Annotated in this window: 37 protein-coding genes and 1 tRNA gene (2 of these 38 cut by a window edge); 14 read left to right on the top strand and 24 right to left on the bottom strand. The window is 41.4% G+C overall.

All coding sequences use genetic code 11. The features are described from left to right. The 4 genes from DBR40_RS12850 to DBR40_RS12835 form a co-directional block, all read right to left on the bottom strand. Positions 1 to 242 carry the start of a DNA alkylation repair protein gene (locus DBR40_RS12850; protein WP_124560154.1) on the bottom strand. It extends 424 nt beyond the left edge of the window, so 242 of the gene's 666 nt are visible here — the first part of the coding sequence; it begins with the start codon at positions 240 to 242; its stop codon lies beyond the left edge, outside the window. A gap of 285 nt (positions 243 to 527) precedes the next feature. Further along, positions 528 to 698 carry a hypothetical protein gene (locus tag DBR40_RS12845; protein WP_029275070.1) on the bottom strand — a complete coding sequence of 57 codons (171 nt, stop codon included), beginning with the start codon at positions 696 to 698 and terminating at the stop codon, positions 528 to 530. Between the two features lie 33 nt (positions 699 to 731). Continuing rightward, a tRNA-Cys gene (locus DBR40_RS12840) sits at positions 732 to 805 on the bottom strand. Between the two features lie 69 nt (positions 806 to 874). Continuing rightward, complete coding sequence (locus tag DBR40_RS12835; protein WP_124560153.1) at positions 875 to 1,621, bottom strand: TrmH family RNA methyltransferase; 747 nt, start codon at positions 1,619 to 1,621, stop codon at positions 875 to 877. 11 nt (positions 1,622 to 1,632) lie between these two features. Here DBR40_RS12835 and DBR40_RS12830 point away from each other — a divergent pair, with 11 nt between their 5' ends. Continuing rightward, positions 1,633 to 4,035, top strand: a complete 2,403-nt coding sequence (locus DBR40_RS12830) for a BamA/TamA family outer membrane protein (RefSeq protein ID WP_233603880.1) — start codon at positions 1,633 to 1,635, stop codon at positions 4,033 to 4,035. Here the strand turns inward: DBR40_RS12830 and DBR40_RS12825 are convergent, their stop codons facing one another. From DBR40_RS12825 to DBR40_RS12805, 5 genes are all read right to left on the bottom strand, one after another. Next, positions 4,036 to 4,611 (bottom strand): 2'-5' RNA ligase family protein, encoded by a 576-nt coding sequence (locus tag DBR40_RS12825; protein ID WP_124560151.1) that lies wholly within the window; start codon positions 4,609 to 4,611, stop codon positions 4,036 to 4,038. A 144-nt stretch (positions 4,612 to 4,755) separates the two neighbouring features. Beyond that, on the bottom strand, positions 4,756 to 5,286 hold the full coding sequence (locus tag DBR40_RS12820) for a hypothetical protein (RefSeq protein WP_124560150.1): 531 nt from the start codon (positions 5,284 to 5,286) through the stop codon (positions 4,756 to 4,758). Next, positions 5,283 to 7,580 carry a patatin-like phospholipase family protein gene (locus DBR40_RS12815; protein ID WP_233603879.1) on the bottom strand — a complete coding sequence of 766 codons (2,298 nt, stop codon included), beginning with the start codon at positions 7,578 to 7,580 and terminating at the stop codon, positions 5,283 to 5,285. The genes DBR40_RS12820 and DBR40_RS12815 overlap by 4 nt, the downstream gene beginning before the upstream one ends. 47 nt (positions 7,581 to 7,627) lie before the next feature. After that, positions 7,628 to 8,101, bottom strand: coding sequence for a TspO/MBR family protein (locus tag DBR40_RS12810; RefSeq protein WP_124560149.1), 474 nt, complete (start codon positions 8,099 to 8,101; stop codon positions 7,628 to 7,630). 109 nt (positions 8,102 to 8,210) lie between these two features. Continuing rightward, complete coding sequence (locus DBR40_RS12805; RefSeq protein ID WP_124560148.1) at positions 8,211 to 8,825, bottom strand: insulinase family protein; 615 nt, start codon at positions 8,823 to 8,825, stop codon at positions 8,211 to 8,213. Positions 8,826 to 9,075: 250 nt separating this feature from the next. Here DBR40_RS12805 and DBR40_RS12800 point away from each other — a divergent pair, with 250 nt between their 5' ends. After that, positions 9,076 to 9,609: a LytR/AlgR family response regulator transcription factor gene (locus DBR40_RS12800; protein WP_124560147.1), complete on the top strand. Its 534-nt coding sequence runs from the start codon at positions 9,076 to 9,078 to the stop codon at positions 9,607 to 9,609. 9 nt (positions 9,610 to 9,618) lie between these two features. Beyond that, positions 9,619 to 10,374: a response regulator gene (locus tag DBR40_RS12795; RefSeq protein ID WP_124560146.1), complete on the top strand. Its 756-nt coding sequence runs from the start codon at positions 9,619 to 9,621 to the stop codon at positions 10,372 to 10,374. A 34-nt stretch (positions 10,375 to 10,408) separates the two neighbouring features. Here the strand turns inward: DBR40_RS12795 and DBR40_RS12790 are convergent, their stop codons facing one another. Next, positions 10,409 to 11,242 (bottom strand): alpha/beta fold hydrolase, encoded by an 834-nt coding sequence (locus tag DBR40_RS12790; protein ID WP_124560145.1) that lies wholly within the window; start codon positions 11,240 to 11,242, stop codon positions 10,409 to 10,411. A gap of 153 nt (positions 11,243 to 11,395) precedes the next feature. Here DBR40_RS12790 and DBR40_RS12785 point away from each other — a divergent pair, with 153 nt between their 5' ends. Further along, positions 11,396 to 13,474 (top strand): hypothetical protein, encoded by a 2,079-nt coding sequence (locus DBR40_RS12785; RefSeq protein WP_124560144.1) that lies wholly within the window; start codon positions 11,396 to 11,398, stop codon positions 13,472 to 13,474. Positions 13,475 to 13,817: 343 nt separating this feature from the next. Here the strand turns inward: DBR40_RS12785 and DBR40_RS12780 are convergent, their stop codons facing one another. The 9 genes from DBR40_RS12780 to DBR40_RS12740 all read right to left on the bottom strand — a co-directional run bounded on the left by DBR40_RS12780 (position 13,818) and on the right by DBR40_RS12740 (position 31,748). Next, complete coding sequence (locus DBR40_RS12780) at positions 13,818 to 14,327, bottom strand: hypothetical protein (protein ID WP_124560143.1); 510 nt, start codon at positions 14,325 to 14,327, stop codon at positions 13,818 to 13,820. Next, positions 14,320 to 15,588 carry a condensation domain-containing protein gene (locus DBR40_RS12775; protein ID WP_124560142.1) on the bottom strand — a complete coding sequence of 423 codons (1,269 nt, stop codon included), beginning with the start codon at positions 15,586 to 15,588 and terminating at the stop codon, positions 14,320 to 14,322. Before DBR40_RS12775 ends, DBR40_RS12780 begins: the two co-directional genes overlap by 8 nt. Beyond that, positions 15,585 to 16,874 (bottom strand): condensation domain-containing protein, encoded by a 1,290-nt coding sequence (locus DBR40_RS12770; RefSeq protein ID WP_124560141.1) that lies wholly within the window; start codon positions 16,872 to 16,874, stop codon positions 15,585 to 15,587. The genes DBR40_RS12775 and DBR40_RS12770 overlap by 4 nt, the downstream gene beginning before the upstream one ends. Before the next feature lie 116 nt (positions 16,875 to 16,990). Further along, on the bottom strand, positions 16,991 to 18,190 hold the full coding sequence (locus tag DBR40_RS12765; RefSeq protein ID WP_124560140.1) for a glycosyltransferase: 1,200 nt from the start codon (positions 18,188 to 18,190) through the stop codon (positions 16,991 to 16,993). Between the two features lie 10 nt (positions 18,191 to 18,200). Next, the gene (locus DBR40_RS12760; RefSeq protein WP_124560139.1) at positions 18,201 to 19,403 is read right to left on the bottom strand and encodes a glycosyltransferase; all 1,203 of its coding nucleotides are present in this window, start codon (positions 19,401 to 19,403) and stop codon (positions 18,201 to 18,203) included. A 12-nt stretch (positions 19,404 to 19,415) separates the two neighbouring features. Further along, positions 19,416 to 20,180, bottom strand: a complete 765-nt coding sequence (locus tag DBR40_RS12755) for an alpha/beta fold hydrolase (RefSeq protein ID WP_124560138.1) — start codon at positions 20,178 to 20,180, stop codon at positions 19,416 to 19,418. Next, positions 20,168 to 20,467, bottom strand: coding sequence for an acyl carrier protein (locus DBR40_RS12750; protein ID WP_124560137.1), 300 nt, complete (start codon positions 20,465 to 20,467; stop codon positions 20,168 to 20,170). The genes DBR40_RS12755 and DBR40_RS12750 overlap by 13 nt, the downstream gene beginning before the upstream one ends. Continuing rightward, the gene (locus DBR40_RS12745; RefSeq protein ID WP_124560136.1) at positions 20,455 to 24,690 is read right to left on the bottom strand and encodes a type I polyketide synthase; all 4,236 of its coding nucleotides are present in this window, start codon (positions 24,688 to 24,690) and stop codon (positions 20,455 to 20,457) included. The genes DBR40_RS12750 and DBR40_RS12745 overlap by 13 nt, the downstream gene beginning before the upstream one ends. A 20-nt stretch (positions 24,691 to 24,710) precedes the next feature. Further along, positions 24,711 to 31,748 (bottom strand): type I polyketide synthase, encoded by a 7,038-nt coding sequence (locus DBR40_RS12740; protein ID WP_124560135.1) that lies wholly within the window; start codon positions 31,746 to 31,748, stop codon positions 24,711 to 24,713. Between the two features lie 785 nt (positions 31,749 to 32,533). Between DBR40_RS12740 and DBR40_RS12735 the strand changes: the two genes are divergently transcribed. Then, positions 32,534 to 33,862: a rhamnogalacturonan acetylesterase gene (locus DBR40_RS12735; RefSeq protein ID WP_124560134.1), complete on the top strand. Its 1,329-nt coding sequence runs from the start codon at positions 32,534 to 32,536 to the stop codon at positions 33,860 to 33,862. A gap of 12 nt (positions 33,863 to 33,874) precedes the next feature. After that, complete coding sequence (locus DBR40_RS12730; RefSeq protein WP_124560133.1) at positions 33,875 to 36,217, top strand: glycoside hydrolase family 127 protein; 2,343 nt, start codon at positions 33,875 to 33,877, stop codon at positions 36,215 to 36,217. Positions 36,218 to 36,505: 288 nt separating this feature from the next. On the opposite strand, the gene DBR40_RS12725 is transcribed toward DBR40_RS12730, so the two are convergent. Genes DBR40_RS12725 through DBR40_RS12705 form a run of 5 tightly spaced genes read right to left on the bottom strand, consistent with a single transcriptional unit; the run spans position 36,506 to position 43,924 of the window. Further along, entirely contained in the window at positions 36,506 to 37,480 is a 975-nt protein-coding gene (locus DBR40_RS12725) for a glycoside hydrolase family 43 protein (protein ID WP_166206730.1), read from the bottom strand. A gap of 2 nt (positions 37,481 to 37,482) precedes the next feature. Continuing rightward, entirely contained in the window at positions 37,483 to 38,418 is a 936-nt protein-coding gene (locus tag DBR40_RS12720; RefSeq protein WP_124560132.1) for a glycoside hydrolase family 43 protein, read from the bottom strand. Positions 38,419 to 38,422: 4 nt separating this feature from the next. Continuing rightward, entirely contained in the window at positions 38,423 to 40,360 is a 1,938-nt protein-coding gene (locus tag DBR40_RS12715; protein WP_124560131.1) for a glycoside hydrolase family 97 protein, read from the bottom strand. A 6-nt stretch (positions 40,361 to 40,366) separates the two neighbouring features. Further along, positions 40,367 to 41,908, bottom strand: coding sequence for an alpha-N-arabinofuranosidase (locus tag DBR40_RS12710; protein ID WP_124560130.1), 1,542 nt, complete (start codon positions 41,906 to 41,908; stop codon positions 40,367 to 40,369). Between the two features lie 12 nt (positions 41,909 to 41,920). Beyond that, positions 41,921 to 43,924 carry an alpha-L-arabinofuranosidase C-terminal domain-containing protein gene (locus tag DBR40_RS12705; protein ID WP_124560129.1) on the bottom strand — a complete coding sequence of 668 codons (2,004 nt, stop codon included), beginning with the start codon at positions 43,922 to 43,924 and terminating at the stop codon, positions 41,921 to 41,923. 367 nt (positions 43,925 to 44,291) lie between these two features. Here DBR40_RS12705 and DBR40_RS12700 point away from each other — a divergent pair, with 367 nt between their 5' ends. The 8 genes from DBR40_RS12700 to DBR40_RS12665 form a co-directional block, all read left to right on the top strand. Further along, entirely contained in the window at positions 44,292 to 46,811 is a 2,520-nt protein-coding gene (locus tag DBR40_RS12700) for a hypothetical protein (protein ID WP_124560128.1), read from the top strand. A gap of 48 nt (positions 46,812 to 46,859) precedes the next feature. After that, the gene (locus DBR40_RS12695; RefSeq protein ID WP_124560127.1) at positions 46,860 to 48,707 is read left to right on the top strand and encodes a rhamnogalacturonan lyase; all 1,848 of its coding nucleotides are present in this window, start codon (positions 46,860 to 46,862) and stop codon (positions 48,705 to 48,707) included. A gap of 1 nt (position 48,708) precedes the next feature. Further along, positions 48,709 to 50,607, top strand: a complete 1,899-nt coding sequence (locus DBR40_RS12690) for a rhamnogalacturonan lyase (RefSeq protein ID WP_199748333.1) — start codon at positions 48,709 to 48,711, stop codon at positions 50,605 to 50,607. 6 nt (positions 50,608 to 50,613) lie between these two features. Further along, on the top strand, positions 50,614 to 51,378 hold the full coding sequence (locus DBR40_RS12685; protein ID WP_124560126.1) for a rhamnogalacturonan acetylesterase: 765 nt from the start codon (positions 50,614 to 50,616) through the stop codon (positions 51,376 to 51,378). A gap of 164 nt (positions 51,379 to 51,542) precedes the next feature. After that, on the top strand, positions 51,543 to 52,334 hold the full coding sequence (locus tag DBR40_RS12680) for a rhamnogalacturonan acetylesterase (protein ID WP_124560125.1): 792 nt from the start codon (positions 51,543 to 51,545) through the stop codon (positions 52,332 to 52,334). Between the two features lie 93 nt (positions 52,335 to 52,427). Then, entirely contained in the window at positions 52,428 to 55,331 is a 2,904-nt protein-coding gene (locus tag DBR40_RS12675) for a sugar-binding domain-containing protein (protein ID WP_124560124.1), read from the top strand. 19 nt (positions 55,332 to 55,350) lie between these two features. Then, a complete protein-coding gene (locus DBR40_RS12670; protein WP_124560123.1) occupies positions 55,351 to 56,478 on the top strand; it encodes a glycoside hydrolase family 88 protein in 1,128 nt (375 codons plus the stop codon). Positions 56,479 to 56,483: 5 nt separating this feature from the next. Beyond that, on the top strand, positions 56,484 to 57,671 hold the start of the coding sequence (locus DBR40_RS12665) for a glycosyl hydrolase 115 family protein (protein WP_124560122.1). 1,311 nt of this gene lie beyond the right edge of the window; 1,188 of the gene's 2,499 nt are visible here — the first part of the coding sequence; the start codon lies at positions 56,484 to 56,486; its stop codon lies beyond the right edge, outside the window.

The raw sequence follows: 57,671 nt of genomic DNA, 5'->3' as shown, positions 1-57,671 counted from the left end.
TCTACGGTAGATAGCTCCTTTGGTTTAAGAATTAAAATGGCCAGCATCCGTGCATCAATGTTTTCGGTTTTCCAAAGTTCGAGCGCTAAGGCATGATTGGTTTTAATTTTTTTAGCCAGGGTTCTGATATCTCCCATTTTTACACCATAAAGATTCTCTCGTGCGCCATTTTTAATGTGCTGTTTGCGTACTTTCTCGTCGGCAAGGGATTCGAGCTGTTTTAATATTTCTTCGATGTTCATGTTCAGTAAAAATGGTGACCTTATAAAGTTAAGATTTTTAATGATGAATGAGGAGGTTAGGGGGAGGGAATTAGGGGGCTTGATGGAATCTCCTTTGTTACGCTGTCACTGATAGCTTGTAGAAAGGCTTATCTAGTACTTTGCGATGTGTTTCGATACTTGGTCAAGCTCAGTACAAGCTGAGTTAACATGATAAACTTTCAATGTGATTTCAAAAAATATAAGGCACAAAAAAAGCATCCCTTGATCAGAGGAATGCTTTAAATTTTTTAGAGTCTCTAAAAACTATTTTGCCAAAGCAGCTAAAACAGCATTGTTTTTAGCTAATTGATCGTTTTTAGGTTGTGCAGAACGGCTTCCTAACTCGATGTTAGTTGCTCTTTTTAAAAATGCTACCTCTTGGTGAGCTGTATTTTTATTTCTTCTGTCTTTTCTTTTTAATCTGGTAACTGCCATGGTAATAACCTTTTATTATTTTATTTGTACAAATGGAGGTCGAGAGCGGATTCGAACCGCTGTAGAAGGTTTTGCAGACCTCTGCCTAGCCACTCGGCCACTCGACCTTAAATTCAAGGCTGCAAAAATAGCAATTATTAGTTAGCCCGCAAATATTATATCAATAATTATCTAATTTAATTCCGAACTCGCACTAATTCAGCGCAAAAGATTGCCGCACTTACCGCCACATTTAACGATTCGGCTTCGCCAACACGCGGAATGGTAACGGGTTTGTTTATTTTTTTAATTACTTCGGGTGATATTCCTTTGCCTTCATTGCCCAAAACTATCAATCCTTCGTTGCCCCACTGGGTGTGGTAAATAGATTCACCATCTAATAAGGCTCCAAAAACAGGTAAGGTATTATTGCTTAGTAATAAAGGCAGGTCTTCTTCGTAAATATTTACCCTGGCCAGCGATCCCATGGTAGCCTGCACCGTTTTCGGATTGAAAACTTCTACACAGTCTTTTGAACATATGATGTTGTTGAAACCAAACCAATCGGCCGTGCGGATAATGGTACCCATGTTACCTGGATCCTGAACGCCATCTAAAACCAAAGTAAACTGCTTTTTTAAATCATCGCTGTTTAAGATCTTATTTTTGGGGATATGAACCAGCGCTAAAAAACCTTGCGGGGTTTGCAGCGTACTAATCTTGTCTAATTCAGCGTTGTTTACTTCAAATAAGTTTATATTTGCGGGTAATTTGGGTAACAAATTGTATTGTTCGCTGTTATAAAATATAGTATGAATGTGGTAGCTTGACCGGAAAAACTCCTGGATGGATTTTATGCCCTCAACAATAAATAACCCATGTTCTTTACGGTACTTTTTTTGATGTAACGACTTTATAAAACTAATCTGTGATTTTGAAAGCATACCAATACTTAATGAATATTAAACTGAAAAGTACTGCAATATTACTATTTATTATTCTTTTAATTCAAGCCTGTTCATCAACCAGGTACATTCCGGATTACCAATCGATTGTTAAAAAGGTAACCATAGATAGCGTAGACGCTAAATTTGAAGAGCAGGCGTACAATTACGTTCAGAAAGATATCAGGCCAGCCTCTAAACTAAGTATCAATGTGCCTTTGTATAATTTGTTCAATACCAAAGATGGACGCTATAAAACCAATAACATTAAACCTTTTGGTTCTCCGCCTGCAATACTAGACAGTACCTTGGTGGAAATTTCGAGAACACAGATCCAAAAATTTTTAAAAAGCAAAGGTTATCGTCAGGCAGAAGTTAATGCTGCAATTAAAGTGGCCAATAAAAAAGCTGAAATTATATTTAGTGCAAAACCAGGACCAGCCTATGTTATCCAAAGCATAAGCGATTCAATACCTAATGTCAATATCCGAAACCTTTACGAATCGAATAAAGCAAAAATTACCCATTTGCACAAAGGTATGCAGTACGACGAAGATTCGCTGACCTACGAAAGAGAGCAGATTTACCGGATTATGAAAGAAAACGGTTATTTCTATTTCTTAAGGCCATATGTAACTTTTGATGTTTTTGGTGCCGAACCCAGTTCTAAAACCAATAAAATTGATTTAAACTTAAATGTAAGTGATCCGGATAACGGTGCCCACAAACAATTTAACATTGGTTATACCCACATGATTATTGCACCAAACCCGGATGGATTTCCTGACTCGGTAAGGTATAAGCTCAGTAAGGATACATTAAACGGGATTATTTTTACCGATTTTTCTAAGCGGTACAGACGAAATCCAATTGTGAGGTACGATTTTCTTAAACAAGGAGAACTTTACGACATACGCAACGAAAACCTAACCTACGACCGCCTGTATGAGTTGAATGTATTTAAAAACGTTAAAATTGATTATTTCAGGAGAGATAGTACTTCCAATAAAATCAATACGGTAATTCAGCTTATTCCCCAAAAGGTAATGAGCAACCGTGTGGAAGGAGAGGTGCCTTTTAATGGGGGAACGGTAGGCTTTACCATTGGAAATACCTATACCAATAATAATATTTTTAGGGGTGCCGAACGGTTCGAACTCCAGGTTAAAGGTGGTTTGCAATCTCGTATTGGCAACGGCGCAAAGGTATTCAGCGATATTTACCAACGCGATTTCTCAATCAGTGCCAGTATTTCGGTGCCAAGGTTAATGATTCCATTTTATAATCCGGTTTTGGGTGGAAACGGAATGCCGCATACCACTTTTGCTACCAGTTACATTTATGCCTTGCAAAAAGACGTTTCGGTACGAAGGATTTTCATTAATTCGATTACTTACGATTGGTTTGAAACCAAATCTAAACTGCACTCGTTTACGCCTTTAAATTTTGAATACCGTTTCGGAAACCTTGATCCAAATGTAGATTCTGCTACGGTAATCAATAATATTTACTATTCAACGCTGTTAAATCGGAAGGATTTAACCTTAGGTATGAAATATACTTATACGCTAAATGCCGATAAGCTAAATCAATACCGCACATTTGTGTATTTGAGAGCAGGAATGGACATTGCGGGTAACTTATTGCAGGGAATATCCAGGTTAACAGGCGCTAAGCACGATCCTGCTAACGACGATCCTGCGAAGATTTTAGGTTTGCCATTTAACCAGTATATGCGGCCGGAGGTAGATATCAGGTGGTATAAGCATCTGGGAGGAGACAGGCAATTTATTGCGCGTTTAAATACCGGTGTAGCCTATGCCTATGGTAACTCAGTACTAAATGGTATTCCTTTCGAAAAACAATTTTTTGCCGGCGGATCGAACGGTATCAGGGCCTGGCAAGCCAGAACTTTAGGTCCAGGTAACTATAACAGAGAGGTGATTGCCAGTAATGAATTGCGAAAAGCATTTTTTGGGCTCGATCAATTGGGTACAATGCGGATTGAAACCAATTTTGAATATCGCTTTACCGTTGCCCGAAACTTTTTTGGCGCTACTTTGAAGGGAGCGGCATTTCTTGATGCGGGTAACGTATGGAGTATTCGCAAAAACGAGTCGATAAGCGCCGGAGTTCCGGAATTGGATGAACTGACCATTTTTAGATTAAATAAACTGGCTAAACAAATTGCAATTGGTACGGGTGTAGGTTTACGTTATGATGTGCAGTATTTCGTTTTCAGGTTTGATGTTGGTTTGAAGCTTAAAGACCCGCAGTTTATCGGATCGGACCAATGGGTGATTGGCAAATTTTTATCGGGTGCCAGAGATTTTAAAAATAATTATAATTTAACTCATGCCCCTGATACTTACCGCTTTTTACAGTACAACTTCGGTATAGGTATGCCGTTCTAATTAATCGAACAGACTTGGTGTTTTAGGTTTATCGGTGAGTGCTTTAAAGACTAATTCTTTATAGGGCTGCCATCTTTTATCGATATATTTATAAACAGCAAAAGAAGAAACCTGAAATTCCCGTTTAAATTTACGGTCTTTAAAATCGGTTAAAATCTCTTTAAAAACAGGCGGTTTCAGATCTCTGAAAGCCAGGGTTAAATGTGGATTAAATTTATTACTGTCTTTTTTGTCCAGGAGCTTTAAAGGGATTAATTCTTTTCTGATTTGTTTCCCCAGGTTCATAATGCCTTCATTTGGTTCCACATCGATGTAAAAGGTATGTTCGGGGAAAGCGTTGAAGTTTTTTAATATCTGGTTAAAGGGGCTAATAAAAGAAGCTGTTTCGAGCGCATTAAAAAACCTCTTTTCGGCCTCTCGCGAGGATATTTTTACCGGGGGATATAAGGTAATGTGTGCCGGCCGTTTTAAGGATTCATACACTTTAAATTTATCAGAAATGTAATTTCTGATCTCTTCAACATCTTCAACAATGGATACCGGAGGGACTAAACAGACTAAAAAAAGATTTTCCATAGCGGTAAATTTACTAAAAATTTTAGTAAAAAAAGTGGCATTATTAGAAACGACAGGTTATTAACACCCTTGTTAGAAACAAGCGTAAGCGTTAAAGGGATTGTAAGTGACTGTCAGCTGGTAACAGCTGACAGTACGAATCTATCAAATCAGGTTCTTCAATCCATCAAAAATACTTTCGAAAAAGGTAGAAAGGTTGAGGCCGTTGCTATGGTTAAAATACACAAATATTAAAAAGGCGATAACTACGAAAATGATGAGTTTACGGAAAGCAAAGGCAATAATAATCAACGCAATGGGGATAATGAAAAGCCACAAACTGCTAATGGCATAGGGGCTTAAATCGCTATCCTTTTTAAATACATAAACAAGCTTACTGTGCGTGCCAGAATCGTTTTGATGTTTAATGTAAACAAAGGTAGATTTATCGATAGGTAAGGGCAGTACGGCTATACCATCGTTAAACTTTAAAACCTGTGTAAAACCACTTACACTAAAGGTATAGACTCCGTTAATGTTTTCGTTGGGGTTATTTAGCGAATCAGCGGCTATAATGGCCAGTTTATTGTTTTTGAGCAGGTTTTCTTTAACCAGAAAATTATTGATGGCAGCAGTTTGTGCCTGGCCGACAAAGCCCATCAAACAGAGTAAAAGCAAGAGTAAGATTCGTTTCATTCGATAGAACGTTTATTGTAAATTAAATAACCGATATGCAATAATACACCATTTCTTTTAACTGCATCATTATATAAATTATAACTTAAACTTACTGGCCCCAGTGGAGAGTGATATACCAAGCCCGCAGTACCCGCATAACGGACTTTTGTAATGGCTTTTGCATAATCTACATCCTGAAAACCGTTCAGTTCGTATTCTTTATGAGGTAAAAATAAATAACCTTCTAATCTAAAATCAAGATTTTTTTTCACATTGTAGATATTTTTTATGCCACCTGCCGCATATGTTTTAGCCCTGAATTTATCCAGGAATAAAGAACGGCTATCTTGAAGCGGATAAAATGCAGGTGCCACCAGCAATGTAGAATAATAATTACTGAACAAAGGCTGATCGGAAATTACCCCTTCAACAATGTAACCAAGGGTGTATTTTTTTATATGGAGGAAATAATTCTCCTGCGTAAGTTTAATGCTCCCCCAATGGCGTAACTGACTACTCCCGGGTATTTTAACAAAACCAGGTGTATTTCTGAGGATATTGCCAGGGTTGTAATTCTCGCGCCCGGTAGTGTAATTAAAGCTTAGTGAGAAGCTTTGTCCGTTGGTGGCATACTGTTTCCGGTTAAGTGAGTTTTTCTCGAAATTTAACGATCCCCTGAAACCGTTGAAGGTGGTTTGATCTAACAGATCGCCTACTGCAAAAGTATTGTTAGGGCTGTATCTGTCGTTATTGTTGATAAAAGTGGAATGCAATACAATTTTGGTGTTGTAATTGAGTGGCATGCCCATCATTAAATCAATTTTGCGGTCTGACTGTTCGATGTAAATAGGGCTTGGGTTCTCGATAAAAATCTGACTGGTATTGTAATAATTCCAGTGGTTGTAGGTAAGCTCGGCAGCAAGGAACAGGGGGAGTTTTGTTGGATAATCCACCCGGCCGTTAACTTGTACAGACTCATAAAAGCGGCCAGAGTAGAAGCTGGTGCCAAAAGTGTACGATTTACGGTTGAGGTAATTGTACTCGGCGCCCAGAAAAACATTGCTAATGGGCCGTGTTGAGATATTGCCACCTAATTCGAGCTTAAAGCTCTTTTTTGGCTGGGCCACTACCTCGAAAGTATAGCTATCTGTTGCTGGCTGATAGGAAATTTTAGGATATACCGTTTCAAACGTCTGATCGGCTACCAGTTTGTAGTAGCCACGTTTAATATCTTTTAAATCGAAGGTAGCTTTGTCGCTTTTGAAAAGCCGTTCTACGTATTTTTTTTGTTGGTTATTTACACCGGAAACAACAATATTGCTGAATTTCAGATCGGGTTTGCGTACATTAAATTTTTCCCGGCGCCTGGCCAGTTCTTCGTCGTTTACCCGGCGGCTAATTAAGGCCTTAATGCGAGGCATATCGGCCATGGTGGCATCGTATCCCTTTTTTATCAGCTCTGCCACCGGCGCGAAATTGGTTACACTATAACCGGCTAAATTGGGCTGGATGTAAACGCCGTTTTTGCCAATCATGGTCGAATCTGATTTAGACAGGAACATATACACCAAAAAGCGGTTCATTAAACGGTCGTCGATGTTTTTTGGATATTCGTTATAGATTTTTGACGAAACATTGGCTCCGATTACAAAATCGGGCTTAAAATCCCTTTCCATCACATCGGCCGGGAAGTTGTTGTATAAACCACCGTCAAATACATATTTTCCATCTAATTTAATCGGGCGATAAATAATGGGCACAGTCATGGTTGCCCTTACCGCTTCGGCCAAACTTCCTTTGCTAACAGTAATGCTTTTTTGCGAAAGAACATCGGCAACCATACAGCGGTAAGGCACAAAAAGATTATCAAAATTATCTTTAGAAACTGCGGAAGCCTGCGAAAACAGTTCGAGAAAGGCAAAGTTTAACGGAATATCGTTAATCAGATTGGAGCGGAAGCTAAAATGAAAGCCGGTATCGATAGCTACCTTAGCCGTTAGCATGGATGCATTTGGCGCCCTTTTTTGAAAGTAAAAGGTATAATCGCTGGTATAGCGGCCGTTTACCCAGTTCTGAAAATCATTGCTGAGGGCAATTTCTTCTATTTGCGCCGGGCTATAGCCCGATGCATACATGGCCCCCACAATACCGCCCATCGAAGTACCGGTAATGTAATCGATAGGAATATGGTTTTCTTCGAGTGCTTTTAAAGTGCCAATATGGGCAAGGCCCTTGGCACCACCACCACTAAAAACAAGACCTACCTTTTGCGCACGTAATTGGTTACAGCACAGAACGAAAAGTATCAGCAAAAATCTTTTAAAAGTTACCACACCTAAAAATAGGGTTTTCTTTTAAATTAATTCAATATGAGGATATTGTAGGTTAAAAATGATGCAAAACTTACCCAAAGGATGTAAGGAATAAAAATCAGCCCTGCCCACTTATCTATTCTGTAAAACGTTACTGCGTTAACTATAATAACAATGAGCAGCAAAAATATTTCGGCTAGGGCAAAACCAATTTCATGCAGGTAAAAGAAAATGAACGACCAGGCCAGGTTTAGTATCAGCTGGATAAAGTAAATGGCTACCGTTCGGGGGAAATGTACAATCTGATCGCGTTTTAACCATACCAAGTAAGCGGCAATGCCGATGAGGATGTAAAGCGTAGTCCACACTGGGGCAAAAAGCAAGTTAGGCGGATTAAAAGCAGGTTTATTTAGTGTAGGGTACCAGGTTTTAACCGATTGTGCTGTTGCCCAGCCGCCTAGGGCCCCAATACCAAGTGTAATGGCAATATTGATGATGAAAGCAAGAGGTTTAAATTTCATTGGATAATTTTCAGTCTAAACAACGGTAAGCCTTAAATGTTTCTGTTTAGCCCATAAAAAAGCCTCCTGGCTTAAACCAGAAGGCAGTATTTTAATTGTTTAAGACGATTTATTTTGCTAATGCGTTGGCCGCAGGTTTGTTCCAGTTACCAAAAGCATTTTTTGCCGAAGCTTTGGCTGTACTTAACTGTACATCGCCAGCAATAGTTAAAAAGGTTTTTTCAGGAGAAATCTGGTTGTAAAAGCTTTGTACATCAGCCAATGTTAAAGCATTGATAGATTTTTCGTTTACGGTTTGGTCGTAATCGTAATCTTGTAATTTTAAGCTGATAATCAGTTTGGCTTTAGCCGTATCGAAAGTTTTTTGATCTAAAGTTGCATTTTGGATCAATGCGGCCATTTTAACCAGGTCTTGTTCAAGATCAGTGTTTGTAGTAGCCAGTTTACCGCTATTATCTTTAAAGCTAATGTTAGCGTTTTTGGAAACACTTTCGTTCAGTACTGCATTTAATAATTCAACCACACCATCTTTTTTGTCTTCAAAAGATTTTGCATCTAAAGTAAAACTAGAGTAGGCCTTTGGCGATTTATCATTTTCAGAAATAATGATGTTCATACCGTTCTTAAGCTTGTAGCCAACAGGCTCTTTAAATGTCTGGGCTTTTGCAGTATAAACCGATAGGAGAGCTAGCGTTGAAAGTGCAATTGTTTTAATGGTGTTCATTTTATTTTTTTATGATTAATGATTTAGTGATTGGGTTAAATGTTAAACAAAACTACAGTTGATTGATTTATTCGGCTATATCCAGGTGGTAGAAAGGCAAAAAACCTAGACGAACGGGCGTGTATACGGAGTGAAACGGGGGGACAGATTTTTACAAATATATATTTTATTCATTTTGTTCATTATTTATTTGAGAAAAATATTCCTATAGGTTATGCTTAGTTTTATTCGTGACACTAATCTGATAATAATGAATTGTTTAATCGCTGATGACCACGAAATTGCAAGGAGCACAGTGAGCCACCTCTTACAGATTGAGCAATCGTTAAAGTTGATTGGAGTATGTGAAGATGCAACCGAAGCCTACCGAAATCTCGCTGCTAATAAAATAGATTTATTATTGCTTGATATTGAAATGCCAGGGATATCAGGTATTGAACATCTTAGTAACCTGTTTTTAGATAATAAGCATGATAATTTTGTTTTTATTCGCGATGTGGGTCTGATCAGGCGTTTAAAGCTCGATGAAATTAATTATCTGGAAGCGCAAGGTGATTACGTAAAAATTTATCATAACGAGAAAATATTTGCGATTCATTCTTCGCTAAAATCAATAGAAGAGAAGTTGCCCGGTAAAATTTTTATTCGTGTACACCGTTCGTTCATTGTAAATATTAGCCGGATAGACACTGTGGAGGGCAATACTCTAATTATCCATAAAAGTTTTGTGCCCATATCTGATGCTTACAAAACCATTTTAAATAAAAGAATGCAGATACTATAAAACATCTCCATGAATAGAGAAAAAGATATGGGACTGAATACTTGGGTTGATGTTTTAGTGTTGCAGGATGTATCAGCTGATCAGAAGCACTTATTGAATTGTCTGAACGAATACGATGTTAGTTTTAAAGTAAGTTCAAATGCAGCAGAGGCTTTACAAGATCTGGCAGACACTTCTTTTAAGTTGATACTGGTAGATGTATATATACTCGAAAACAGTGGGTTTACGCTCTTGCCTCAATTACCCGCAGATATTCCGGTTGTAGCCATTATTCCGTACGATGCAGAAGTGTTGCAAAGCAAATGTTTTGATGCAGGTGTAAGCGGCTACTTTACCAAACCCATATCAAAAATTGAAGTAGTGGGGATATTAACCCAGTTTTTGCACAATGAAACATTGCAGCATCAAACAAATGGACATGAATCAGGATATGAAGCCATAGATTTAACTTACCTGAAAGAAGTGAGCATGGGTGATGCAGACTATGAACAGGAAATGACTGTTAAATTTATCGAAATTATCTCTACCGACCTGGAAAAATTACACTCTTGCCTGGCCGCCGGCCGTTACCATGAACTTAAAAGTGTAGCCCATAAAATGCTTTCAACTATTTATGTAATGGGCCTGGGCTCAAAGGTAAGTACACACCTTCATGCCATTGAGTTTGACGATTTAAGTAAAGAACAGCTCTTGCAGCAGGTTCAACTGGTTGCCACAATCTGCACAAAGGCCAAAGAAGAAGCACTGGCATTTCTAAACTCCTGAAATATCACATGCTTTTTCTTTGGCCCCTTGGTTATTAAGCATATTGGTGGTCGGGTGCCGACCTGAAACTTCTGTCGCCAATAAAGTCTTTTATTTCCCTAATCGTTTCTTCTGGCTCGCTGATATGCGGAAAATGACCGGTAGCTTTCATTACCACCAAAAAATTATCAGGTGTGTTTTTGTGGATATATTCGCCAGCAGAGAGTGGGGCCATAATATCGTATGAACTTTGTAAAGTAAGGCTTGGGACTTTTAGTTTTCTTAAATTATCCCGGCAGTCGGTTTTAAAAGTAGCCATGGCAAAGGCTAAAGCCACACTGGGCTCGGTAGACTCGAAACATTCCTGTAAAAAATCGGCAAGTTCAGGTTGCGATGGTTTATCCATAACAATTGGTGCCAGCGCTTTACTCCAGCCTACATAATCGGTTGCAATGTGCTCGAAAATAGTCTCAATATCTTCAGCATTAAATCCACCGATATAATCCCTGTCATTCAGGTACCTGGGCGAAGGGCCAATAAATACCAGTTTTTTAAATGCTTCGGGCATCTGTAAGGCCGCAATCATACCAATCATGCTGCTTACTGAGTGGCCAATAAAGATAATATCTTTTAATTCGAGCGCTTCAATGATATCAATAACGTCGCAGGCATAGCCTTCTAAAGTAGCATATTTTCGCTTGTCGTATTGGCTCATATCCGAATCGCCGGAGCCTACATAATCGAATAATACAACTTTATAATCGTTGAGAAACGCATCGGTTACGAATTTCCATGAACTTTGGTCGCAACCAAAACCATGGGCAAATATGATCACCTGGCGACCTTCGCCAAGAATTTTTACGTTGTTTCTAATGAGCGTGGGATGCAAAATAGTTTGGTTTTTAATGTTTCATTAAGTTAAACAATGTTAAGGGATTTTTCCAAAAAAAATAAATAATGAACAATATGTAACGATAATGCATGAACAGGCTATATTTTGTTTGTAATCGTTATCTTGCCTTACTAAAACGATTAACCAAATATGAAGAATAGCATTTTTATGTTGCTTATGGCTTGTTTTTCAGCTTTTTATGCAAAAGGACAAGTGAGCTTAAAATCATTCAAAAATAACGGAGTTACCGTTTCTTCCAATAAAAATGAACTGGTTTTAACCTGGCCCGTTGGAAAAGGGGATATGGGGAAAATGGTTTTAAACCTCGATAATACCAAACCTTTGTTTAGTAGCTTGCAGCTGGGGAAAAAAGGTGCTTTAAAAGAAATTGTAACTAATCTTGATCCGGCGTTTGTGTTGAGAGTAGGTAAACGTACTTTAAGCCCTTCGAGCGGGGGTTGGGATGTGTTTTTTGATCGGGTACCTACACGACCATATACCACCAACGCCGTAAAATTCGAAAAGGGAGCAGCCAGTGTCAGCACTCAGGGTAGCCAAACCATTATTAAAATAGCGGGTTTAAGCGCCGAAACTTTTAAGGGTGCTTTAGAAATTACATTGTATAACGGGAGTCCGTTGTTTAATGTTGCTGCGGTAGTATCCACTGCAAAAGATTCTACGGCAATTCTGTATGATGCCGGTCTGGTTAATAAAAAGGATATGTGGGCTAATATCGTTTGGTCAGATGTGAAAGGACAGCTTCAAACAGAGAAAGCGGTAGAAACAGATGCAGCTAAAACCCTCGAAGTGAAATACCGCACCGTAATTGGAGAAAATAAGGCTGGCAGTTTGGCTTTGTTTCCGGCTCCGCATCAATATTTTTATCCTTTGGATGAAGCCTTCAATCTTAAATTTACATGGAAAGGTGGTAATTATTTAAATCTGATTCCTGGTTTCGGTATTGGTATCCGTCAGGACCCTTTGGGCGATAAGCGTTATGTACCCTGGTTTAATGCGCCACCAAATACACAACAGCGCCTTAATTTTTTCTGTTTATTGAGTACCGGCAAAGCAGGTGTAGTTTTGGATGAAGTTAAAAAGTTTACACATAACGATTCTTACGTTCCGTTGGCAGGTTACAAAACCATGGCCAGCCATTTTCACAATGAATTTATTTCAGATGTGGTACTCAGCGGGAAACCTATTCCTGAAAAGCCTGAGTTTGTTGATGTGCTTAAAAAAACGGGTTTAAATATTGTTAAGCTTGCCGAATTTCACGGACCGGGCCATCCAAAAGGACCAGATTCTATTCGTCTAAAAGAACTGGATGAGCTGTTTAAGCAGACCAAACGATTATCTGATCCAAACTTTTTATTGTTACCTGGAGAAGAAGCCAATAATTTTTATGGCGGCCATTGGCTGGCCTTTTTTCCCAAGCCGGTTTATTGGATCATGTCGAGGCAAAGCGATAAACCTTTCGAAAGCAACGATCCGAAGTATGGAAAAGTTTACCGGATTAACGATAAAGTAGAAATGCTAAAGTTGCTGGAACAAGAAAAGGGTTTAGCCTGGACGGCCCATGCCAGAACGAAAGCATCAACAGGTTATCCGGATAAATACAAAGACGAAGATTTTTTTAAGTCAGAAACCTTTTTGGGCGCTGCATGGAAAGCCATCCCGGCTGATCTTTCATTGCCAACATTAAGTAAAAGGGTATTGAACCTGATGGATGATATGGCTAACTGGGGGCTGAAAAAACATGTAATTTCTGAAGCTGATATTTTTACCATTACCGAGCAGAACGAAATGTATGCGCATTTAAATGTGAATTATTTACAGCTGGATAAAGTACCGAATTATGCCGATGGATGGCATCCGGTTTTGGATGTGATGCGACAAGGGAAGTTTTTTGTTTCTTCTGGAGAAGTATTGATCCCGGCATTCAATATTAACGGAAAGGGTGCAGGAGAAATCTTGAAAACTGATGCTACCGGTAAAGCCAGCGTTAATATGCAGTTGAAATGGACTTTTCCTTTAAGCTTTGTAGAGATTGTATCGGGCGATGGGCAAAAGGTTTATCGTAACCGGATTAATTTAAATACTACGCAGGCTTTTGGTCAAAAGGATTTCAAATGGCCGGTCAACTTAAAAGGTCGTAAATGGGTAAGGGTAGAAGCCTGGGATATTGCAACCAACGGCGCTTTTACGCAGATGGTGTGGTTGGAGTAATGAACCGCTTTTAAGCATAGCTGTCATCCTGAGGGTTAATTTATTTCATAAAAATCAATATTAGTAACAGCCCATTCAGTGTCGTCATTTCGAGCGAAGTGCAACGTAGTCGAGAGATGTGTCTCGATAGATTTCTCCCCGCCTGTACGGGCAGGCATTCCACTGCATTCCGGTCGAGATGACGACGTTTTTTATTGAAGTATTAATGTAGCGAAGTTCCCTCGGTACCGTCATTTCGAGCGAAGTCGAGAAATCTATCTCGAGTAGATCTCTCTCCGCCTGTACGGGCGGGCGCTCCACTGCGGTCCGGTCGAGATGACGACTTTGTGATAATGATTTTTCACTACATCACTTCAAACTTAAACTTCCTGATGGCGAGGTAGAAAAAAGTAACGGAGTATAAACCAGCCAGTAAACCTGCACAAACTGCAGATGGGGTAATGCCGAAATCGTGGTTAGGCGGGAAGGAGAAATGCAGTGCAAGCATAAAAGCAAAAACAATAGCAATACTATACAGCCCATTAAGGCCGGCTTTCTTTAGAATAAAGGAATATCCTGTTATTTTTTCGTCCACTTTATAATTAATGGCTTCTGAATGCTGTAACTCCTTTATTTTCTTTAAAATATCAAAAGTAACCATAAAAGGGAGCAATGCAGACATAGGCAGTAAAAACCTGGCGAGGTTTTGCTCTCCATTAAAAAGATGTACCGAATTTTGCATCTTAAAAGCAAAATAAGGAACAACAGTATTCAGTATGGTATTGGGAATGAGGTGCAAAAGCAGGTTTTTGCGCACAAACTTCCGCCAGTTAGATACCTTGGTCTGCTCATCGTATTCTACATAATCAGACATCGGCCAATTCGTTTATATTTTCCTTAATTAATTCCATTGCCCTGGCTTTGATCTGCCAGGCATCAAATTCCCTTAAAAAAGATTCATTAGACATAAAAGAGAAATCCAGTTGTCCGTTAAAAGTGCTGCACACCAGCGTATTGGCATTTCTCCATGGAAAAGCCACCGTGGGACTGTATATGGTTTCAATCTTGAAATTCTGGTAATCCTGCCGTATGTTTAAAAGCCCCATGTTGCTTAATGTCACATCGTGGGTGCCTTTTGTGGTCCTCAAAAATCCGATCATTTTATTTACCGATGAATGGAAATATTCGCTCATGCTTAACAGATCATAAACTTTCATTTCAGCAACTTTTGCATCCAGGTCACTTTTTAACGTCTGTGCTTTTGTCCAGAAACTATTTTCAGTTTGATCGAGCTTTAGCTCAGCAATGGGTGCAAATGCAAACATGGTATCTTGTTTAATGGCTTCGACAAAGCGCCTGATATCAACCGGACAGATCACCTTACCGTGAGCTTTTTCTCCCTGCACCTGTTTAAAGGCTTCCATAAATGCCACACAGATGGCGGCATGCACAGTGGTATTTTCCGCTTTGCATTTCAGTAATAATTTTTTGGTGTTTTCGGTACTGATTTTCCAGTGAACGGCATAATTACTCCGATCTAGATTGTGATTTGAAGTAGCCTTAAAAAAGAAAAACAAACGGCCGAGTGCTGCAAAAATCTTTCCTTTAAAATGGGCGAATTTGGTGATGGAAAAATCTTCGGGCAGGAGATCGTTTACCGAAATAAATGATGGATAGGGTGCAAGCTCCTGTTCGGGATTATCAATCAAAGTCATCAGTTCGCGCAAGAGGTTTAAAATGGTGGTGCCATCACAGATACAATGCGGAAGTACGAGTAAAAGATCGGATTCAGTTTCTCCTTTTAACCAAACTACCCTTGCCAATGGTTCGTTTTGGGTATCGAACAGTTTGTACCATTCCATTTTAGATTCCGCGAGCCAATCCTCGTTGGTAAAACGTTCAGCAATCCTAACAGGTATTTTACCAATGTTAGCGTTCAGTATAAAATAAGGGACTTTGCCAGTTGCATCGATATTCATCTGCAGTAGCGGATGTTTCTGCTGTATTTTATGCAATGCCTTGTGCAGGTTTTCTTTGCTGATACTGCCTAATATCTTAGCTGTAAAAACACAGTTTAAAGGGGTTTTAGCATCCACATGCATAATTCTTTCTCCTAAAATTAATCTTCTTCTCATGCGGTTGCGCTTAAAATTTCAATGGGTTGTACGATCTGGCTTTTAAGTATGGATATTACCCGCTCTTTGATTGCTTGGGCTTCTACAAAAGGCACATAGCCTTCGCTGGCCACAAAAGTAAAATCCATCTGGTTGCGGTAGGTAGAAGCAATCATGGTAGTGGTATTACCTAAAGGTCCCATTACCGAAGGACTAAATATAGCTTCTACTTCAAAATGTTGATATTGGTAGGGAATGTCGATTTTACCCAAATTAGAAAACATACAATCGTTACTCGATTTGCCATATTTTAAGAAATTGGTGAAATTTTTAAGTGCCGGGTGACAGGATTCCATCATCATCATGAGGCTGTATGGATTGAGTTTGGCCGATTTATCGTTCACCTCTTTTTGTAGGAACTTCACATTTTCCAGAAAATCTTTTTCGGGCAACAGGGAAAGCACGATCATTAAACCAAAGGCAAAAATGTGGTCTTTTTTAATGATCGGATTAAAATTCCTGATATCAACCGGAAGGGATATCTTGTTGAATGCTTTTTCTTTCCTAACCTCTTTAAAAGCGGTTAAAACGGCAGCACTCAACAATGTGTTTACGGTAAACTGATTGGTTTTACAGAAACTGATAATGGCTTTGGTCAATTCCTGATTGAATCTCCAGCGGAGCATAAAGTCCCTTTTACGTTCAATCGCTACTTTTTTGATAGGGATCATCCACAGGGCAAGTGTGGCAATTTTGCCGATCAAACCATTTTTGGTGCGGTTGCGGTAACTGTTCAATACCTTTGCCGGTATTACATCTTTTACGCCCATAATGGGAATTTCCTTGCCGATATCGGTATCCGGATCGTCTAAAAGCTGAAGCAGCTCAGTTAAAATAGAAAGTGCTGCGGTACCGTCGCAAAGGCAGTGGTGGTACACCATCAGGATTTCGGAAATGTTTTCTCCCTTTATCCAGGTAATGCGGCAGAGTGGCGCGGTTGAAGCATCGAAAACCGTTTTCCACTCCTGGGTCGATTCCTGTTCCCAGTGTTCATCACTTAAGCGCTCCACAATGCGTACCGGAATTTTAAAAACCTCGGTAAGATTGGTTACAAACCAGGGTCTCTTATCTTCATCAAAGCGTATGGCTGCAGTTAACCAGGGGTGTTTTTTCTGGATTTTGAACAGGGCAAACTTTAAATCATCCTCCTTAATTTTTCCCCGGATTTTGAATGGTATTACAATGTTAAACGGGCTTTCGCCATCTCCGTATAACATCCTTTCGCCAAATAGCAGTTTTCTTTTCATTTAGGTTAGTGTTGTATAAAACTCGCCATCTCGACTGAAACGCAGTGGAATGGAGAGATCTATGTACGATAGATTTCTCGACTGCGTTGCACTCCGCTCGAAATGACGATCTGGGATTAAACCGCTTCTAATGTTGTTGTTCTGGCAAAATCCTCCAGCAATTGTACTGCTTTATCATTGCCACCAGCGGCAATAAATGTTTCTTTTATTTTTTGTGCGGCCTTGCGGTATTTCGGGTTTTCCAAAAGCATGAAAATAGTGTTTCTTAAATCGCTGATGCGTAAACGTTTATAGCGGATGCTCACGCCACAGCCTGCGCCTTCAATTAATTTTGCCGTATGGAAATGATCGTAGGCAATAGGTGTAATCAACATCGGTAAACCATTGGTGAAGGTGTCGTTTACGGTATTAAAACCTCCGTGACAGATTACAGCATCCATGTGCGGCATCAGTTCTGATTGTGGCACAAAACCGTTTACAATAAAGTTATCGGGCCATTTTTCGAAAATATCCGGATTGGTTGCAGCTACAATGGTTACGGGTTCGTTCTCGAAAGCGGTAATCAGTTTCTGAAAGAATTCCTTACGGATATCAACAAGCAAAGTCCCTAATGAAACAAATACTTTTGGTGTAGTTGCCTGACTTAAACGTTCCCAATCAAAAGGCGCTAAATTTGGCCTGCCTTTTACGGGGCCAACAAAATGCATGTGCGGTGGTTTTTCTTCAAAACCGGCAAAAGCCTGCGAGGTAAAAACCATGTTCAGCTCGTGCGAATGAATGTGGATATCATCGCTGTAAATGCCCACTTCCCTTTGTAAGCCCTTAATCAGGTTTTGTTGCCATTCGAATATTTTAGGTGCGCTGTTGGCGGTATCGCCCATTACATCGGGCGGTACCGGAGTAGTGGTAACCGATGGAATGCCTTTTAAATGTGCACTTAATGCACCGGCAAAGGTAATGCAATCGTTAATAATTACATCAGGTTTCCATGCATCCACAAAGTTGTTCAGACCTTTCATCATCATTTTGGCAAAAGGCACATAAGTTTCTTCGAGGGCCAGTTTCATCACCTCAGGACCAGAACAGGCAGGGCCATCATCCTGACGTTTTAAAATACGTTGTATTTCATCAGCATATTCAACCAGGTCTTCTTCCGGGTAAATAAATTCGCCACCTTCGGGCAAATGCACCTGGGCAAGCGGGGTAATGCCAAGCCATTTTACTTCATGGCCACGGGCCAGTAAACTTGCGCCAATGCTTAAAGTTGGACTGATATGGCCAAAAAAAGGCGGGACAACGAAAAGGAATTTTGACATAATGTATAATTTAACTGATGAAAACGTTTGAGGTTCTGTTGCTTAAAGCTTCCAGTAAATCGGCGGCACTTTCTGTTCCACCTGCCTGGATAAAAGATTGTTTAATTTGCTCTGCAGCTGTTTTATAACTGTTGTTCTGCAGCACTTTATTTACGGCTTCTTTAAGGTGACTGGCTTTAAAACGGTTAAAGTTTAAGCGTTCTCCGGCACCAACCCTGAAAACACGTCCGGCTACATGGCTCTGGTCGTAAGCAATCGGGATCACTACCATGGGCAGTCCGTTCATTAAAGTTTCGCAAACGGTATTGTGGCCGCCATGGCAAACCACGGCATCAAGGTGTGGTAAAAGTTCTAATTGTGGTAACTGGCGCTGCACGGTAAAATTAGCCGGCCACTCGTTAAATAAAGCAGGATCTGAAACCACTACCACGTGCAGGTCTTCATGGCTAAAAGCCTCGATTACCTTGGCAAAAAATGCCTTTTTATGTTCATGATCGAAGGTGGTACCAATGCTTACCAGTATTTTAGGTTGGGTAATGTTCTTAAATGCTTCCCAGTTAAAAGGAATAGTTGTTTTGCGGCGGTTAAAAACAGGGCCTACAAATTTAAAATGTTCAGGTAAATCCATCTCGCCAAAAAAAACGCGCGAGGTAAATACCAAAGTAGCCAAATCGGAGCAGGCAATAGAGCCGCTTGCAGTAATGCCAAATTCTTTTTGCAGTTCTACAATTTGGTTTACTTCCCATTCGTGCACTTTTGGCAACTCATCCATTACTTTTATCGCCGCCGGGGCAGTAACCGAAGTAACATAAGGATAGTTTTTATTGGTTGCAGCAATGGCACCGGCAAACATCTGGTGATCGGTAATCACCAAATCGGGCTTAAACTGATCGAGGAGATCGGCAATGCCTTCATAACTGTGCCTGTTTAGCGGAATCAGCACTTCTTCGTACAGAAATTTGATGCTATCGATGCCGTAAACGATTTTTTGGGTGATAATATCGAGGTATTTTTCTGAATCTTTTTTCTGCTGGTCGTTCTGGTCGTAGCTGATCACAAGCAACTCGCTGCCCTCAGGAAGTTTATCGCCCAGCGATTGATCTAAAGTAATCCATGCTACACGGTGGCCTCTATCCAATAAAGCTGCACCCATACTCAAAGTTGGGTTAATGTGGCCGGTTAGGGGAGGAACTACAAATACGAATTTTGCCATCTGTGTTTAATTTTATTTTTCCTGGAAGAAGTTTAATAATGCTTCTGCAATAACTAATGGTTGTTGGATTGGGATATTATGATCGCCCGGAACGGCAATTAAATCTGCATTTTCGATCAGCTCATCAAGGTGCTTTCCTGCATTTAAACAATTAGAATCGGTACCATACAGTAATAGGGTAGTTAATTTTATGGTTCCGATTGCCGGGGTGCCGAAAAAGTCTTTTTCAAGCTCCATATCGGTTTTGATCGAAGTTTGATAAAAAAGGTATTCGTACATGCGGTGGTTGCGTTCCATCTGTCTTTTGCCCATTTTAACTTTGGTGGTATCGGTAAAATTTTCGACGTAATGTTCCAGAAACTCGCGGCTGTACTCGTCAATAATGCCCCTTGTTTTATCATCGTTTGGATCGGGCGCCTCTATTACGGCCAGTTTGTTAATACGCTCCGGAAAACGGATAGCCATTTTTAAGGCTATCAATCCGCCAAAACTATAACCGCCCAAATGCACTTGCTGCAGGTTTAATTCCTCCATAAGTGCAAGCAAATCGTTAGTCATGCTTTCGAGATCATAGCCGAGCAATGTTTTTTCGCTCATACCATGACTTTTCAGGTCGTAAAGTACCACATGATATTTTGTGGCCAGCAGCGGTGCGATATTAAAATAATAGACAGAAAGGTTACTGAACATCCCGTGAATGAGGATGATGGTTTCGGCAGCCCCTTTGTTGAGCTCCTGAATATGAACCGATTTGCCGTTTACCGTTATGACTGGCATTCTTCGATATAAGAGATGATCATACCCAGGTTTAAGTTAATCAGCTGATCTAAATCCATTGACGATAACCAGCCCGTAAAATCGATCTGCTCACCAAAATGTGCTTTGATTTTTTCGGAAAAGGATACAATTTCAATGCTGTCCATTTCGAGGTCTTTGGTGAAAGAACTTTCGGGGGTGATATCCATTTCTTCAACAAATTCTTCGCCGATTACTTCAGTGATAAATTTTTTCATGAGGTCGAAAATTTCTTCGCTACTCAGTTTCGTAGTTGCTATAGTGTCCATCCGATGATATAGTTTTTATGTTTGATTGTTTTAATTGTAGTGTTATTAATGCGTAATTCTTCGCCGTTTACTTCCGTTACGGTATAGGCTTTGGGGTTGCCCTGTAAGCCTTTGCCCAGGTATTTTCCATAAGCTTCTTTGGCTACCCAAAAACGGGTTGCCCATTCAATTTTGTCGCGGTTTTGCAGCAGGGCCATCTCATGCTCATTAAAAACAAGATCAAAAAAACCTGCGCTGCGTTCTTCTATATGTTCGATATCGATGCCAACAGATTCGTTAAAGCGGGCTATGCCAACGGCATCGGTGCCTTTATGCGCAATAGAAATGTTGATATCATCCGTTAAACCACCTTTAACATAAGGTTTGCGGTGTTCGTCTGAATAAATTTCGAAGGTAATCGGGTAGCAGGCCTGGTTTTTCTGCGTATTCAGTAAATTCCTTACCGCATCTTTTGCAGCCACACGACTGATCATCCAGGTTCTTCTTTTATTGGGCAAAAGGTTGTTGTGATGTTTCTTTTCCGTTTGGTTGAAGTACCTTTTCAGGATAAAATCCCATGATACCACACGTGTGTAAGCGTTACCGAAAAGAAAAACACCAGGTGCAACTTCTTCTGATAAACGGTTGTGTAGTGGCGACATGGATACATTCCAAAGCGGTTCGTCTATTTCGAGCCTGCGGTTCTGCCAACCCGAAATAATCAACCAGGTAATACCATCCCTTTTCATCACGATATCGGCCGTGGCAAATTCATCATTGATTTCGGTTAGCACGCAGGTACATTCGAAAGTGCCTTGCTGATCGGCCATATCACCGAAAAATTCTATTTCCTGAATTTTAACAGGAAAAGCAATGCGGTCTTTTTCTAAAGTGAGCTGCAACCACAAACCGAACAACTGACCGGCGTTATCCAATAAAGAACCTTTTCCTCCTGCAGCTTCGATAATACCGGTAATTCCTTTTTCGCCAACAGCGACTAGTTTTTTGATACCCTGGTAATCTGGTCCGTGGAACATGTGTGCATCGTAAATCTGTTCGGATGTACGGTCGATATCCAATAACCTTCCGATGTCGAAATTCCGGTTTGGAGCAGGGCTTAACTGTGCTGCAAGCTGTACTTCTGCATTGGCAAAACGTTCAAGGTTAAGGTAAACCCTTTGTTCGTCTTTCCACTCGCCTGTTACGGTTTCCTGAAAAGGTTTAACAACATTCATCCATTGGAAAACGCGCATATTCATAATTTTTTGCACTTTTTCTTCGGGCGATTGCGCATTGGCTATTTCGGCAAATACTTCAAAAATCATGGTCATCGGAATCACCGGATCCATATCTTCTACGGTTGGCCAACCTTTTGGCTGCCTCAACAGCGAGTGATCGATAAGGTAAGGGCAGTTTTCCAAACTTACATCCAACGTTTTGCTGAATGCTTGTCTGACTGGTTTTTCCGGCGTGGCTGGTGCCCAATTAACTGGCTGATCAACCTGAAACGCAGCATTTTCGAAAAGCCCGATCATTTCGCTCTGCATGTTGATCATTTCCATCACATTTTCATTAAAAGCCTGTAAAACGGGATGTTTAGCTTCTACAAAAGTTTTAGGTTGTGCTGGCTGAGCTTGCTTAATGGTTAAACCTTTAAGCGTTTGCAGGTTATGGATAATTGGCGAACCGAGTTCGAGCTTAATACCTTTGTTTTTTTGCGGTGGCGTTGATTTAATGTTGCCCAGGTAATGAAGCCCGATTTCTTTCCCTTCGACAAAAAGTGCAGCCAAAACCCTTTGCAATTGCGTAATGCCCGAACGGATGGGCACGTTGGCACTAATGGTGCTAAAATCTTTGCCCCTTAAAGTATCGTCGATAAAGCCCACCAAACCACCCGAACCTACCTGGATAAATACACGTGCACCCTCTGCATACAGTTTTTCGGTAAGTTCGCGGAAACGCACGGGTTTAATCAGGTGTTCGGCACTTAACTGGCGGATGGCTTCGAAACCCTCGGGATAAGTTTCCAGGGTAGTAGCCGACCAAAGCGGCGTTGTGGTTTTCCTGAACTGCATATCCTGCATGCCCTCGAGGATCAATCCCAGTTTATCGGCCACAAATGGTGAGTGGAAACCCGACTGGAAAGGCAGGATCTGATGAAAAATCTGTTTCGCTTTTAATATCGGCACCAGCTCATCAAGCGCATTTTTACTGCCACAAAGAATTACCTGTTGCGGGCAGTTATCATTCGAGAGGTATAAATCAGTGATACTTTCTATAATGGGTTGAAGGGTAGCCAAACCAGCACCAACTGCAATAAAGCGCGAATCTTTAAGTTCAAAAGTTTCGGGGTTAAGTACTTTCAGTAAATTCATTACCGAACTTTCTTCTGCCAATTCCGAAGATCTTGCTGCAAGCCATTCGCCAAGACTGTGGCCTGCGTTCATATCCGATTTAACACCCAATTGTTTTAAAGCCTGGTCTAAAACGCTGCTTTTGTTCAGGATATTGAGCGCCTCGCTTAAAAGTCCATCCTGTTTGTCGTTCTCATCGATATTGATGTTGAAATAATCGGCTACCGATTTAATTTCGCCACCGGCAAGCCCGTCTAAACCCGGAAAAACGAAGGCTATTTTGCCATCGTTGGCCAATAAAGGCGAATTGGTGTACCAGATATCCTGTTTATTTCTCCATGGAGAATTTTTAGCTACAATTTTTAAGGCTTTTTTGATCCTTTCTTCGCTCGGGTTGAACAGTACCAAGCGGAAATTACCCTGCCCGATGCTATAATCGCCATTTTCGAGCGATTGGATCAAGCTTTCATGATTTGACCTTGCAATTACCAAAACCTCATCTTTTTTAGGACTATCATAAGCGCTTAATACCACATGGGCATTAATCCCCCCGAAACCAAAGGCATTTACGGCCGCTAATTTTGGTAAACCCGATTGGTTCCAGTCGGAAGCTTTCTGTACAGCAGAAAAACGGGTTTCTGCCAGTTGCGCGAGGGGCTCATCACAATGTAAAGTAGGAGGGATGATGCCGTGATACAGTGCTAAACTCGATTTAATCAAACCGGCAATTCCTGCTGCAGGCATGGCATGACCGATATTCGATTTAACGGAACCGATACCAGCCTTTGGAAGATCAGCATCCTGACCAAAAAACTGTTTTAGGGTTTCTACTTCTGTTTTATCGCCAAGTGGAGTACCGGTACCATGGGCTTCTAAATAGCCTATATTTTTACTTTCCAGTCCGGCATTTTTCCATGCTTCGGTAATGGCTTTTAACTGGCCTTTAACCGAGGGGCTCATTACACTGGTTCCGCTGCCATCACTGCTGATGCCCACACCTTTAATCACCGAATAAATTTTATCCTGGTCGCGGATGGCATCTTCGAGGCGTTTAAGCACCACAAAACCACAGCCTTCACCAATAATCAAGCCATCGGCATTTTGATCGAAAGGTTTGATTTTTTCTTGTTTGGATAAAGCACCCAGTTGTGAAAAAATACTCCAGAAAGCAGCATTCTGACCCAAATGTACACCGCCGGCAATAATCATATCGCAACGGCCGCTATTCAGTTCCTGCACGCCATGATCAACCGCAATGAGCGAACTGGCACAGGCTGCGTCTAAAGTAAAGGCCAAACCGCCTAAATTAAGCCGGTTTGCTACAAGCGAAGCCACTAAATTAGGGATTAATCCCATGGCAGTATCGGCGCTGAAACGGCCTTTACGCAACTGGAATTCGTGTTTTACCTTTTCTATTTCAGCCTCGCTCAATTGGGGCATCAGATCTTTCAGTATGCTCGAAATCTGCTCGCCTGTGCGCACAATTTCGATAGCACGGGTTGCCCCCGGACCTACGTAATTACCTTTGCCAATGATGATCCCTGTTTTATCGAGGGAGTATTTTTTTTCGAATACCGCTGCATCTTCGAGTGCCTGGTGAACCAGATCGAGGGTTAGCAGGTGATCGGGTTCGGTACCTTCAACCGCTAATGGTAAAATGCCAAAGCGCTGCGGATCGAACTGATGATCGGGGATAAACCCACCACGATTGCAGTAAAAACGATCAACGCCCCCCAGGTTTTTGTCGAAATGTACCGGATCAATCCGATCGGCCGGAACCTGTTGCGTAGCATCTACCCGGTTGATGATATTCTCCCAAAAGGTTTGTATATCCTTCGCACCCGGAAAAATGCAAGACATTCCAATAATTGCTATGTCGCTTTTTTTCATCTTGTTCGCTTTGGGAATAGCTATGTCCAGGTGTTTCCAGCCATGATTAATACCTGACTTTCTTTACCATATTTTAGTTCGTTAAGGAAAGTTTCCATTCCATCCTGTAGTGGGATCAGTGCAATTCCCCTGCGCTGGTATTCTTTCTCCAAAGTTGGCGAAACCATACCTGCACCTTTCCACGGACCCCAGTTAATGGCCATTACCTTACCCTGTATTTTCTGTTTCAAGGCCCAAGCATATTTGTCCATTACACTGTTGGCAGCGGCATAATCAGTTTGCCCGCGATTTCCGTAAACAGAAGCAATGCTCGAGAAAAGGATTACAAACTGGGTTTCTGGTCGTAATTGCTCGGCAAGCACCCTTAGTGGGGTTACTTTGGTGTCGAAAACACGTCCGAATGATTCGGATGTTTTATTGTGGAACAATTTATCTTCCAGTAAACCTGCACCGTGTACCACACCATCAATACGGCCATGTTCTTCGTAAACCTGATTAATCAGGCGGGTTAAAGCTTCTTCATCTTTAAGATCGAGCGATTCGTAAACCACGGTAGAACCGCCTTCTTCTAAAGTTGCAATGCAACGTAAAATCTGATTGTTTTTATAAATACGGTTGGTTTCCTGTTCAATTTCTGCAGGTTTTTTAATTTCTCCCTGTTTAATCAGGTATTGCCTGATCTCATCTTTGGTTTTTAATGCAGCACTGGCCTCATTTGCCGAGGCGATCGGATTTGCAGAACGGCCAACCAGGATGTATTTGCAAGGATAATCTTTGGCAAAATGGATCATCAGTTCGGCTGTAATCCCTTGTGCACCACCTAAAACCATCACCACGGCATCTTTATCCAAATGGATGTGTGCATCGGTTTCTGTGCTTAACTGGGTTGGTATCAGCTCCATGATGTGACGCTTATGGTCGTTGTAGATAATCTCGGAAGGTTTATCCGGGTTTAAAATTTCGTTCAGCGCCATGTTGGCAATTTCATCGGCCGACATTTTGGTTTCCAGACTGATGAAACGACATTTGGTATGTTCATACTCGCGATCCAGGCTTTTAAAGAAACCCGAATAACCCTGGTAATTCCTTAAGAAAGAAATATCAGACTGGTCGTTAAAATAGCGCTTGGTATCAGCAATCAGATACACCCATTTAACGGTATCGAAATTGAGTTTTTTAATGGTTGCAAAATGATCCAGGATGCCTGATTTCTTTTGCGCTTCGAACATGTTCATGATGATGAGTCCCTGATAGCCGTCCAAAGGATCTTCGAAATTGACTACATCGGCAATGGCACCATGTTTTTCTAAAAGCTTTTTGATTTTGATGGCTTGTCCGCCACCATCATCTGTTAAGGCAAAACGTTGTCCTTTTAAAATGGCGGCTTCGGTAACCGTTAAGGCCGCAGGAGTAAGCTCAAATCTCAAACGCGATAATTTTTCTTTAACGGTTCGATCATCGATGCTCTCCTCAATAAGCTTTTTTGCTTCGGTAAGCACCTCCGAGCTTTCCGCTTCAACATCTGCAATCCAGTTAACCAGGGCATTTAATGTTTTAATTGCCGCCAGTTTTTCCATTAAATCATCAGCTTGTTCGCTTTGGGCACCAAAACCGATTTTTTCTTTTAATGAAGCAATAATTTCCATCCTTTTGATCGAATCGATACTCAAATCAGCCTCAAGATCTAAATCCATGCCCAACATTTCCTTAGGATAACCTGTTTTTTCGCTTACCACATCCAGAATGGCCGACTTTAACTGATCAATCGAGAATTTTGCTGGCTCTGTCAGGCTTGCAGGCAGAGTCACAGGAGCTGGCGTGCTAACAGCTGTTGGTTGCGCAGTATTTTCGGTAATCCAATTTACCAAACTGCTCAAAGTTTTCAGTCCGGCAAGCTGTTCCATAATTTTATCTTCCGGAAGGTTTAGCTGAGAGAAACCACCCAGTTCGGTACGTAATGCACCGATAATTTCTACACGTTTGATGGAATCAATACTTAAATCGGCTTCAAGATCCATTTCCATACCCAGCATTTCCTGTGGATAGCCGGTTTTATCGCTTACAATCTGCAAAAGCACCAGTTTCAGGTCTTTTGCTGCAATTACAGGGGCTATTACTTCAATAGCTTGTGCCTGGGGTATCTCTTGTTTTATCGTGATCTGGTTTTCAATCCGTACGGGTTGAGATGTTTGGTATGATGTTAAGGGTTGATTGATGATCTGTGCCGGCATTGCAGGTGCCTGCCCTAAAAAGGAAAGCATAACATCGCGTTGTGCCTGAATCAGCATTTTCATGCTGTGCAGGTATTCCTGCATCATCAGGTCTTTGGCCGAGCCATTAGCCTGTTGATTTTCAGTTTGGGTAGAGGTGTTGTTCATAAGGGTAATCGGTTTAGTAATAGGTGATGCACCATTTGCCGGAAGTTTACCTGTTGACGGAACAGCGTGTTGACCGTTCACATACCAGATAGCCGGACTTTTTTTATAATTGGAAGGTTCATCCAGTTTGATCGTTTTAACTGAACGGCCTTCGAATAATTTTTCGAGTTTAATTTCGCGGCCGGTAGCCATATAGCCGGCCAGTGTGCCCAATAAATTGCTTAATTTGTTCTGACCCTGATCTTCGGTGTGCAGGATCACTTCGTCCTTACCGATACAGGCTTTGGTTAAACCGCTTAGCACCTTGCCAGGGCCAACTTCTACGAAAACCCTGGCTCCGGCGGCATACATATCCCTAAGCTCATCAACAAAAAGGACAGGTTTTATCAAGTGGTCGGTTAAACGTTCTTTTACAGCAGCGGCCTCAATAGGGTAGGCTTTTGCAGTGGTGTTAGACCATACCGGAATTTTAAGATCATTAAAGTTTACACCCGAAAGTACCTGTTGGTAAAGTACCTTCGATTTTGCAACCAACGGACTGTGGAAAGCGCAGGCTACTTCGAGTGGACGGAAGGATATTTTTGCATCCTTTAAAACCGTCACTAATTTGGCAATACCTTCGGTACTGCCTGCAATTACACATTGTGTTGGAGCATTAAAGTTTACCGGATAAACTTCTTCAATATCGTTTAGGTATTGTGCAAGATTTTCCTGTTTGGTACTTACGGCAAGCATGGTACCTGGATCGCCGTTCTCGACCGCATTCAAAATAGCTACAGCCCTTTTGGCACTAAGATGCACCAAAGCTTCTTCTTCGAAAGCTCCTGCAAAACAAAGTGCAGGCAATTCGCCATAGCTGTGGCCGGCAACCATATCGGGTACAATACCCAACGAGCGTAAAAAGTTGGCAATGGCCAGGTCTACAATCCCCAACAGTGGCTGGGCCATGCGGGTATCTTTAATCTGCTCTTTTTGTACTTTGGCATCGACATCGTTAAATACCGTGTTGGGGAAAAGGACCTTTTCATACTCCGGATAAGCTTTCAATAGTTTTCTCATTTCGGGGAAAACCACAAAAAGATCTCTTGCCATATTTACCCTCTGGCTACCCTGACCAGGAAACATAAAGGCAACTTTACCCTCCTGTTTTTTGGTTAGGTAGGTATCTTTACTTTCAACGCCCGATAAAACAAGATCGATTTTCATGACCAAATCTTCAGCATGGTTGGCTACAATGCTTAATTGAACTGGTTTTGCATCGGCAGTAGCCAAACTAAAAGCAATATCTTTCAGTTCGATCTGATCGTTCAGTTCTAAAAGGTTTTTAACCGAAACAAGGCGGTTTTTGGCTTCTTCGTAGGTATCGCCCCTGAAAACAAAAAGTTCAGATGGCCACGATTTTAAGATCGGATTTTCATTATTAATATTTTGGGCGCTTTCGAGTACCGCATGGAAGTTTGTACCGCCAAAACCGAAAGCACTAACACCTGCGTAACGTTTTTCTTCCATCCATAAACCTGCTTCGGTATGGAAAGCAAATGGACTGGTTTGTGCGTTATAAAAGCTATTCGGTGTTTTTAAGTTAATGGTTGGAGGTTTAATGCCATGGTAAACCGATAGCGATGCTTTGATTAAGCCTGCAATACCGGCAGCGCACTTGGTATGGCCAATCTGTGTTTTTACAGAGCCTAAATGTGTTTGCCCCGCTGTTGCACCTGCTTGGTTAAGCATATCGGTTAATGCGCTGATTTCAGTTTTATCGCCAACTACAGTGCCTGTACCATGTGCTTCTACCAAACCGATTAACGAAGGGGTGATTCCCGACTGGCTATAAGCTCTTTCCAGTGCATTTACCTGTCCGTTTTTACGTGGTGCGGTTAAGCCCAGGCTTTTTCCGTCGCTCGATCCGCCTACACCTTTAATAATGGAGTAAATGGTATCGCCATCGCGTAAAGCATCATCATATCTTTTCAATACAATCATGGCAATACCTTCGCCAAGGGCAATTCCATCGGCTTCGGCATCAAAAGTGGCACATCTTCCTTTTTTAGAAAGTGCGTGTGTGCTCGAAAACATCAGGTAATCGTTAATGCCGTTGTGCAGATCGGCCCCGCCGGCCAAGACCATGTCTGATTTTTCTAAAAACAATTCCTGGCAGGCCAGGTCAATTGCCGCAAGAGATGAAGCGCAGGCTGCATCAACAGTATAGTTTCTACCACCCAGGTTTAACCTGTTGGTAATCCTGCCCGAGATTACGTTGGCCAAAATACCCGGAAACGAATCTTCTGTCGTTTTTGGTAAAGCGGCGTCTAACTCTGCAGGCATTTCGCCAAAAATCTGTTTGTAATAGCCCCTAAAGCTGTAGCTGTTGGCAAGGTCGTTTCCGCCTTCGGCACCGATAATTACCGACACATTTTCGTTATCTACACCACCATCGGCATAACCCGCATGCTGCATGGCCTGCTTGGCCACCATTAGGGTAAGCAGTTGTGTTGGCTCAATAGCGGCAAGTGATTGTGGCGGAATACCAAATTCGAGCGGATCAAAATCTATCCTTGGGATAAAACCACCCCATTTAGAGTGCGACATATCGCCGGCTGTAGAATCGGGGTTATAATAAAGTTCTTTGTTCCACCTTTCGTCGGGCACTTCGGTTACCGAATCTTTACCTAAAATAATGTTACGCCAGTATTCTTCGAGGTTTTTAGCCCCGGGGAAAATACAGGCCATACCTACAATGGCCACATCAAGTGCTTTTGCTTTATTAACCGGAGGCGAAGGAAGTACTGCATTTAATATATGCGTATAATTTTCATCGGCTACATCCTGATGAAGATTGAGCAGTGACATCACTTCTTTGTGCATCGGTGCAATCTGACCGATCATGTACATGCCAAGATCGGTTTGCTCTGCCTCGTCTATTTTTACAAGTTTATCTCCACGTCTTTCAATTCCCTTTGCTGCAATACGCAAGCGGCCAACATTAAGCGACTCGAGTTTTGCCCAGATTTCTTTTTTATCCATCCCTTCTGCATGAAGTTTTTGTTTTTCTTCGTTAAAGAAAGTGGCAAATGAAGAGTTCAGGCAGCGGGTTTCGTGTCCGGGAGCAGTTTCCAGCAGCACGGTTTCGTTTGCCTGCATCGCTTCCTGCTGAAACTTATCTAAAATGGCTCCAGTACTTACCGCTTCTTTGGTGTATAAATAAGCTGTACCCATTAAAACGCCGATTTTCATTCCCTTAGCCGCCAAAGGAGCAGCCATTACCGAGATGAAAGCCGTAGAAAAAGCATCGTGGATTCCGCCAGCGAAGAAAACACTGATCTGATCTGCATTTTCTTCTTTTAACAAACGCTCGATCTGCTTTTCCCACAACACCATACTGGATAGGGGACCAACGTGACCACCACATTCGCGGCCTTCGAAAACGAAGCGTTTGGCACCTTCTTTCAAAAACATATCCAGCAACGAGGCCGAAGGCACATGTAAAAAAGTTTTGATACCTGCCTTTTCGAAAGGTTTAGCCTGCGAAGGTCGGCCACCTGCAATTAATAAAACAGGAGGTTTGGCATTTAAAATGTATTCCTGCTGTTCGTCCCTAAGCTCCTGTGGAGCAAAACCCAAAATACCTACACCCCAGGTTTTTTCGCCTGCAAGCTTTTTGGTTTCTTCGATCAGGTTTTTGGCTGATTCGCCTTTTAATAAAGATAATGCGATGAATGATAATGCACCAGCTTCCGAAACTGCATTGGCAAAAGGTGCAACATCGCTCACCCGCGTCATGGGCCCCTGTGCAATAGGGTAGGTGATGTTTAAATCCTGGGCAAGCGAATTGTTTGCCTTGATTACATTGATGGCTTTGGCTTGTTTAATGTGTCCGTAAATGGCTTCCTTTATGCCGAAGACCAATTTATCGAGCTTTTTATATTTGTTTACCAAATCGATCGATAAGGCAATATCCTGTCCCATTGGGAGGTAATCTGTTTCGAGATTATAACCGTTAAAGTATTTTTCCAGGCCATTGTAATCGGTATCTTCTGGCAATACTGGTGAATTTGGACGAACCAGTACCCGGCAATTATCGATCAGTTTGGTTTCTGTTCCACTTAATTTGCTGCAAACTGTTTTTAAATCTTCCGGTACAGCAGATTCGGGGAATAAAGCCAGCTGACTATCTAAAATAATCCCTGCTGCACCCTGTGCTATTAAAGAAGCGGCAGTATGAATACCTACACCGCCCTGAACCCAAACCGGAATGTTAACAGCTTGGATAATTCGTTGGAAAAGTACAAAAGAAGATTCGTAAGCAACGCGACCAGCACCTTCATTTCCTTTTACGATAATGCCATAGGCACCATTTTTTTCTGCTGCGCGGGCCGATTCAAGATCGAAAACCTGATAAATGATTTTTGCTGTGGTTTTGTTTTTTAAGGCAAGATCGAAAGGTGCAATAACCAAACTTACGTTTGCAGGTAGATCAATGTTAACTAATGCGGCCGAGTTGATGCTTACTCCAAAATCGGAGATGCCGGTAGCAATAGTTGAGGAAATTGCGTTTTCAGCTTCTTTTATACGATGTCCAAGACTGAGAACCGGAAAGCAATCTGCTTTTTGTAAATTGGAAACCAATCTACTATCAGGGATTTCGAAGGGAGTTACTCCAATAATGGCGTATTTGTTCATGGCTTTAGATTTGAATCTTCTACTTTGTTTGGTGGATGACTTTATATACGGCATAATGGTTCTTTATGCCGACTTTAACACGCAGCAATTCAGCTTTTTAGTGTTGAAATGAGTGTGTATGATTAATTAGACTAAGATACAAATTGGCAGCGTCAGATTTTCTGAAATGGAGCTGAATGAATGAACTGAACGATTATAAAAGACTAAAGTTTTCGTTTTAGGTTAAAATGAATTTTCTGAACAGAAAGTGTATTGTTTAAATGAAATCGATGTGTTTTTAAGGTTTTTTAGGATTTGAAAGCTAAAAATTAAGCAGTTATTGATTTAATATTATCAATTGATTAATTCGTATGGTTTATTTGTTAATTGATTGCTTTATTAGTGCTTAAGCTTGCGTTTTTATAAGTTCTTAATTGTTGATTATTCTCGTTTTTGCAGATTTGTCTGTGTAGATTATGTTTTCTTTGTCATTTTTTATGACTTATATCTTGTCTGGAATTTTTATATGAAAATTCCATAAAAACACCAAGTAGTTTTAATAATACATTTATTTATTTTTAATCATTATGTGTTGAGATCCGTTTGTTAGCTTTTTCCGAAGCTATAGGTATCTATAAATATTAAAAACACTATAAATCAAAAGATCTCTGTATTAATGGTTTAATTGGAAATTGTTTTTATATATTCGTGTTATAATCGTTAATAAGACGTTTAATTTAGCCAAATTCAAATCATACTATCGTGCGCCGTGGGTTGCCATTGGCAGGTCGGTATCAATTTAAATTATGAGTATTCAGCATTTTATAAAACCATTCGTTGTTTTAGCACTATTGGCCAATCTTTCGCAGGCCCAGCAGAAAACCAGTTACAAATTTGATTTCGGTCCAGGCAAGGTTGCCAAAGGCTATACCCAGGTTTTACCTATTGATGACTACAGCAAAGAAAAGGGGTATGGATTTGATTTTGACTCAAAAGTAAGTGCTGAAGAAAATGACGGTAAAAATCTTTTAACCAGCGATTTGGTTAAAAGTGATAAACCTTTTTATTTTTCTGTGGCTTTGCCCGAAGGGAATTATAAAGTGACTGTAACCCTTGGCGACCCTAAAAATGCAGCGCTAAGCACTGTAAAAGCCGAGTCGCGCAGACTTATGCTCGAGAATATCAAAACTGCTGCCGGCCAATCGCTCAGCAAAACCTTTGTGGTGAACATTAAAGATAAAAATATTGCAGGTGGGCAGGTTGTTGGGCTAAAGCCACGCGAACTAACCAAGCTGGATTGGGACGATAAACTGACTTTAGAATTTGATCGCCAAACTGCCCTGCAAGCTATCGAAATTACCAAAGCAGAAGATCAGATAACGGTTTTTCTGGCTGGAAATTCGACGGTTGTGAATCAGGATGATGAGCCCTGGGCCTCGTGGGGGCAAATGATTCCCCGCTTTTTTAAACCCGGCGTGGCCATTGCTAACCATGCAGAATCAGGTTTAACATTAGGCTCTTTTGCAGGGAGCAGGCGTTTAGCTAAGATACTGAGCATTATGAAACCGGGCGATTACCTGTTTATAGAATTTGGGCACAACGACCAGAAAGAAAAAGGACCAAACGATGGTGCTTATAAATCGTATAGCGAAAGGATAAAGACTTTCATTTCGGAAGTGAAGCAAAAGGGCGGGATCCCTGTAGTGGTAACCTCTACCAGCAGGCGGTCTTTTGGGACGGAAGGAAAAATTGTAAATTCTCTGGGCGATTTCCCCAATGCGGCACGTAAGGTAGCTGCCGAAGAAAAAGTTGCCTTGATTGATCTGAATGCTATGACAACAACTTTATTTAATGCCCTAGGTGAAGAACCTTCTAAAAAAGCATTTGTTCATTATCCGGCCAATAGTTATCCGGGGCAGGATAAAGCACTGGCCGATAATACCCATTTTAATCCTTATGGAGCTTACGAAATTGCACAATGCATTATTTTAGGGATTAAGGAACAGAAACTGGGCATCGCGAAATACCTGGTTAATGACCTGCCGAAGTTTGATCCGGCTAAACCAGATGATGTAAACAACTGGCACTGGCCCGAAAGTCCGAAAAGTAGTGTAGTTAAACCTGATGGCAATTAACAAATGGAGAAAATGAGAATAACATTGGTATTGCTGCTTTTTTCTTCGGCGGTTACTGTTTTTGGGCAAAACGCGTTACAGCCATTTGCCTTAAGCGAAGTTAAATTATTGGAAAGCCCCTTTAAGCGGGCACAGGAAACCGATTTAAAATATATGCTGTCGCTCAATACCGACCGGCTGCTTGCTCCATATTTAAGAGAAGCTGGATTAACACCCAAAGCGCCATCGTATGGTAATTGGGAAAATACCGGTTTGGACGGTCATATCGGCGGTCATTATTTATCGGCCATTTCGTTAATGTATGCCGCTACCGGCGATGTACGTTTAAAGGAAAGATTGAATTATATGGTTGCGGAGCTTGCCAAATGCCAGAATCGAAATGATGATGGTTATCTGGCGGGTATTCCGGGAGGAAAGGAAATCTGGAAAGAAATTAAGGCTGGTAATATTAAGTCATCTAGTTTCTCACTAAATGGAAAATGGGTGCCTTTGTACAACATCCATAAAATTTATGCAGGTTTATACGATGCCTATGCGGTTGCAGGCAATGCGCAGGCCAAGCAAATGCTGGTAAAATTAACCGACTGGTGTGTTGATTTGGTGGCTAATTTATCTGATCAGCAGGTGCAGGAGCTTCTTAAGAGCGAGCATGGTGGTTTAAACGAAACTTTTGCACATGTGTATGCCATAACCGGCGATCAAAAGTATCTTAAATTAGCGAGGCGGTTTTCAGATCAGTCTATCCTTAAACCGCTTTTAAAAAATACCGATGCGCTAAATGGCTTACATGCCAATACGCAGATCCCCAAAGTAATTGGTTTTGAGCAGATCGCTTTACTGGATAAAGATACTGCATGGGCTAAAGCAGCTAACTTTTTCTGGAAAACAGTTGTAGAACATCGCACCGTAGCCATTGGGGGGAACAGTGTACGCGAGCATTTTCATCCGGCAAATGATTTTTCATCTATGACAGAATCGCGCGAAGGACCCGAAACCTGCAATTCTTATAACATGCTAAAGCTTACCAAACAGCTGTTTTTGGCTGCTCCCGCTAATACTTATCTCGATTATTACGAACGCACACTCTATAACCATATTCTTACTTCGCAAAGGCCGGAAGGTGGTTTTGTGTATTTTACGCCCATGCGCCCGGGGCATTACCGCACCTATTCGAGTCCGCAGGAGAGTTTTTGGTGTTGTGTAGGCTCTGGACTGGAGAACCATGGGAAATATGGCGAGCTGATTTACGCACATAACGCAAATGATGTATATGTAAACCTTTTTATTCCTTCTACCTTAAACTGGAAGGAGAAAGGCATTCAGCTTACACAGCAGACACTTTTTCCTGATGCTGAAAATACTACGCTCAAATTTAGTTTGAAAAACAAACAGCGTTTTGCTTTACATTTCCGTAAACCTGCCTGGGTAGGGCAAGAAAAAATGACAGTTATGGTGAATGGGAAAAAGGCAGCTGTAAAAAATGATGTTAACGGTTATTGCAGTATCGACCGTGTTTGGGCAAGTGGTGATGTGGTTAATATTGCCTTACCAATGCACACCACAACTGAGTTTATGCCTGATGGTTCGGATTGGGTGGCTTTTCTTCGTGGTCCGATTGTGCTTGCAGCGTCACTCGATACTTTAAGTGAACCCAATTTAACAGCCGATGATAGCAGGATGGGGCACATCGCTTCGGGCGCTTTATTTCCAATTAGCGATGCACCGCTGGTTACAGGTAGTAAAAATACTTTAGCGCAAGAAATTACGCTGACTGATCGGAACACTTTAACTTTTAGTGCTCAAAATGCGATTTATCAACCTAAATATAAATCGTTAAAGCTGGTACCGTTTTATACTTTGGCCGAAAAGCGTTACGTGGTTTATTTTCCATATAGCAGTACAACGGCATTGCCCGAACGTGCCAAAGCGATTAAATTGGCAGAAGATGAAAAGATGATATTGGAGCAGAAAACAGTCGATTTGGTCAATACAGGCGAACAACAACCAGAGTCGGATCATCATTTCAAAGGTGAGCAAACCGATAACGGCACATATAAAGAAAGACATTTTAGAAATGGAAAAGGATGGTTCGGTTATTCACTTAAAAACAAGGATTTACTGGCTAAGAAGCTGATCTTAACTTATTACGGGAAGGATAAGAACAGAAACTTTTCGATATGGATTAATGGTGTTGCTGTTGAACACGTAAAGCTTGATGGGAGTAAAGGGGAGGCTTTTTATACACAGGAGTACGAAATTCCAAAGGCATTGCTAAAAGCAGAGCTGGAGCTGAAGTTTGTTGCGGATAGTGGCTCAACGATAGCGAATGTGTATGAAGTGAGGTTAGTGAAGTAGGTTTTGTACAATCAGATACGATCGTCTTCATTTCCTGTCCGTAGTGTTAAGCGCAGCGTCACTACGGATTAGTGAATAAGAATGAGTTTTTAAACCCAATAAAAACGAGTCGTAGACTCTTTTCTATTTATAATATCCGTAGCGCCCTTCGGAACTCTACGGACAGATTGGTTAAATCCTTTCCTGAATTTTAAAATCGATGCATATAATCCATAGAAGTCAAGTTTTTAAAAACTTGACTTCTATACTTTACTGTCGGATCAGCATTGATGTAAATGATTAAAAGATCTACTTAGCTTTCTTAATCCCTTCGCTGGTCATTACCACACGTTTCATTGTTCCATCACTGTTATAATTCAGGTAATCGATACATACCGAACGCCTAAAGCTGCCTCCATCGGTATTGATGGCGCCATTGTGGTAAATGAAATATGATTTACCTTTAAAATCAATAATAGCTTGATGGTTGGTATTCGAATTTCCGGCAATTTCATTTAAAATGCCTTTATATTCCCAGGGACCATTAATGTTTTTACTCATTGCATACACAATTTTTTCAGGGAATTGAGAGGCGTAAGACAGATAATACCATCCTTTTCTTTTGTGTACCCATGGGGCTTCGGTAAACTCGGGTACATCTACTTTCTGTATTGGCCCATCCAGTTCGATCATGTTTTTTTTCAGTTTGGCGTAATAACATTTCTGATTGCCCCAAAATAAATAAGCCTGACCGTCATCATCGATAATTACAGTTGGATCGATATCATCCCAGCTAATTTTTACATCGGTAGTCATATCATTGGTGATTAAAGCTTTTCCGATAGCATCTTTAAAAGGGCCTCTCGGATTATCGGCTACAGCTACGCCAATAGATTTGCCATGTATCGTGCCATGGGTAATGGCTACGTACCAATAAAATTTACCATCTCTTTCAATCACCTGCGAAGCCCAGGCATCGTCTTTCGCCCATGCAAAATCTTTTACATTGAGCGGCGATTTGTGTTCTTTCCAGGTAACCATATCTGCAGACGAATAACACAGCCATTCGTGCATTTCGTAAGTGTTTTTAGGCTTTGGCGGTACATCGTGCCCGGTGTAGAGGTAAACCGAATCGCCATATACAAAAGCAGCTGGATCGGCGGTGTACTTATCGGTAATAATTGGGTTGCCTTTGGCTACTATGATCTGCTCTTGTGCTTTAACTGTAAAGTAGGTAGATGCGAGCATTAAAATCAATCCGCATCTTTTAAAATTCTTTACCATACTTATTGTTTTAATAATTCTTTAAGTTCTTTTTCTTTAATGCTAAGGATGGTGCCATGCCTTAAACCTTTTGGTAGGCTGATTTTATCGGAAACATCGATCCAGTTTTTTAAATCTGTAGATTGGATTGCACCGTATTTATGATCACGGTACTTATCAAAATATACCATCCAGTTGTTGCCGGTTTTTAAGGTAGTTGGTCCTTCGGCCCAGTAATTTCCGGTAATCGGGTTTCCAGCTTTGCTGTAAGGACCAATTAACTGATCGGAATAAGCCATTTTAATGTTTTTTTGAGCTGGCTCACGGGTTTCGTCTTTTAAAAACATCACAAACTGTTTATCATCTTTAACGATAGTTGCATCAATTACATTAAAGCCGGGGTCGTAAAGAAGTTTAGTTTCTGAAAAGGTTTTAAAATCTTTAGTAGTAATATAATACATCCGGTGGTTGTAGCCACTTTCTTCTGTCGAAGCCGTTTCGTTAAACTTACCGCTAATGGTTGTGGCCCAATAAATCATGTAGGTTTTGGTCTGGCTATCGTAGGTTATTTCAGGTGCCCAGGTATTGCGTGCGCCTGCTTCTTTTGCCATAACCGGTATAAATTGTTGCTCGCTCCAGTTGATTAAATCTTTAGAGCTGGCATAACCAATGCCTTTATCTTTCCAGCTAACCGTCCACACCATGTGAAACAGGCCATCGGCCCCACGGATAATGCATGGATCGCGCATCAACTTGTCATTACTTACAGCAGGAGTGAGGAAAGATTGATCATTTTTTAATGCTGTCCATTTATAGGCATCGGTACTGTAAGCCAGGTGAAGCCCATCTTCGCCATTGCTTTTAAAGTAAGCGAAAAGATGAATTTCCTTTTTAGCCTGTGCCTGCACATTTAAAATAGCACAAATAAGCAGTAAAGCTGTATAGAATAGTTTCTTCATGATTTTATTTCTGCGTTACAACAATTACAAAACCGCCATATGGTTTCATTTTAACAGGAGGGGGAGATTTAAGGTCGATGCCTCCGGTTATAAAATCAGTACCCTCTTCGGCATCAATAATGATTTCAGCCTCTTTTGCGTTGAATTTTGAAAAATCAAGGTTGATTAGCTTATCCGAATTTTCGCCATTTATACCGGCGATATACCATTTCGAACCTGCTTTACGTGCCATCACTACAAATTTACCAGGGTAACCATCAATAAATTTAGTGTCTTCCCAGCTTGCCGGAAAAGTTTGCAAAAATGATTTTACATAAGCTGGTACTGTCGCCATACCATTAGGCGATTCGGCCAAATGCTGAACACCTGATTGGAAAATTACAGGCAAGGCCAGTTCGAATGCAGCAGTGGTTTTACGTTTAATATTTGGGATTTTAGATAAGTTCATCGGTGTAAAGTCCATCGGATCGAATATATTCCTCGTAAATGGAATAGTAGTGGCATGCAAAGGCTCCTCATTTGCATTGTTTTGATCGAAAGTGATAAATTCCATTCCCTTAATCGATTCCATGGTAACCAGGTTCGGGTAAGTGCGTTGCCAGCCTCTTGGCAAAGTTGCGCCATGGCAGTTTACACTTAAACCGAATTTTGCTGCATCTTCAAAAAGTTCAAGGTAATAGCGGATCATCGATTGACCATCACCTCCAAAAAAATCGACTTTTATGCCTTTGATGCCCATTTTTTGGAGCAAAGCAAATTCTTTTAAACGGTTTTCGTGTGTGGTTAATTTATTTTTTGGTGTATACTTTACGGTGTTCCAATCGCCGGCAGAGTTGTACCAAAGCAATAAACCTACATTTTTCGATTTGGCATAATCGGCCAGTTGCTGCATTTTTTCATAGCCTATTTTTGTGTCCCAATCCACATCAATCAGGCAGTATTCCCATTTCATATCAGCCGCGAAATCGATGTATTTTTTCTGTATGTCGTAAACAATCGAATTATCTTTCAACATGATCCAGCTCCAGGAAGCTTTGCCAAGTTGAAATAACTCGGGATTGATAGCTGTTTTTGTCGGAGCGGCTAAATCAGTCCCTAGAGTAGATTCGGTTACTTTTTTAAGGCTGCCAACAGCAATTACCCGCCAGGGCGTGTACCAGGGCAATGTAGATTCGGGATTTACATTTTGGTTGGTAAAAGCTTCTCTGCCGTCTGGAAAGCCCACCTGATAATTTCCTGCCGGCGAATTTTGCTTTAACCGGGTGGCACAATAACCGCCATCTAAGCCAACTTCGGTAACCAGCAACCAGGTATTCTTATAATTAAACAACGCAGGATAAACCCAACCTGCTTGGGTGGGCGCAGGCGTTCCTACACTGATCTCTTTTTTATAATATTCTTCGTACGATGGATTGGTGCTTTCCCAACCGGTTTTAGCAACCGACATGGGTTGCATCCAGGCCTTGGTACTTTCAAAGAAATGAAATGCCGTTTTTTCTTCAGTAATTTTTTTCAGTTGTGTATCTGCATCAGGAAAATAATAACGGAAAGCCACGCCATCATTTGAAACCTGAAAAATAACATCCATCTTTTGTGCCGATGCATTTTGCAGGTGCAAAATCCGCTTATTGGCCAGATATTGATTGTTTAGCCTTTTACCGTTTTTTAAAGTATAGTTATCTTTAACCAGCTCATTTTTAGAAACCGACAGTACGGTAAGGTTTTTAGCAAAATCTGCATCTTCGCGTATTAAACCAAGTGATGAATTTGCCAGTACAGGAGCAGATTTTCTGCTGATGGTATAATAAGCTTGTTTATTTTTAAGAAAAACGGAAACACTTAATTCTTTATCCGGGCTTGTAATTTCGTATTTAGTTTGCGCCTTAAGCATTTGGTTAGCCGAAAACAGCAAAAATATAAGGCTTGCAATTTTATATTTCATCTTCAATTATTTTAATTCTAATACCACAACCGATTGAGCCGGTAATTCTACCTTTAAACTGTTTCCTGATTTTTTTGCGCCGTTAAACTTGGCATTATGCACTTTATTGGCATCTGTAAAACTGTTTACATCGGTTAGTTTGGCCGAAGTTAAGATCTGGCCGGTAACTGTGCTCCATTTCAAACCATCTAAAACTGTGCTTAAAGCAATTTTCTTGTTCGGATCGAGGTTAACCAACGAAATATGGATTGCACCGCTGGCATCCTGCGAGGCAGAAACGTTTAAGGCTGGAATTTTTTGGTCGCCTACAGCATAATCAGGACTGGTAAAAGCAATTGGTAAGTATTTAGCATCCTGGTGCACTTTGTACAAATCAAAAACATGGTAGGTAGGCGTGAGGATCATTTTATCCTTTTCGGTTAAAATTAAGGCTTGAAGTACATTAACAGTTTGTGCCAGATTGGCCATTTTAACACGGTCAGAATGGTTGTTAAAGATGTTTAAGGTTGTGCCGGCAATAAGTGCATCGCGTAAGCTGTTTTGCTGATATAAGAAACCAGGATTTGTGCCGGGTTCTACATCCGTCCAGATTCCCCATTCATCTACCACCAGGGCTACTTTCTTTTTCGGATCGTATTTGTCCATAATGGCTGAGTGTTTGGTTACCAGCTCTTCCATTTTTAAGCAGTTTTTCATGGTCGAGAAATACTGTGCTTCATCAAATTTGGTTGCCGATCCTTTTACACCCCAGCTGCCTGTTGGGATCGTATAATAATGCAAAGTTAGTCCCCACATCTGGTTGCCAATATTTTTCATGCACGTTTCGGTCCAGTTGTAATCGCCCGAGTTTGCACCACTGGCAATCCTTTTTAACGGTGCACCCGGATAGTTGCGGGCATAAGTTGCATACCTGCGGTATAAATCAGAATAGTAAGCAGGAGTCATATTGCCGCCACATCCCCAGCTTTCGTTTCCTACGCCCCAAAATGTCACTTTCCATGGTTTTTCCCTTCCATTTTGGCTGCGGATAGCCGTCATTGGGCTTACTCCATCAAAATTCAGGTATTCTACCCATTTGGCCATTTCTTCAACGGTTCCGCTACCCACGTTGCCCGCTATGTAAGGTTCGCAGTCAATCATCTGGCAGAGATCTAAAAACTCGTGAGTTCCAAAGCTATTGTCCTCAGTTACGCCTCCCCAGTTGGTATTCACCATTTTTGGGCGCTGGTTTCGTGGTCCTATGCCATCACGCCAATGGTATTCGTCGGCAAAGCAGCCACCGGGCCAGCGTAGGTTAGGTACTTTAATTTTCTTTAGGGCATCTACAATATCGAGTCTGATTCGCCCTTTATTTGGAATAGTTGAATTTTCATCTACCCAAAAACCATCGTAAATACAACGGCCCAAATGTTCAGAAAAATGACCGTAAATGTGTTTGCTTACAATCTGATCGCCTGCAGGTTTAATGGTTAACTGCGTTTCGTTTTGCGCTTGTGCAAAAATGGCACAACAGAGCATGGTGGCAGAGAAGAATAGTTTTTTAATCATAATCTCTTGAATCTATTGGTTAAATGGAATTTTGATAACGTTAAAAGAGTAGGGCTTTAAAGCCAGGTTCAGTTTTTTGCCTTTCAGGTTAATGGTATGCTTTTGCGGACTTACTGCTTCCGGGTTATCGAAAGAGTTGAGTTGGTTTAAATTGCTGTTGGCTATTTCCTCGTTGGTAGCCTTGTTTCTGAGTTTCAATTTTCCATCCAGGTCAAAATCTATATTTTGTGCCTGGTCTGAGTTATTGGCAATTTTAATGATCAGTTCTTTTTTGCCTTTATCAGTTACCGCAGAAGCGTATAAACCATCCTGACCGGTAATGTTTTTATCGCCCAGAGTAATGGTTACCACATCGGTGCCTTTATTGGTCGAAAAAAGTTTCTGTACATAATAATCAGGCGTGCCGTACGATTTCAGGTTATCAACCCAAATCATATCGGGAGCCCATTGCCAGGCATCGATATGAGCAAAAAGTGGGGCATAAGAAGCCATTTGCACTACATCGGCGTTGCGCTCTAAACCTGTCATTAACGATGCTGAAGCCAACGCACTTTGCCAGTTGTTTTTATTGCTGCCGGTAATATTGCCACTGGCATGTACAGCATACTCGCCCACAAAAACCTTCGATCCGTTTCTGGGATAGCTATCATATCGGCCAGCATTTTTTAAAAACCAATCGGCCGGGCGGTAATAATGTTCATCTATAAAATCGGCATTGTTGCTTCTTAAAGTATTGTTCAATAGGTTAAAGCGGTCGCCGTCAGGGTCGGTACCCGAGCTGTTGATGAGTTTAAAATCAGGATATTTGGCTTTGATGGCTTTGGTAAAAATTGCCACCCTTTCTAAATATTGTGGTCCCCAGTTTTCGTTACCCACGCCCATCATTTTTAAATTGAAAGGTTTCGGGTGTCCTAAATCAGCGCGCATTTTGCCCCATTTGGTGGTGATATCGCCATTGGCGAATTCAATAAGGTCTAAAGCATCCTGTACGTAAGGATCAAGTTCATCAAGTGAAGCCACTTCGGCCGAGTTAAACTGGCAGGCCATGCCACAGTTTAAGATCGGTAAAGCATCCGAACCAATATCTTCGGCCAGTTGAAAATATTCGAAAAAGCCCAAACCAAAGCTTTGGTAATAATCGGGTGCAGGGCGATGAGCAAACTCGGTATTCCAGCGGTTCATAATCAGCTGTCTGTTTTCGATTGGGCCAATGGTTTTCTTCCATTGGTAACGGTTGGCCAGATCTGTTCCTTCTACAATACAGCCACCTGGGAAGCGGATAAAGCCGGGTTTCATATCGGCCAGTAACTGTACCATATCTGCCCTTAAACCTTGCGGACGGTTTTTCCAGGTATCGCCGGGAAACAAGGAGATCATATCCAGATCGATATTTCCATTGCCCTGGAATAAAATAGAGAATTTGGCTTTAGGGTCGGTTTCGGTAGCAGTAAAGCTAGCCGATTGCTTTTTCCAGTCGTTCCCCGTTTGATCGGGTGTTAGGCTTCCTTGCCCAATTACCTTGTTGCTGGCATCTTTTAACAGGAGTACCAGTTTAACCCCAGGCTTAGCTTGACGGTACATAACCGAAAAATCGTAACGCAGGCCTTTTTTTACACCAATTCCTTTAAAGCCCTCGTTAACCAGTTCAAAATCGTCTGTTTGTTTTTTTACCTGTAAATACCTTGGGTTGGCGGTGTTCACCTCCTTGCGGTTTAGCACCAATATTTCGCCTTCCTGTGGCCTTTTTCTTTGAATACTCCAACCCATTAAGGGTTTGGCAAACTCGAAAGAACGGTTTTTAATCAACTCGGCATAAATACCACCATCGGCACCAAAGTTAATGTCCTCGAAAAAAACTCCCCACATGTTAGGCTGCACTTTGGCAATAGGATGGTCGGTTTTTACTTTAATTACTTTTGCGGTTTGCGCTTGTACTTCGGATATGAACCCAATTCCAATTGTAGCATACACTATGCATGCAGAAAACACACTTTTTACAGGGTAATTTAATTTCATACGGTTTAATATTTGGAAGAATCTAATCGTAAAAGTAAAATATTTAAAATAATAAACGTTAATTTAACATTTATTTTTTTGTTGCATGTCAATTTTGTTAATAAATTCTAGAATATTAGCATTCTGAATAATGATATGACGCGCGAAAATTGGTCAGGGAGTAGTAAAAGGGTTTAGTAAAGTAACTTTTTACTTGATGTTTTTAATTTATTTTCAAGAAACCCTTAAAATCTTTCTTATAACATATTGTCATCATTAAAAAGCAGGATACTACAGGATGCACGTTAAAAATATACTATTTACATTCGGCTTGGATCATTTAACCGTTGTTACTACGCTTCTGTTAAGATTCGCTAACCAATTGCACATGATGAGCCTTCGCTACTCCAATATTTCTTGTATTGATGATGTTTTTTGCAGGGCTGTTTATGCCAGAAAAGCAGTTTTATTCCATCGAAAAATTAATATGGATTTCAAAAAATATCTTTTGCTTACACTTTTAAATGTATTTGCATTTTGTGGTTTCGCGCAGCAAAAAACTGTACCTGCTATTGCTAAGCCGGGTATTAAATTGTTTTTTGAGAAATCTTATTTGCAACTAGACCGTAGTTATTACAGCACCGGCGAAACGGTTTGGTTTAGTGCCTATCTGGTTAATGGAAAAAGCACCAGCTTAACCGCTACCAGCAACAACTTATATGTTGAGCTGGTTTCTTCAAAATCAGTTGTACTCGATAGTAAAATTATCAGAATTGATGGAGGTTTGGGCAAAGGCGATTTCGAATTAAAAGATTCCATTCCTTCGGGCTGGTACAACATTAGGGCATACACCAGCTGGATGCGGAATTTTGGTAATGATTTTGTGTTTCAGAAAAGGATATATGTAAGCAATAATATTGTGGAAAACGCTTCTTATTTTACCCGCAATGCGGAGAAAAAGAACGATGTTACTGCAACAGCCGGCAAAACAAAATCAATTGCGTTTTTCCCCGAAGGCGGTTCGCTGGTTGAGGGCATAACAAGTGTGGTAGCTTTTAAAACCAATGATGAGCTTGGAAACGGACTAAAAGCAACCGGAAGCATAATCTCATCAAAAGGCGATACCATTGCCACATTTAACAGTACCGAAGCCGGAATGGGCATTTTTGCTTTAACGCCTCAACCAGACGAAAAGTACCGCGTTACCGGGCAGTATGATCAGGAAAAATTCGCAGCAACATTGCCTGTTATATTGGGTAAAGGACTTTCGCTACACGTTACTACCGATTCGGCTAATATAAAGGCAGTAATTAGTGCAAATGCACCAATTTTTACCGAATTAAAAGATAAAACCATTACTATCATGGTAAAGCATGGCGGTGATGTAATTTATTCAGGCGCTATCAAACTCATCAAGCCTACAGTTTTGGTTACTTTTCCAACCAAAGGTTTTGCAAGGGGAATTTCGGCTATCACACTCCTTGACGATCAGGGCAGGCCTAATTGCGAAAGACTCGTATTTATTCAGGGTGATGAAAATATCAATATGGCCATCACGGCTGATAAGACAACTTATAAGCCACGCGAAAAGGTAACATTAAAGGTTAAAACAAGTAATGCACTTGGCCAGCCAGTTAAAACTTCGCTCTCTTTGGCGGCTGTTGATGAAATGATTCCGGATGATGGGCAAAATATCATGGCTTATCTGCTATTGCAATCGGAAATTAAAGGGGAGGTTAAAAACGCTGCACAATATTTTGATCTAAGTAATCCATCTCGGTTAAAACAGCTCGACTTACTATTACTTACACAGGGCTGGAGAGATTATTTATGGAAAAAACTGGCCGATTCGAGTATAAAAATCAGCTACATGCCCGAACCAGGTATTACCATTAAAGGTTCGGTAAGAGAAAAGCTGGCCAATAAACCACTGGCCAATATGAACATTACTTTATTTGGTTCTAATTTTACCGGCGATAAGCTTTTTACTACCAAAACTGATCAGGAGGGAAATTATTTCCTTGATGGCTTAAAATGGTTCGGAAACCAGTCAATTAAAATTTCATCAAAAGACGATAAAGGCAAAAAAGGTGGCTGGTTGCAGATTGATACCTTAATTAAGCCCTTAAACCTGGCTTCGCTAAAAATGCCACAAACGGGTATTCCAAATCCTTTAAATGTAGAGTTGGGTAAACGCATGGATTATAACCGTACTTATAAATTTGGCGATTCCATTACCTTAAGTGAAGTGGAAATTAAAGCAGCGAAGAGCAGGCAGGTTAATCTTTTTGAAGAAACCTTAACCAGTTTTGGTTATCCGGAGCAGGTTTTTAACATTACAGCAGCCGATTACTCGTATAAAGGACTGGAACATTTTCTGTTAACCAAGGCCAATGGCGCCATGCCGGTTGATGATACCGATAGCATTGGGAATGAAGGAGTGGCTTTTATTATTGAGGGAAAAAAAGTAAGGCCCAGGATTAAAGTAAACAACCGCGAAGAGCTGGTTACCGAACGGCTCGATTATTACAGTTTAACCATGGATCAGATCAGCCAGGTAAAAGTGCAGCATTTAATTGGTCGCTCTAATAATGAAGTGTATCTCATCAGTCTGGTATTAAAAGACGAAGCGTTGCGAGGTGCGAACTTAAACCTGCTGAACGTTAACTTAAATGGCTATTACAACGCCCGCACTTTTTATTCTCCCAATTATGCTAACCCAGCGACCCAAAGCAAAGATTTAAGGACCACAATATTCTGGAACCCCGGCGTAAAAACAAACGAAAACGGAGAGGCAACTATTACTTTTTACAACAGTGATAATAAGAGCAATGTGCGTATTAAAGCCGATGGAATTACCGATAAAGGTGTAGCTGTGGCGGCCAAAGCAAGCTATAAAATTCAATAACCAATTAACATACAAACATGAACAAACTATATTTTCAATAAAACAGTTATGAACATCAAAATCTTCATTTTCTGTTTAATCAGCTTTACATTTTCTTTCAGTGCCATTTTTGCCCAGCGCCAGCTGGAAAAGCTGGGGCGTGGGGTAATTGCCGTACGTCAGAATAAAGATTCGGTTTATGTAAGCTGGCGTGTATTGGGCACCGATCCTGATGATATTGCTTTTAACCTGTACCGTAAAACCGGAAACAGCGAAGCGATAAAGCTCAATCACGACCCAATTACCCAAAGCAGCAACTTTATTGATGCTGGTGTTAAGTTTGGGCAGGCCAACAGTTATTTTGTTAAACCGGTTTTAAAAGGCCATGAATCTGAAGCCAGTAAAGCTTTTACTTTGGCTGCTAACCAACCTATTCAGCAATATTTAACTATCCCTTTAAAAACTCCTGCAGGCTATATCCCAAACGATGTTTCGGTGGGTGATTTAGATGGCGATGGTGAGTATGATATTGTGTTGCACCAAACCGGCAGAGGCCGCGATAACTCTTCAAACGGATTGACAGACCCGCCAATTTTTCAGGCTTACAAACTGGATGGTACTTTTTTATGGGAAATTAATCTGGGCAAAAATATCCGTGAAGGGGCGCATTATACCCAGTTTATGGTGTACGATCTGGATGGCGATGGCATAGCAGAAATGGTTTGTAAAACTGCTGATGGATCAATTGATGGCAAAGGAAAAGTAATTGGCGATGCCACCAAGGACTGGCGCAACCAGAATGGAAAAATATTAGATGGTCCGGAGTTTTTAACCGTTTTTAGCGGTAAAACAGGTGAAGCCCTGGCCACTACCGATTACATTCCTGCCCGTGGCGATATTGGTGCCTGGGGTGGTAAAGGTGGTAATGGTAAAAACGACAATACTGGTAACCGTGTCGACCGGTTTAATGCCTGCGTGGCCTATTTAGATGGGATACATCCCAGTGTGGTAATGTGCAGGGGCTATTACGGCCGGACAGTTTTGGCTGCCTGGGATTGGCGTAACGGAAAGCTAACATCAAGATGGGTATTTGATACCAAAGATGGCAAAAATCCATTTTCGGGTCAGGGTAACCATAACCTTACTGTTGCTGATGTAGATAATGATGGTAAAGATGAAATAATTTATGGTTCGATGTGTGTTGATGATAATGGAAAAGGTTTGTACACCACAGGTTTAAGGCATGGCGATGCCATTCATGTTTCGGATCTTGATCCCGAACATCCGGGTTTAGAAGTTTTTGGCGTACATGAAATAGAAGAAGGTACAAAAGGACCGGGGGCAGCAGTTTATGCCGCCAAAACCGGTGAAATATTATGGAATGGTTCTGATGATGAAGATGTAGGCAGAGGCGTGGCCGATAATATTGATAACACCCGTTATGGCGCACAGATGTGGTGGTCGGGATCGAACGGGCTATATGACATTAAGGGGAACAGGATTGGTGATCAGCCCCGCTCTACCAATTTCCTGATTTATTGGGATGGCGATTTATCGCGCGAACTTTTGGATGGGAACCACATTGATAAATACAACGGTGGGCGGCTTTTTACGGCCGATGGCTGCGTATCCAACAACGGAACAAAATCTACTCCGGCTTTAAGCGCCGATTTATTTGGCGATTGGCGTGAGGAACTGATTTTGAGAAGCTATGATAACCAGAGCTTACGCATTTATACCACTACTATCCCAACTGAACACCGCAATTATACATTGATGCACGATCCGCAGTACCGTTTAAGCATTGCCTGGCAAAACGATGGTTACAACCAGCCGCCACATACCGGTTTTTATTTCGGCTATGGGATGAAAAAAGCACCAAAACCTAGCATTGTACTTGTAGAGCCTAAAAAATAACATGTGTACCATTAAACAAGCTTTAATTTTTTGCTTCGCATTGCTTTTACCGGCAGGAGTAATGGCGCAACGCCAAATGGAAGCATTGGGCCGGGGCTTAGTAGCGGTACACATGCCCGGAGATAGCGTTTTTGTAAGCTGGCGGGTTTTAGGCACCGATCCTGATGATATTGCCTTTAACCTTTACCGTAAAACGAATCATAGCCAGGAGGTAAAATTAAACCAGACGCCAATAACCGGAGCTACAATTTTTACCGATAAAGAAATAAATTTCACAGTAGATAACGAATGGTTTGTAAAACCGGTTATCCATGGAAAAGAACAGCCGGAAAGCGGCGCTTTTACCTTGCAAAAAAATACCGCTGCCAAACCGTATTTGTCTGTCCCCCTAAAAACTTTGGCTGGCTATACGCCTAATGATGTTTCGGTTGGCGATTTGGATGGCGATGGAGAATATGAAATTGTTTTACATCAGGCAGGCATAGCGCATGATAATTCTCATCCGGGTTTTACTTCGGAGCCTTTGCTGGAGGCCTATAAACTGGATGGTACCTTTTTATGGCGCATTAACCTGGGCAAAAATATTCGCGAAGGTGCACATTACACCCAGTTTATCGTGTATGATTTGGATGGCGATGGCAGGGCAGAAATAGCTTGTAAAACAGCAGATGGGACTATAGATGGAAAAGGGAAAGTAATCGGCGATTCGACTAAAGATTGGAGAAATAAAAGCGGATATATTTTAGCCGGGCCAGAGTTTCTGACTGTTTTTGACGGCTTAACCGGAGCTGAAATTACTACAACCAACTTTATCCCTGAGCGTTCTCCAAATCTCAATCCTTCGCCCGAAGAACTAAAAAAGGCCTGGGGCGATGGTTATGGCAACAGAATGGACCGTTTTTTAGCGGCTGTAGCTTACCTCGACGGAAAACATCCCAGCTTAATTATGAGCCGAGGATATTACACCCGCACTTTTATAACCGCCTGGGATTTTAACGGGAAAAATCTCCATAAAAGATGGACTTTCGATAGTGGTGAGGATGGTAATAAGCGATATGGCGGTCAGGGAAACCATAATTTAAGCATTACCGATGTAGACGGCGATGGCAAAGATGAAATTATTTATGGCGCCATGACCATCGATGATGATGGAAAAGGATTATATACCACAGGTTTAGGTCATGGTGATGCTTTACATGTTGGCGATCTGGACCCCGATAGGCCTGGATTGGAAGTGTTCGATATTCAGGAAAGGTTTTCGGATGCCGGAGCAAACTTCAGGGATGCAAGAACGGGAGAGGTATTGTGGAAGAAAGCTTCGGTAAGTGCAGGGGCAGATGGCGAAGGGCCTGGAAGAGGGTTGGCGCTAAACATCGACCCCAGATACCGGGGATCTGAATGTTGGGTGGCCGGCGCAGGAATTACAGGAATGTTTGATGCCAAAGGCAACAAAATTTCGAATACTAACCCAAGTGTTAACTTCGGTATTTTTTGGGATGGCGACTGCCAGAGCGAACTTTTAAACAGCACTTCGATTGATAAATGGGATTATGAAAATGCTAAAACCGTTCGGCTGCTGAACGCAAGGGCCTACAACTGCTTATCCAATAATGGAACCAAATCTACCCCTGCATTATCGGCCGATATTTTGGGCGATTGGCGCGAGGAGGTGATTTACCGTACAGCCGATGCCAGCGAACTGAGGATATTTACCACCACCATTCCAACCACGCACCGCTTTTACACCTTTATGCACGATCCGCAGTACCGTTTAAGTGTTGCCTGGCAAAATGTAGGCTACAATCAGCCACCACATACCAGTTTTTACATGGGCGATGATATGAACCAGCCTCCAAAACCCAATATCAAACCAATTAAAAACCACCGCAATTCTCAATAAATTATCATGAAAAAATATAGCTACATCCTAACCGGAGTAATCATTACCCTTGCCACGCTTGCTTTTGTTGCACAGCATAAACCAGCTTTACATACCATTGGCGATTCTACCGTTCGCAACTCCAATAAAGAAACCTGGGGCTGGGGAACACCAATTGTTGAGCTTTTCGATACCACAAAAATCCATGTTGAAAACAATGCCATGGCTGGCCGGAGCACCCGTACTTACCTTTCGGAAGGCCGTTGGGATAAGGTTTTGGAAACGCTAAAGCCTGGCGATTTCGTAACCATGCAGTTTGGTCATAACGATGGAAGCGCACCTGATACTACAAAAGCAGGAAGAAGAGGTGTTTTAAAAGGGACAGGGGAAGAAACCAAAGTTTTAACCTGGCCTGACGGGAAAGTAGAAACCGTGCATACCTATGGCTGGTATATCCGCAAATTTGTGCGCGAAACCAAAGCAAAAGGAGCTACGCCCATTGTCGTTTCCATGATTCCGCGAAACATTTTTAAAGATGGTAAAGTAGTACGTGCCAGTAACGATTTTGGCAAATGGGCCGCTGAAGTAGCACAACAGGAAAATGCTTATTTCGTCGATCTGAATAAAATTACTGCCGATAAATACGATACGCTTGGGCCTGATAAAGTGAAGTTATATTTCCCTGGAGACCATACCCATACCAATTTAGAAGGCGCAAAAGTGAATGCTCAATCGGTAGTGGAGGGAATTAAGTCGCTAAAGGATTGTGATTTGAAGAAGTATTTGCTTTGAAACAAAACCTCGCAGGTTTTTTAACGAACTTCAAATTAAACCTGCGAGGTTTATGTAAATAGATTTCTCCATTCCGTTACGCTTCAGTCGAAATGACGATCCCAAATAATCTCTACAATCCATTAATCTGTGTAATCAAGCCCGAAGGGTGTAATCAATCAAAAATGAAATCAACTAAATACCTATACCTCATTCTCTTAACCGCATTCATTATTTTTTCTTCCTGCATTGTTTTAAAACAGCAGGCTAAACCCACTTTATTTCTCATTGGCGACTCGACCGTAAAAAACGGTAAAGGCAAAGGAGATGGTTCTTTGTGGGGTTGGGGGAGTTTTATTGGCAATTTGTTCAATACCGATAAAATAACTGTCGAAAATGATGCCCTGGGTGGAACCAGCAGCCGCACCTTTCAAACCAATGGCCTTTGGGATGCTGTTCTGGTAAAAATTAAAAAGGGCGATTTCGTAATGATGCAATTCGGGCATAACGACAGCAGTCCGTTAGATGATACTGCCCGTGCCCGCGGCACTATAAAAGGAATTGGTATGGAAAGCAAAGACACCTACAATCCCATCAAGAAAAAGCAGGAAACCGTTTATACCTATGGTTGGTACATGCGCAAATTTATTAACGATGTTAAAGCTAAAGGGGCAACGCCCATCATCTGTTCGTCTATTCCGCGTAATCCGGTTAAGGATGATCAGGTAGTTTTAGTCAACGATAGTTATGCCGGCTGGGCAGAAGAAGTGGCCAAAGCCGAAAAAATTGATTTTATCCCTTTAAACAAAATTATTAAAGATAAATACGCCGCTTTAAGTGCTACAGAGATTAAAAGTTTTTTTACCGAGAAAGATCATACCCACACCAACGAGGCAGGCGCAAAATTAAATGCCGCGGCTGTGGTAGCGGGATTAAAATCTTTACCAAACAACAACCTTAACCAATACCTCAAATAATACCTAAGCAGGATACTACAGGATGCCAACATGCGATTATTGTCTTATTTTAACAGCCTAACCAAATACCAGCGGTACTAAACCGTTCTATTTATGCAGATACAAGTTAACCGAATTTTAAAAGTACTCATGGGCATTGCTTTCATTATTTTGAGCATTGCGCAAACCCATGCCCAAAGTATTTCGCTGGCAGGCAAGTGGCGTTTCAAAATTGATGCTAAGGACGAAGGCATAAAAGGGAAATGGTACTCAACTGTTCTTCCCGAAGCTATTCAGCTGCCCGGGTCAATGGCCGAAAATTTAAAAGGTGATGATATAACCCTCAAAACAAAATGGACGGGTAGTATATACGATAGTTCCTACTTTTTTCATCCACGTTTAGCCAAATACCGCAAAGCTGATAATCTTAAAATACCCTTCTGGTTAACGCCCGCTAAGCATTATACCGGCGCGGCATGGTATCAGAAAGATGTAGAAATCCCCGCCAACTGGAAGGGTAAAAGGATGGTACTCTCTTTAGAATATCCCCATTCGGAAACACGGGTTTGGATAGATGAAATGGAGATAGGTACCCAATTTACTTTTGTAGTAGCCCAGAATTTTGAACTGCCCGCAAATTTAAAAGCCGGAAAACATACCATTACCTTATTAATCGATAACCGCATCAAGGCAATAAATGTCGGGCAGGATTCGCATAGCTTAACCGATCATACCCAGGGCAACTGGAATGGTGTGGTAGGCAAAATGGAACTGATGGCTGGCTCGCCTGTTTATTTTGAAGATATACAGGTTTATCCCGATTTAAAAAATAAGTCGGCTAAAGTTAAAATTCAGCTTAAAGCCAGTGCCAGCCAATCTGCTACCGGAAAAATTACACTTTCTGCTGCAACTTTCAATACCAAAAATGTAATTCAGGTTAAACCTGTAACAGCGCCATATCAAATTACCAATGGAGAAGGTACATTGGAAATCAATTTGCCAATGGGCGATAAAATAGCCACCTGGGATGAATTCGATCCGGCACTATATCGTTTAACAGCTGCCCTGATTTCGAAGGATGGTAAAAAGGACGAGAAAAAAGTACAGTTTGGGATGCGCGAGTTTAAAGCTGTAGGCAGATCTTTTGAAATAAACGGCAGACCGGTGTTTTTGCGTGGTACCGTAAACAACTGCGAATTTCCTTTAACCGGTTACCCTTCAATGGATGTTGCTGCTTGGGTACGCATCTTTAAAATTTCGAAAGCCCATGGTTTAAACCACATGCGTTTTCACTCCTGGTGTCCACCCGAAGCTGCTTTTATTGCTGCAGATCAGATTGGATTTTATCTGCAACCCGAAGGACCAAGCTGGGCCAATCATGGTTCGTCTATCGGAGATGGTAAACCCATTGACCAGTTTATTTACGACGAAACTGACCGCATGACCAAAAATTACGGCAACTACGCCTCTTTTTGTATGATGGCCTATGGAAATGAGCCACGCGGTAGGCAGGTTGAGTATCTCACCAAATTTAATAATTACTGGAAAGCCAAAGATTCGAGAAGGTTGTACACAGGCGCATCGGTTGGCGGTAGCTGGCCGGTGATTCCAAACAACGAATTTATGGTACGTGCAGGTGCCAGAGGGCTTGACTGGAGCAGGAAACCAGAAAGTATTTCTACTTATGCTAAACAGATAGAACAGTTTACGGTGCCTTTTGTGGCGCACGAAATGGGGCAGTACTGTGCATTCCCGAATTTCGATGAAATAAAAAAATACACCGGGGTTTACCGCGCAAAGAACTTCGAAATGTTTCAGGAAGACCTTAAAGATCACGATATGGCCGATCAGGCCCATGAATTCTTAATGGCTTCGGGTAAATTACAGGCACTTTGCTATAAAAATGAAATCGAAAAAGCATTACGAACACCCAATTACAATGGTTATCAGCTCTTGTCCTTAAATGATTATCCGGGACAGGGTACAGCACTGGTTGGTGTTTTAGATGCTTTCTGGGACGAAAAAGGATATATCACGGCTAAAGAATTCAAGCGTTTTTCTAATAGTACTGTGCCTTTGTTAAAAGTCTCGAAATTTGTGTTTACCAATGCCGAAACACTTGAGGCTGCGGTAGAAGTAGCGCATTTTGGTAAGGCACCTATTGAAAATGCAAAACTCTCCTGGACGGCAAAAGATGAAAGCGGTGCTATTATTGCCAGGGGTAATTTCAGTCCTAAAACCTTAGCGGTTACCAACTGTATTGCCATCGGAGAGATAAAAATTCCTTTAAATACCATTACAAAAGCAACAAAACTGAAACTGGAAGTTATGGTTGATGGAACTGAGTTTGCCAACGACTGGAATTTCTGGGTTTATCCGGCGCAGCTGCCTGAAGTTAAGAGCGAGGTGTATTACTGTACCAGTTTAGATGATAAAGCCCAGTCGGTTTTGGCCTCGGGTGGCAGTGTTTTCCTCAACGCATCGGGCAAAGTGGTAAAAGGAAAAGAAGTGGTTCAGACTTTTTTACCTGTTTTTTGGAATACTTCCTGGTTTAAAATGCGCCCGCCGCATACTTTGGGCATTTTGTGCGATCCAAAACATGCCGCTTTTAACAGTTTTCCAACCGATTTCCACAGCGATATGCAATGGTGGGAAATTGTAAACAAAGCGCAGGTAATGAACCTCGAAGATTTTCCTGTTGGTTTTAGGCCCATTATACAGCCAATCGATACCTGGTTTTTAAACCGTCGCCTGGCGCTGGTTTTTGAGGCAAAGGTAGGTAAAGGAAAGCTGATTGTTTCGAGCGCGAACCTATCTCCTGATCTGAAAGAAGCCCCGGCAGCACAGCAACTTTATTTCAGTTTGCAGCAATACATGTCGTCAAACCAGTTTAATCCAAAATATGAAGTTGCTTTTAGCACCGTGAGAGATATCTTCGAAAGTCCGTCGAAAATTCAGTTCGATACCTTTACAAAAGATAGTCCGGATGAGTTAAAAGTTAAACCTAAAACCAATTAATTAAGATAAGCGAAATAACATGAAGAAATTTGTATTCAGCACCGCAGTAATATTTAGCATAACTACCCAGGTACTTTTCGCCCAAAAAATCCCGAATAAAAAAGAGGTTTTAAAGGTGTTAAAATCTACAAACGCTTATTTTATGAATAAGTGGCCCGATGCCGGCAAATCGATCATAACCAATAAGGAAAGACCAAGCAACATCTGGACAAGGGCAGTTTACTATGAAGGCCTGATGAATCTGTATAAAATCAGCCCCGAAAAAGAATATTACGATTATGCCGTTCAATGGGGCCAAAAACACAATTGGGGTTTACGAAATGGCATTGCCACAAAAAATGCTGATGATCAGGCTTGTGGGCAGACTTACATTGATCTTTACCTGATTGATAAACAGCCCGAGCGTATAAAAGATATAAAGGCTTCGATAGATCTGGTAATGCAATCGGGCAAAGTTAACGACTGGACCTGGATTGATGCAATACAAATGGGCATGCCTGTTTTTGCCAAACTGGGTAAATTATACAACGATACCAGCTATTACAATTACATGTACAAAATGTACCTGCATTCGAAAAATACCGAAGGTGGTGGTTTGTACAATGCAAAAGATGGACTTTGGTGGCGCGATAAAGATTTTGTACCGCCTTATAAAGAGCCAAATGGCGAAGATTGTTATTGGAGCAGGGGTAATGGCTGGGTGGTTGCCGCACTGGTACGTGTTTTGGAAATTATTCCAGCAAATGAACCACACCGCAACGAATATTTAAAAACTTATCAGGAAATGATTAAAGCCCTGGTAGCTATTCAGCGCACCGATGGTTTTTGGAATGTGAGTTTGCACGATTCCACACATTTTGGCGGTAAAGAAACCTCTGGTACAGCACTATTTACCTATGGCCTGGCCTGGGGCGTAAATCATGGCATTTTAGATAAGGCCACTTATTTACCAATTATTACTAAAGCATGGAATGCCATGACTACGGATGCCGTTCAGAAAAATGGTTTTATCGGTTACATGCAAGGAACGGGTAAAGAACCAAAAGACGGGCAACCGGTTAGCTATACCAGCATGCCCGATTTTGAAGATTATGGTTTGGGCTGTTTTTTATTGGCCGGAACCGAAGTATATAAGCTTAAAAATTAGGCAGCATGAATTTCAGAAATTTAGCGGGTTTATTAGTATTGATTTCCTTCTTTTTGCTGCCTGAACAAAGTAGGGCACAAAAAGCAGGCATCGCTGTTTCTGAAATTAACAGTGCTTTAGCTTTCCCTATTGTTGATGGCGAAAAGCCTGCAGCCATTTATATTGATGCAAAGGATGCTGAAGTGGTTCATATCGCTGCAGAAGCTTTTAAAGCTGATATTCAGTTGTTAACAGGTCAAACCGCTCAGGTTTTGAAAAATAATCCCAATTTAAGTGCTTACCCCATCATTATCGGTACGATGGGGCAGTCGTTTTATATCGATCAATTGGCCAGGACAGGGAAAATTAACAGCGCCAGTCTATATGGCAAGTGGGAAACCTTTTCTGTTTCGGTTATCGAAAATCCGGTAAAAGGAGTGAAAAGAGCTTTGGTTATTGCTGGTAGCGATAGAAGGGGAACGGCTTATGGTGTTTTTCAGCTGTCGCGAATGATGGGCGTTTCGCCGCTTTGTTGGTGGGCAGATGTTAAACCGGCAACTAAAAAATCGCTCTTCGTAAAAGCCGGTCAAGCTTTGGTAGAATCGCCATCGGTTAAATACCGGGGAATTTTTATTAATGATGAAGACTGGGGTATCCAACCCTGGGCGGCTAAAATGATGGATACCGATGTAAAAGACATTGGACCTAAAACCTACACCAAAATATTCGAATTGCTGCTGCGCTTAAAAGCGAACTACATCTGGCCGGGCATGCACCCTTCAACCAAAGCATTTTATTATTATGCCAATAACCCCGTAATGGCCGATAAATATGGTATTATTTTAGGCTCTAGCCATTGCGAACCCATGCTGCGCAACAATGTTTTTGAATGGGCAGAGAATTTCGAGCACGAATATGGCAAGAAACCAGGCGAGTGGCGTTACGACCTCAACAAAAATGAGATTGTAAATTATTGGACCGACCGCGTAAAACAGGCTAAAAATTACGAATCGGTTTATACCGTCGGGATGCGTGGTATCCACGATGGCAGTATGCCCGGGCCAAAAGATAAAAATGAAAAGGTAAAACTGCTGGGCGAGGTAATTGCCGATCAGCGTGCCATTTTAAGCAAAAATATAACTAAACCAGTAAGTTCCATTACACAGATTTTTTGTCCTTACAAAGAAGTACTGTCTTTATATCAGGCTGGCTTA

Source organism: Pedobacter sp. KBW01, from assembly GCF_003852395.1.
Taxonomy (GTDB): domain Bacteria; phylum Bacteroidota; class Bacteroidia; order Sphingobacteriales; family Sphingobacteriaceae; genus Pedobacter.
The sequence above is the reverse complement of the archived record's forward strand: the minus strand, read 5'-3'. Positions and strand labels throughout refer to the sequence as shown.

Excerpts from the sequence above, each read along its gene's own strand:
- DBR40_RS12695 (WP_124560127.1), top strand. The coding sequence starts at position 46,860 with ATGAACATCAAAATCTTCATTTTCTGTTTAATCAGCTTTACATTTTCT.
- DBR40_RS12730 (WP_124560133.1), top strand. The coding sequence starts at position 33,875 with ATGAGAATAACATTGGTATTGCTGCTTTTTTCTTCGGCGGTTACTGTT.
- DBR40_RS12785 (WP_124560144.1), top strand. The coding sequence starts at position 11,396 with ATGAAGAATAGCATTTTTATGTTGCTTATGGCTTGTTTTTCAGCTTTT.
- DBR40_RS12670 (WP_124560123.1), top strand. The coding sequence starts at position 55,351 with ATGAAGAAATTTGTATTCAGCACCGCAGTAATATTTAGCATAACTACC.
- DBR40_RS12740 (WP_124560135.1), bottom strand. The coding sequence starts at position 31,748 with ATGAACAAATACGCCATTATTGGAGTAACTCCCTTCGAAATCCCTGAT.
- DBR40_RS12745 (WP_124560136.1), bottom strand. The coding sequence starts at position 24,690 with ATGAAAAAAAGCGACATAGCAATTATTGGAATGTCTTGCATTTTTCCG.
- DBR40_RS12680 (WP_124560125.1), top strand. The coding sequence starts at position 51,543 with ATGAAATCAACTAAATACCTATACCTCATTCTCTTAACCGCATTCATT.
- DBR40_RS12690 (WP_199748333.1), top strand. The coding sequence starts at position 48,709 with ATGTGTACCATTAAACAAGCTTTAATTTTTTGCTTCGCATTGCTTTTA.
- DBR40_RS12760 (WP_124560139.1), bottom strand. The coding sequence starts at position 19,403 with ATGGCAAAATTCGTATTTGTAGTTCCTCCCCTAACCGGCCACATTAAC.
- DBR40_RS12720 (WP_124560132.1), bottom strand. The coding sequence starts at position 38,418 with ATGAAGAAACTATTCTATACAGCTTTACTGCTTATTTGTGCTATTTTA.
- DBR40_RS12755 (WP_124560138.1), bottom strand. The coding sequence starts at position 20,180 with ATGCCAGTCATAACGGTAAACGGCAAATCGGTTCATATTCAGGAGCTC.
- DBR40_RS12735 (WP_124560134.1), top strand. The coding sequence starts at position 32,534 with ATGAGTATTCAGCATTTTATAAAACCATTCGTTGTTTTAGCACTATTG.
- DBR40_RS12810 (WP_124560149.1), bottom strand. The coding sequence starts at position 8,101 with ATGAAATTTAAACCTCTTGCTTTCATCATCAATATTGCCATTACACTT.
- DBR40_RS12775 (WP_124560142.1), bottom strand. The coding sequence starts at position 15,588 with ATGAGAAGAAGATTAATTTTAGGAGAAAGAATTATGCATGTGGATGCT.
- DBR40_RS12830 (WP_233603880.1), top strand. The coding sequence starts at position 1,633 with ATGAATATTAAACTGAAAAGTACTGCAATATTACTATTTATTATTCTT.
- DBR40_RS12800 (WP_124560147.1), top strand. The coding sequence starts at position 9,076 with ATGAATTGTTTAATCGCTGATGACCACGAAATTGCAAGGAGCACAGTG.
- DBR40_RS12795 (WP_124560146.1), top strand. The coding sequence starts at position 9,619 with ATGAATAGAGAAAAAGATATGGGACTGAATACTTGGGTTGATGTTTTA.
- DBR40_RS12835 (WP_124560153.1), bottom strand. The coding sequence starts at position 1,621 with ATGCTTTCAAAATCACAGATTAGTTTTATAAAGTCGTTACATCAAAAA.
- DBR40_RS12685 (WP_124560126.1), top strand. The coding sequence starts at position 50,614 with ATGAAAAAATATAGCTACATCCTAACCGGAGTAATCATTACCCTTGCC.
- DBR40_RS12825 (WP_124560151.1), bottom strand. The coding sequence starts at position 4,611 with ATGGAAAATCTTTTTTTAGTCTGTTTAGTCCCTCCGGTATCCATTGTT.
- DBR40_RS12750 (WP_124560137.1), bottom strand. The coding sequence starts at position 20,467 with ATGGACACTATAGCAACTACGAAACTGAGTAGCGAAGAAATTTTCGAC.
- DBR40_RS12705 (WP_124560129.1), bottom strand. The coding sequence starts at position 43,924 with ATGAAATTAAATTACCCTGTAAAAAGTGTGTTTTCTGCATGCATAGTG.
- DBR40_RS12725 (WP_166206730.1), bottom strand. The coding sequence starts at position 37,480 with ATGGTAAAGAATTTTAAAAGATGCGGATTGATTTTAATGCTCGCATCT.
- DBR40_RS12700 (WP_124560128.1), top strand. The coding sequence starts at position 44,292 with ATGATGAGCCTTCGCTACTCCAATATTTCTTGTATTGATGATGTTTTT.
- DBR40_RS12770 (WP_124560141.1), bottom strand. The coding sequence starts at position 16,874 with ATGAAAAGAAAACTGCTATTTGGCGAAAGGATGTTATACGGAGATGGC.
- DBR40_RS12820 (WP_124560150.1), bottom strand. The coding sequence starts at position 5,286 with ATGAAACGAATCTTACTCTTGCTTTTACTCTGTTTGATGGGCTTTGTC.
- DBR40_RS12715 (WP_124560131.1), bottom strand. The coding sequence starts at position 40,360 with ATGAAATATAAAATTGCAAGCCTTATATTTTTGCTGTTTTCGGCTAAC.
- DBR40_RS12675 (WP_124560124.1), top strand. The coding sequence starts at position 52,428 with ATGCAGATACAAGTTAACCGAATTTTAAAAGTACTCATGGGCATTGCT.
- DBR40_RS12710 (WP_124560130.1), bottom strand. The coding sequence starts at position 41,908 with ATGATTAAAAAACTATTCTTCTCTGCCACCATGCTCTGTTGTGCCATT.
- DBR40_RS12765 (WP_124560140.1), bottom strand. The coding sequence starts at position 18,190 with ATGTCAAAATTCCTTTTCGTTGTCCCGCCTTTTTTTGGCCATATCAGT.
- DBR40_RS12805 (WP_124560148.1), bottom strand. The coding sequence starts at position 8,825 with ATGAACACCATTAAAACAATTGCACTTTCAACGCTAGCTCTCCTATCG.
- DBR40_RS12845 (WP_029275070.1), bottom strand. The coding sequence starts at position 698 with ATGGCAGTTACCAGATTAAAAAGAAAAGACAGAAGAAATAAAAATACA.
- DBR40_RS12780 (WP_124560143.1), bottom strand. The coding sequence starts at position 14,327 with ATGTCTGATTATGTAGAATACGATGAGCAGACCAAGGTATCTAACTGG.